At 62.1% G+C, this 56,159-nt stretch carries 54 protein-coding genes, 1 other RNA gene and 2 pseudogenes (1 of these 57 cut by a window edge); 16 read left to right on the top strand and 41 right to left on the bottom strand.

Going from position 1 to position 56,159, the window contains the following annotated elements; translation table 11 throughout:
• Positions 1-1,129 carry the 3' portion of a methyl-accepting chemotaxis protein gene (locus BSY16_RS19625; RefSeq protein WP_069061236.1) on the top strand. The gene continues 683 nt to the left of window position 1, outside the view, so the window shows 1,129 of its 1,812 coding nt (coding positions 684-1,812); the start codon falls outside the window, past its left edge; it ends in the stop codon at positions 1,127-1,129.
• 84 nt (positions 1,130-1,213) lie between these two features.
• Here BSY16_RS19625 and serA read toward each other — a convergent pair whose 3' ends face one another.
• From serA to BSY16_RS19605, 4 genes are all read right to left on the bottom strand, one after another.
• Entirely contained in the window at positions 1,214-2,809 is a 1,596-nt protein-coding gene (gene serA, locus BSY16_RS19620) for a phosphoglycerate dehydrogenase (RefSeq protein ID WP_069061235.1), read from the bottom strand.
• An 80-nt stretch (positions 2,810-2,889) separates the two neighbouring features.
• Complete coding sequence (locus BSY16_RS19615; protein WP_069061234.1) at positions 2,890-4,071, bottom strand: phosphoserine transaminase; 1,182 nt, start codon at positions 4,069-4,071, stop codon at positions 2,890-2,892.
• 175 nt (positions 4,072-4,246) lie between these two features.
• Positions 4,247-5,086, bottom strand: a complete 840-nt coding sequence (locus tag BSY16_RS19610; RefSeq protein WP_069061233.1) for an outer membrane protein — start codon at positions 5,084-5,086, stop codon at positions 4,247-4,249.
• Positions 5,087-5,289: 203 nt separating this feature from the next.
• Positions 5,290-6,123 carry an outer membrane protein gene (locus tag BSY16_RS19605; protein ID WP_069061636.1) on the bottom strand — a complete coding sequence of 278 codons (834 nt, stop codon included), beginning with the start codon at positions 6,121-6,123 and terminating at the stop codon, positions 5,290-5,292.
• A gap of 336 nt (positions 6,124-6,459) precedes the next feature.
• Here BSY16_RS19605 and BSY16_RS19600 point away from each other — a divergent pair, with 336 nt between their 5' ends.
• On the top strand, positions 6,460-7,287 hold the full coding sequence (locus BSY16_RS19600; RefSeq protein WP_286157158.1) for an ABC transporter permease: 828 nt from the start codon (positions 6,460-6,462) through the stop codon (positions 7,285-7,287).
• Positions 7,288-7,303: 16 nt separating this feature from the next.
• Here BSY16_RS19600 and BSY16_RS19595 read toward each other — a convergent pair whose 3' ends face one another.
• The 20 genes and pseudogenes from BSY16_RS19595 to ruvC form a co-directional block, all read right to left on the bottom strand.
• Positions 7,304-8,323, bottom strand: coding sequence for an ABC transporter substrate-binding protein (locus BSY16_RS19595; protein WP_069061232.1), 1,020 nt, complete (start codon positions 8,321-8,323; stop codon positions 7,304-7,306).
• 55 nt (positions 8,324-8,378) lie between these two features.
• Positions 8,379-8,660 (bottom strand): annotated as a pseudogene (locus BSY16_RS33270) (flagellin); the annotation flags it as partial.
• Positions 8,661-9,749: 1,089 nt separating this feature from the next.
• Positions 9,750-10,142, bottom strand: a pseudogene (locus BSY16_RS33090) (flagellin N-terminal helical domain-containing protein); the annotation flags it as partial.
• 231 nt (positions 10,143-10,373) lie between these two features.
• Positions 10,374-11,027, bottom strand: a complete 654-nt coding sequence (locus tag BSY16_RS19585) for a hypothetical protein (protein ID WP_150130006.1) — start codon at positions 11,025-11,027, stop codon at positions 10,374-10,376.
• Between the two features lie 228 nt (positions 11,028-11,255).
• Positions 11,256-12,608, bottom strand: a complete 1,353-nt coding sequence (glmM, locus tag BSY16_RS19575) for a phosphoglucosamine mutase (RefSeq protein WP_069061228.1) — start codon at positions 12,606-12,608, stop codon at positions 11,256-11,258.
• Positions 12,609-12,894: 286 nt separating this feature from the next.
• The gene (gene ftsH, locus BSY16_RS19570) at positions 12,895-14,817 is read right to left on the bottom strand and encodes an ATP-dependent zinc metalloprotease FtsH (RefSeq protein WP_069061227.1); all 1,923 of its coding nucleotides are present in this window, start codon (positions 14,815-14,817) and stop codon (positions 12,895-12,897) included.
• Between the two features lie 202 nt (positions 14,818-15,019).
• Positions 15,020-16,309, bottom strand: a complete 1,290-nt coding sequence (tilS, locus tag BSY16_RS19565; protein ID WP_171902436.1) for a tRNA lysidine(34) synthetase TilS — start codon at positions 16,307-16,309, stop codon at positions 15,020-15,022.
• 20 nt (positions 16,310-16,329) lie between these two features.
• Positions 16,330-17,325 (bottom strand): tol-pal system protein YbgF, encoded by a 996-nt coding sequence (gene ybgF / locus BSY16_RS19560; protein ID WP_069061225.1) that lies wholly within the window; start codon positions 17,323-17,325, stop codon positions 16,330-16,332.
• Positions 17,326-17,478: 153 nt separating this feature from the next.
• Positions 17,479-18,012, bottom strand: a complete 534-nt coding sequence (pal, locus tag BSY16_RS19555; protein WP_069061224.1) for a peptidoglycan-associated lipoprotein Pal — start codon at positions 18,010-18,012, stop codon at positions 17,479-17,481.
• Positions 18,013-18,252: 240 nt separating this feature from the next.
• Entirely contained in the window at positions 18,253-19,557 is a 1,305-nt protein-coding gene (tolB, locus tag BSY16_RS19550; RefSeq protein WP_069061223.1) for a Tol-Pal system beta propeller repeat protein TolB, read from the bottom strand.
• A gap of 21 nt (positions 19,558-19,578) precedes the next feature.
• Entirely contained in the window at positions 19,579-20,691 is a 1,113-nt protein-coding gene (gene tolA, locus BSY16_RS19545) for a cell envelope integrity protein TolA (RefSeq protein WP_069061222.1), read from the bottom strand.
• 9 nt (positions 20,692-20,700) lie between these two features.
• The gene (gene tolR / locus BSY16_RS19540) at positions 20,701-21,153 is read right to left on the bottom strand and encodes a protein TolR (RefSeq protein WP_069061221.1); all 453 of its coding nucleotides are present in this window, start codon (positions 21,151-21,153) and stop codon (positions 20,701-20,703) included.
• Positions 21,154-21,165: 12 nt separating this feature from the next.
• Positions 21,166-21,882, bottom strand: coding sequence for a protein TolQ (gene tolQ / locus BSY16_RS19535; protein WP_069061220.1), 717 nt, complete (start codon positions 21,880-21,882; stop codon positions 21,166-21,168).
• Positions 21,883-22,197: 315 nt separating this feature from the next.
• On the bottom strand, positions 22,198-22,668 hold the full coding sequence (gene ybgC / locus BSY16_RS19530; protein ID WP_069061219.1) for a tol-pal system-associated acyl-CoA thioesterase: 471 nt from the start codon (positions 22,666-22,668) through the stop codon (positions 22,198-22,200).
• A gap of 66 nt (positions 22,669-22,734) precedes the next feature.
• Positions 22,735-23,637, bottom strand: coding sequence for a metallophosphoesterase (locus BSY16_RS19525; RefSeq protein WP_069061218.1), 903 nt, complete (start codon positions 23,635-23,637; stop codon positions 22,735-22,737).
• A gap of 1 nt (position 23,638) precedes the next feature.
• A complete protein-coding gene (gene ruvB / locus BSY16_RS19520; protein ID WP_069061217.1) occupies positions 23,639-24,679 on the bottom strand; it encodes a Holliday junction branch migration DNA helicase RuvB in 1,041 nt (346 codons plus the stop codon).
• A gap of 40 nt (positions 24,680-24,719) precedes the next feature.
• A complete protein-coding gene (ruvA, locus tag BSY16_RS19515) occupies positions 24,720-25,337 on the bottom strand; it encodes a Holliday junction branch migration protein RuvA (RefSeq protein WP_069061216.1) in 618 nt (205 codons plus the stop codon).
• A gap of 11 nt (positions 25,338-25,348) precedes the next feature.
• Positions 25,349-25,765 (bottom strand): type II toxin-antitoxin system VapC family toxin, encoded by a 417-nt coding sequence (locus BSY16_RS19510; protein ID WP_069061215.1) that lies wholly within the window; start codon positions 25,763-25,765, stop codon positions 25,349-25,351.
• The gene (locus BSY16_RS19505; protein ID WP_069061214.1) at positions 25,746-26,006 is read right to left on the bottom strand and encodes an AbrB/MazE/SpoVT family DNA-binding domain-containing protein; all 261 of its coding nucleotides are present in this window, start codon (positions 26,004-26,006) and stop codon (positions 25,746-25,748) included. Before BSY16_RS19505 ends, BSY16_RS19510 begins: the two co-directional genes overlap by 20 nt.
• A 55-nt stretch (positions 26,007-26,061) precedes the next feature.
• On the bottom strand, positions 26,062-26,574 hold the full coding sequence (ruvC, locus tag BSY16_RS19500; RefSeq protein WP_069061213.1) for a crossover junction endodeoxyribonuclease RuvC: 513 nt from the start codon (positions 26,572-26,574) through the stop codon (positions 26,062-26,064).
• A 171-nt stretch (positions 26,575-26,745) separates the two neighbouring features.
• Between ruvC and BSY16_RS19495 the strand changes: the two genes are divergently transcribed.
• A complete protein-coding gene (locus BSY16_RS19495) occupies positions 26,746-27,747 on the top strand; it encodes an LLM class flavin-dependent oxidoreductase (RefSeq protein WP_069061212.1) in 1,002 nt (333 codons plus the stop codon).
• A 152-nt stretch (positions 27,748-27,899) separates the two neighbouring features.
• Here the strand turns inward: BSY16_RS19495 and BSY16_RS19490 are convergent, their stop codons facing one another.
• The 3 genes from BSY16_RS19490 to BSY16_RS19480 form a co-directional block, all read right to left on the bottom strand.
• Positions 27,900-28,646: a YebC/PmpR family DNA-binding transcriptional regulator gene (locus tag BSY16_RS19490; RefSeq protein ID WP_069061211.1), complete on the bottom strand. Its 747-nt coding sequence runs from the start codon at positions 28,644-28,646 to the stop codon at positions 27,900-27,902.
• 169 nt (positions 28,647-28,815) lie between these two features.
• Positions 28,816-29,310, bottom strand: coding sequence for a hypothetical protein (locus BSY16_RS19485; protein WP_150130005.1), 495 nt, complete (start codon positions 29,308-29,310; stop codon positions 28,816-28,818).
• Between the two features lie 15 nt (positions 29,311-29,325).
• Positions 29,326-30,162, bottom strand: coding sequence for an MBL fold metallo-hydrolase (locus tag BSY16_RS19480; protein WP_150130004.1), 837 nt, complete (start codon positions 30,160-30,162; stop codon positions 29,326-29,328).
• A gap of 173 nt (positions 30,163-30,335) precedes the next feature.
• On the opposite strand from BSY16_RS19480, the gene BSY16_RS19475 reads away from it, so the two are divergent.
• On the top strand, positions 30,336-30,872 hold the full coding sequence (locus tag BSY16_RS19475; protein ID WP_069061209.1) for a pyridoxamine 5'-phosphate oxidase family protein: 537 nt from the start codon (positions 30,336-30,338) through the stop codon (positions 30,870-30,872).
• A gap of 37 nt (positions 30,873-30,909) precedes the next feature.
• Here BSY16_RS19475 and BSY16_RS19470 read toward each other — a convergent pair whose 3' ends face one another.
• Both BSY16_RS19470 and BSY16_RS19465 read right to left on the bottom strand, forming a co-directional pair.
• Positions 30,910-31,734: a TIGR00282 family metallophosphoesterase gene (locus BSY16_RS19470; RefSeq protein ID WP_069061208.1), complete on the bottom strand. Its 825-nt coding sequence runs from the start codon at positions 31,732-31,734 to the stop codon at positions 30,910-30,912.
• A gap of 9 nt (positions 31,735-31,743) precedes the next feature.
• A complete protein-coding gene (locus BSY16_RS19465; protein WP_069061207.1) occupies positions 31,744-32,328 on the bottom strand; it encodes a 5-formyltetrahydrofolate cyclo-ligase in 585 nt (194 codons plus the stop codon).
• A gap of 219 nt (positions 32,329-32,547) precedes the next feature.
• On the opposite strand from BSY16_RS19465, the gene BSY16_RS19460 reads away from it, so the two are divergent.
• Entirely contained in the window at positions 32,548-32,772 is a 225-nt protein-coding gene (locus BSY16_RS19460) for a LuxR C-terminal-related transcriptional regulator (RefSeq protein ID WP_069061206.1), read from the top strand.
• 3 nt (positions 32,773-32,775) lie between these two features.
• On the opposite strand, the gene BSY16_RS19455 is transcribed toward BSY16_RS19460, so the two are convergent.
• Positions 32,776-33,762: a sugar-binding transcriptional regulator gene (locus BSY16_RS19455; RefSeq protein ID WP_069061633.1), complete on the bottom strand. Its 987-nt coding sequence runs from the start codon at positions 33,760-33,762 to the stop codon at positions 32,776-32,778.
• Positions 33,763-34,051: 289 nt separating this feature from the next.
• On the opposite strand from BSY16_RS19455, the gene tal reads away from it, so the two are divergent.
• The 3 genes from tal to BSY16_RS32485 all read left to right on the top strand — a co-directional run bounded on the left by tal (position 34,052) and on the right by BSY16_RS32485 (position 37,230).
• A complete protein-coding gene (gene tal, locus BSY16_RS19450; protein ID WP_069061205.1) occupies positions 34,052-35,014 on the top strand; it encodes a transaldolase in 963 nt (320 codons plus the stop codon).
• Positions 35,015-35,170: 156 nt separating this feature from the next.
• Entirely contained in the window at positions 35,171-35,569 is a 399-nt protein-coding gene (locus tag BSY16_RS19445; RefSeq protein ID WP_069061204.1) for a hypothetical protein, read from the top strand.
• A gap of 1,523 nt (positions 35,570-37,092) precedes the next feature.
• Positions 37,093-37,230, top strand: a complete 138-nt coding sequence (locus tag BSY16_RS32485) for a hypothetical protein (protein WP_171902435.1) — start codon at positions 37,093-37,095, stop codon at positions 37,228-37,230.
• Positions 37,231-37,591: 361 nt separating this feature from the next.
• Here the strand turns inward: BSY16_RS32485 and BSY16_RS19435 are convergent, their stop codons facing one another.
• From BSY16_RS19435 to BSY16_RS19420, 4 genes are all read right to left on the bottom strand, one after another.
• The gene (locus BSY16_RS19435) at positions 37,592-37,897 is read right to left on the bottom strand and encodes a DUF6538 domain-containing protein (protein WP_069061202.1); all 306 of its coding nucleotides are present in this window, start codon (positions 37,895-37,897) and stop codon (positions 37,592-37,594) included.
• A gap of 88 nt (positions 37,898-37,985) precedes the next feature.
• Positions 37,986-38,143, bottom strand: a non-coding RNA gene (ssrS, locus tag BSY16_RS19430) — 6S RNA.
• A gap of 50 nt (positions 38,144-38,193) precedes the next feature.
• Entirely contained in the window at positions 38,194-38,565 is a 372-nt protein-coding gene (locus tag BSY16_RS19425; RefSeq protein ID WP_069061201.1) for a cell division protein ZapA, read from the bottom strand.
• A gap of 97 nt (positions 38,566-38,662) precedes the next feature.
• The gene (locus BSY16_RS19420) at positions 38,663-38,935 is read right to left on the bottom strand and encodes a DUF4164 domain-containing protein (protein WP_069061200.1); all 273 of its coding nucleotides are present in this window, start codon (positions 38,933-38,935) and stop codon (positions 38,663-38,665) included.
• Between the two features lie 329 nt (positions 38,936-39,264).
• Between BSY16_RS19420 and tkt the strand changes: the two genes are divergently transcribed.
• The 3 genes from tkt to BSY16_RS19405 all read left to right on the top strand — a co-directional run bounded on the left by tkt (position 39,265) and on the right by BSY16_RS19405 (position 43,597).
• The gene (gene tkt, locus BSY16_RS19415; RefSeq protein ID WP_069061199.1) at positions 39,265-41,247 is read left to right on the top strand and encodes a transketolase; all 1,983 of its coding nucleotides are present in this window, start codon (positions 39,265-39,267) and stop codon (positions 41,245-41,247) included.
• Between the two features lie 71 nt (positions 41,248-41,318).
• A complete protein-coding gene (gap, locus tag BSY16_RS19410; RefSeq protein WP_069061198.1) occupies positions 41,319-42,320 on the top strand; it encodes a type I glyceraldehyde-3-phosphate dehydrogenase in 1,002 nt (333 codons plus the stop codon).
• A gap of 77 nt (positions 42,321-42,397) precedes the next feature.
• Positions 42,398-43,597, top strand: a complete 1,200-nt coding sequence (locus BSY16_RS19405; protein ID WP_069061197.1) for a phosphoglycerate kinase — start codon at positions 42,398-42,400, stop codon at positions 43,595-43,597.
• 293 nt (positions 43,598-43,890) lie between these two features.
• Here BSY16_RS19405 and BSY16_RS32480 read toward each other — a convergent pair whose 3' ends face one another.
• Positions 43,891-44,046, bottom strand: a complete 156-nt coding sequence (locus BSY16_RS32480; protein WP_171902434.1) for a hypothetical protein — start codon at positions 44,044-44,046, stop codon at positions 43,891-43,893.
• Positions 44,047-44,198: 152 nt separating this feature from the next.
• Between BSY16_RS32480 and BSY16_RS19400 the strand changes: the two genes are divergently transcribed.
• The 3 genes from BSY16_RS19400 (at position 44,199) to rcdA (ending at position 46,565) form a co-directional block, all read left to right on the top strand.
• A complete protein-coding gene (locus tag BSY16_RS19400) occupies positions 44,199-45,476 on the top strand; it encodes an MFS transporter (protein ID WP_069061196.1) in 1,278 nt (425 codons plus the stop codon).
• On the top strand, positions 45,473-45,664 hold the full coding sequence (locus BSY16_RS19395; protein ID WP_069061195.1) for a DUF1192 domain-containing protein: 192 nt from the start codon (positions 45,473-45,475) through the stop codon (positions 45,662-45,664). The genes BSY16_RS19400 and BSY16_RS19395 overlap by 4 nt, the downstream gene beginning before the upstream one ends.
• Before the next feature lie 382 nt (positions 45,665-46,046).
• Positions 46,047-46,565 carry a protease adaptor protein RcdA gene (gene rcdA, locus BSY16_RS19390; RefSeq protein ID WP_069061194.1) on the top strand — a complete coding sequence of 173 codons (519 nt, stop codon included), beginning with the start codon at positions 46,047-46,049 and terminating at the stop codon, positions 46,563-46,565.
• Positions 46,566-46,729: 164 nt separating this feature from the next.
• Here the strand turns inward: rcdA and rpmE are convergent, their stop codons facing one another.
• A complete protein-coding gene (gene rpmE, locus BSY16_RS19385; protein ID WP_069061193.1) occupies positions 46,730-46,951 on the bottom strand; it encodes a 50S ribosomal protein L31 in 222 nt (73 codons plus the stop codon).
• A gap of 190 nt (positions 46,952-47,141) precedes the next feature.
• Between rpmE and BSY16_RS19380 the strand changes: the two genes are divergently transcribed.
• Together BSY16_RS19380 and BSY16_RS19375 are read left to right on the top strand one after the other, a co-directional pair.
• A complete protein-coding gene (locus tag BSY16_RS19380) occupies positions 47,142-48,965 on the top strand; it encodes an ABC transporter transmembrane domain-containing protein (RefSeq protein ID WP_069061192.1) in 1,824 nt (607 codons plus the stop codon).
• Positions 48,966-49,078: 113 nt separating this feature from the next.
• Complete coding sequence (locus tag BSY16_RS19375; protein ID WP_502696014.1) at positions 49,079-50,038, top strand: Bug family tripartite tricarboxylate transporter substrate binding protein; 960 nt, start codon at positions 49,079-49,081, stop codon at positions 50,036-50,038.
• Between the two features lie 24 nt (positions 50,039-50,062).
• Here the strand turns inward: BSY16_RS19375 and BSY16_RS19370 are convergent, their stop codons facing one another.
• The 5 genes from BSY16_RS19370 to BSY16_RS19350 form a co-directional block, all read right to left on the bottom strand.
• Entirely contained in the window at positions 50,063-51,706 is a 1,644-nt protein-coding gene (locus BSY16_RS19370) for an FAD-binding dehydrogenase (protein ID WP_069061190.1), read from the bottom strand.
• A gap of 97 nt (positions 51,707-51,803) precedes the next feature.
• Positions 51,804-52,835: a peptidoglycan -binding protein gene (locus BSY16_RS19365; protein ID WP_069061189.1), complete on the bottom strand. Its 1,032-nt coding sequence runs from the start codon at positions 52,833-52,835 to the stop codon at positions 51,804-51,806.
• A gap of 2 nt (positions 52,836-52,837) precedes the next feature.
• The gene (locus tag BSY16_RS19360) at positions 52,838-53,923 is read right to left on the bottom strand and encodes a MotA/TolQ/ExbB proton channel family protein (RefSeq protein WP_069061188.1); all 1,086 of its coding nucleotides are present in this window, start codon (positions 53,921-53,923) and stop codon (positions 52,838-52,840) included.
• 110 nt (positions 53,924-54,033) lie between these two features.
• Positions 54,034-54,834, bottom strand: a complete 801-nt coding sequence (locus BSY16_RS19355) for an inositol monophosphatase family protein (RefSeq protein ID WP_069061187.1) — start codon at positions 54,832-54,834, stop codon at positions 54,034-54,036.
• Between the two features lie 180 nt (positions 54,835-55,014).
• Positions 55,015-56,154, bottom strand: coding sequence for a tetratricopeptide repeat protein (locus BSY16_RS19350; RefSeq protein WP_069061186.1), 1,140 nt, complete (start codon positions 56,152-56,154; stop codon positions 55,015-55,017).
• Between the last annotated feature and the right edge of the window lie 5 nt (positions 56,155-56,159).

The raw sequence follows: 56,159 nt of genomic DNA, 5'->3' as shown, positions 1-56,159 counted from the left end.
CAACCGCACAAAGTCCGACGTCCCGGATAGCGACCGCAAGGACGAGATCGGCAGCATGGCGGACGCGCTGGTCTTGCTGCGCAATTCCGTCATCGAGCGCAACGCGCTGGAAATTCGCCAGCGCGAGCAGCAGGCGGTCATTGACGGTGAGCGCAGCGCCAACGAGCAGCAGCAGGCGACCGTCGCCCGCAGCCAGTCGCGCGTCGTCGAAACGATCGGCTCCGCGCTGGAGCGTCTCGCCCATGGCGACCTGACCGTCTCCGTGCCGGAACTCGGGCCTGAATACGAGAAGCTACGCCGCGACTTCAACGGCGCCGTCGATGCGCTGAAGTCCACCATCGCCGCGATCGCCGAATCGACGGCCATCGTCAACGGCAGCGCCGGCGAGATCAGCCGTGCCGCCAACGATCTCTCGCAGCGTACCGAGCAGCAGGCTGCCTCGCTTGAGGAGACCGCCGCCGCCCTCGACGAAATTACCGCCGCCGTGCAGAATTCGACGAGCCGCGCCGAGGAAGCCAAGCGCATGGTCTCAGATGCCCGCACCGGCGCCGCCCGCTCGAGCGACGTCGTGCGCAACGCCATCGACGCGATGGGACGCATCGAAAACTCCTCCTCCAGGATCGGCGAGATCATCGGCGTCATCGACGACATCGCCTTCCAGACCAACCTGCTCGCGCTGAATGCCGGCGTCGAGGCGGCGCGTGCCGGCGAAGCCGGCAAGGGTTTTGCCGTCGTCGCACAGGAAGTGCGCGAACTGGCGCAGCGCTCGGCCAATGCCGCCAAGGAGATCAAGACGCTCATCAACGCTTCGTCGACGGAAGTTTCCGCCGGTGTATCGCTGGTGGAGGAAACCGGCACCTCGCTTGCCGACATCGAGCGCCGCGTCAACGAGATCAACGACCGCATCGTGGCGATTGCCACCGCCGCGCAGGAGCAATCGGTCGGCCTGCGGGAAATCAACACCGCCGTCAATCAGATGGACCAGATGACTCAGCAGAACGCCGCCATGGTGGAGCAGACGTCAGCCGCCAGCCAGACACTCGCCGAGGAAAGCGGCCAGCTTGCCGGCCGGATCGCCCACTTCCAGCTTGCCGACACCGGCCGCGGCCATATGCGCCGCGCCGCCTGATCGCAAAGAGGCCCAAGCACTCACGAAAAAGGCCCGCCGGATGATCCGGCGGGCCTTTTCTGTCCGTCTTGGGAGGACGAAAGATCAATCGACGTTGAAGACGAGCGGCTTGATCTGGCGGATCGCCTCATTGGCGCGCAGCTTGTTCAACACGTCTTCCGACACGGCAGCATCGACATAGAGCAGCGCGATCGCATCGCCACCCTGCTTGTCGCGGCCGAGCTGGAAGTTGGCGATGTTGACGCCCGCCTCGCCCAGCGTCGTGCCGATGAAGCCGATCATGCCGGGGACGTCGGTGTTGGTGATATAGACCATGTGGTTACCGACATCGGCGTCCAGGTTGATGCCCTTGATCTGGATGAAGCGCGGCTTGCCATCGGAGAAGACCGTGCCGGCAATCGAACGGGTCTGGTTCGCGGTGGTCACCGTCAGGCGGATATAGCCATCGAAGACACCCGACTTGTCGCGCTTGACCTCGGAAAGGATGACGCCCTTTTCCTTGATCATGACAGGTGCCGAAACCATGTTGACGTCGGAAACCTGCGAGCGGATGAGGCCGGCGAGTGCGGCACTCGTCAACGCCTTGGTGTTCATCGTCGCGGTCGCGCCGTCGTAGAGGATCTCGATTTCCTTGATCGCGCTTTCCGTGACCTGGCCGACGAAGGCACCAAGCACGTCGGCAAGCCGGATGAACGGCTTCAGGATCGGCGCTTCTTCAGCGGTGATCGACGGCATGTTGATGGCGTTCGAGACAGCGCCGCGCACCAGGTAGTCCGACATCTGCTCGGCAACCTGGAGGGCAACATTTTCCTGTGCTTCGGTGGTCGAGGCGCCGAGATGCGGTGTGCAGACAACGTTCGGCAGGCCGAAGAGCGGGCTTTCCTTGGCAGGTTCGACCTCGAACACGTCGAAGCCGGCACCGGCGACCTTGCCGGACTTCAGCGCTTCGGCAAGGTCGGCCTCGACGACGAGGCCGCCACGGGCGCAGTTCACGATGCGCACGCCGTCCTTCATCTTGGCGATCGCCGCCGCATCGATGATGTTGCGGGTCTTGTCCGTCAGCGGCACATGCATGGTGATGAAGTCGGCTTCGGCGAAAAGTTCGTTAAGCTCGACCTTCTTCACGCCCATTTCCTCGGCGCGCTCCTTGGAGAGGAACGGGTCATAGGCGATGACGTGCATCTTGAGGCCGATGGCGCGCGCGCAGACGATGGAGCCGATATTGCCGGCACCGATGACGCCAAGCGTCTTGCCGGTGATCTCGACACCCATGAACTTCGACTTCTCCCACTTGCCGGCCTGCGTGGAGGTATCGGCGGCAGGAAGCTGGCGGGCGACGGCAAACATCAGCGCGATGGCGTGTTCTGCCGTGGTGATCGAATTGCCGAACGGCGTGTTCATGACGATGATGCCGCGGCGCGAGGCGGCCGGGATGTCGACATTATCGACGCCGATGCCGGCGCGGCCGATGACCTTGAGGTTGGTCGCTGCCGCGATCAGCTTTTCCGTCGCCTTGGTGGCGGAGCGGATGGCAAGGCCGTCATAGTTGCCGATGATTTCGGCAAGCTTGTCCTTGTCCTTGCCGAGCTGCGGCTGGAAATCCACATCGACGCCGCGATCGCGGAAAATCTGGACGGCGGTTTCCGACAGTTCGTCGGATACGAGTACGCGAGGTGCCATGAGAGGCCTCCTTCAATTGAGTCTAGGGAGATGAGATCAAAGGTGGCTTCGCCCAGAGGACGAAGCCGGTCGCGAAAAAATCAGGCCGCAGCCTTGGCAAGCGTTGCCTTCTGGGTCTCGAAGGCCCAGGTCAGCCACGGCATCAGCGCCTCGAGATCGGCGGTGTCGATGGTGGCACCGGCCCAGATACGCAGCCCCGACGGGGCGTCACGGTAGGCGCCGATATCAAAGGCGACACCCTGCTTTTCGAGCAAAGCGACGAGGCCCTTGGCAAAGGCCGCCTGTGCGTCGGCGTCGAGCGCTGCCACGTCCTTGTCGGCAATGGTCAGGCAGACCGAGGTGTTGGAGCGCGTCGCCGGCTCCTTGGCCAGATTGGCGATCCAGTCGTTGTTCTCGACGAAATCGAAGATGACCTTGGCATTGGCATCGGCGCGGGCCATCAGGCCCTTGAGGCCGCCGACCTGCTTTGCCCAGAGCAGCGCATCGATGTAATCCTCGACGCAGAGCATGGAGGGCGTGTTGATCGTCTCGCCCTGGAAGATGCCCTCGATGATCTTGCCGCCCTTGGTCATGCGGAAGATCTTCGGCATCGGCCAGGAAGGCGTGTAGCTTTCGAGGCGTTCGACGGCGCGCGGCGACAGGATGATGACGCCATGTGCGCCCTCGCCGCCCAGAACCTTCTGCCAGGAGAAGGTCACGACGTCGAGCTTGGCGAAATCGAGGTTCTGCGCAAACGCGGCCGAGGTCGCATCGCAGATCGTCAGGCCCTTGCGGTCGGCCGGAATGAAATCGGCATTGGCGACACGCACGCCGGAGGTCGTGCCGTTCCAGGTGAAGACCACGTCACGGTCGAAGTCGATCGTGGAAAGGTCGGGAAGCAGGCCGTAGTCGGCCGTGATCTTGCGCGTGTCGGGGAGCTTCAGCTCCTTCACGACATCGGAAACCCAGCCCGAACCAAAGCTTTCCCAGGCGACCGTGTCGACGCCACGCGGGCCGAGCAGCGACCAGAGCGCCATTTCGACGGCACCGGTGTCGGAGGCCGGCACGATGCCGATGCGGTAGTCCGCCGGGACTTCGAGCACTTCACGGGTGAGATCGATGGCCTGCTTGAGTTTGGTCTTGCCGATCTTGGCACGGTGCGAACGACCGAGCGGAGCATCGGAAAGCGCTTCGAGCGACCAGTTGGGGCGCTTCGAGCAAGGGCCAGAAGAAAAATGGGTATTGTTCGGACGCAGGTCCGGTGCGGTGACGGCTTTCGTCATGATGGCTATCCTTCCAGATAGAAAGCCCTTCGTTGGGGAAGGGTGTCCCGCCGCCGTAAATATTGAAGAGCCCCTCTTCCGTCAAGCGGATTATGTCGCGAACGAAAAATAATCCGGCGCAATGGAAACGGCGCGCCGGTTGCCCGACGCGCCGTGGAAAACCGGAGAATTGGCCTTACCAGGTGTTGATGCGGATACCGGCGCGGAATTCGTGTTTCTGGAAGCCGTCATCGCGGCCCTTGGTGCCGCTCGCGCCCCAGCCCTGCTCGGTGGCACCATAGCGGAACATCTTTCCGCCCGCCGTGTCTGAGAAGCGATAGCCGAGGTCGAGCTTGATGCGGTCGGTCAGGTCCACCGCGGCACCCGCCATCAGCGCATAGGTAAAGCGCCAGCTGTCCTCGCCCGTCAGTCGACCGCCCGTGTAAGTATCGCCCGAGCACAGCGACGAACCGTCCACGCAGTAAGGCCGGCTCCTCAGGTCGTCCCAGTTGACGTAGGTCACGCCGGCGCCGGCGCCGACATAGGGCGTGAAGCCGGCAAACGTCCCGAGATCCACATAGCCGTTGGCCATGACGTTGATCGCGCTGTAGTCCGCCTTATGGCTGAAGCCGCAGCTTGTGCCGGCCGGTTCATCGCTGCTGCACGGCAGGTTGATGTTCGAATCACCGCTGAGATCGCCGTTGAAGAAATCCGTCGTCAGGTCGGCGCGGAACATGCTGTTGAACTGGTAACCCATCCCGGCGCCGTAGGACAGCGACTTGGAGAAGCGCGAACTGTCGAAGGTCTCCTGCGAGAAGACCGAGCCGCCCGGCGAGTAGACCGTGTAGTCGGGCTTGCCGCCCTTCATCCAGCCGGAATAGCCGAGATCGCCACGGATGTACCAGCCCTCGGCCACCCCGCCGCCGGACACGTCGATTTCCGGCGCATTGATGATGTCGAGATCGCTCGCAACCGCACTGGTTGCGACGAGGCCAGCCAAAATGGCGATACCAATGGGTGCGATGCGACGAAACATGTTCTCGTTCCCTCGAAGCCGGCGAGGCCAGGCGGTTGCGCAATCGGTACAGGCTGCCTTGCAAGGAATTGCCGCGGCTCTATACCGTTGATTAACCATACTTCTTAAGGAGTGAAGGAACCGTTAAGCATCCGGTTCTTTAAGCCCGGAACGAAAAAGGCCGCCCTTTCGGGCGGCCTTGAACATGGATCGGACAGGACGGATTATTTGTAGACCGGCTGCTCGATCGGGATTTCTGCCGGCGGGATGTAAGCCTGCTGGGCGCAGCCGTTGAAGGAGTAACGCAGACCGGCGCGCGCTTCGTGGCTGTAGAAGCCCTTGTCGTAGCCGGGGCCGCCGCCGGCATTGTAGCCGAACATGCCGCCCTTCGTGACATGGCGGAAACGATAGCCCACGTCGGCCTTCACGTTGCAGGTCACGTCGATCGAGGCACCGGCCATGAGGGCGTAGGTGAAGCGCCAGTTCTTCTTGCCGCGGTGATTGAAGGTCGGGTCGCAGTTCGTCGGATCGCCGTCCTCGCAAGAGGTGTTGTTGAGACCCTTCCAGTTCACATAGGTGCCACCGATACCGGCACCGACATAGGGCGTGATGGAGCCGTATGTGCCGATATCCACATAGGCATTGGCCAGCAGGCTCAGCGCCGTCATGGAAGCAACGTCGCGCGAGGTGCAGTTTACCGCCACGCCGCAGCTGCCGGAGGTCGAGCCGTTGAACTTGGAATTGAACATATAGTCGAGCGTCACGTCCGTACGGAAGTGATCGTTGATCTGGTAACCGACACCGCCGCCGATGACGAACCCGCTCTTCAGGTCCGCGGAATCGAAGTTGCGCATGTTGCCGTTCGAGCCCTGGAAGTACTTGGCACCGCGCATCTTGTTGTAGGACCAGCCCATGTCGCCGCGCAGGTACCACCCGCCGGTCTCGATGATGGTTTCCTGCACGGGGGCTTCGATGACCTCCGGCTGGTAGATATCAGCGGCATAACCCGACGTGCCTGTCAGCAGGACGGCTACGACGCCACTCAAAACTTTCCTCATGGCCTGGCTCCAATAGGCTTCTGCTTGGCCGCCCGGCGCACCGGATTCCAAGTCCTTCGATCACCGGGGATAGTGAAGAAAAAAGGTTAATGGCCGATTAAAGTGGATTTTTACATTAAATGAAAGCTTAGGAGACCCAGTAAACAAAGTAATAACTTTGCGATTTCTTAACCGTAGTTCCGCTGCGTTAAGGAAGCTCGAAAGGCATCCGCGTTCGGGGAGATCAGGGGACAGCGGATAGGCCGCCCCATCACACCGTGCTGCCCTCCCCCCACAAGCCACGCGAAATCCACCACCGCTATGCGTGCGCCCTGCTATTGGAGCCGAAGGGTTATCGTGACGGCCGAGTACACCAAGCCAGGAGGACGCAAACGGGCGTCCATCAAGAAGACCATGCGCGCCCTCGTCCCGCTCGCAGGCATCGGCATCATGATTGCCGTCTGGGCTCTGCTCGTGGAGTTGTCGGGTGTTGCCCCCTACACCCTTCCGAGCCCACAAGCGGTTTGCGACGTGCTCATCAAGGACTGGTCGATATTGGGGCCGGCTCTCTGGACTACGACGAAAACGACCCTTCAGGCATTGCTGCTTGCGCTGGCCGGCGGATGGGCCATCGCTCTGCTGCTGGCGCAGGCCCGCTGGATCGAGGCACTCCTCCATCCGATCACCGTGGCCGTTCAGGTAACGCCGATCATTGCGCTTGCGCCGCTGATCGTCATCTATGTGCCGAGCCCGCATATGGCGCAAATGGTCTGCGCGTTCATCGTCGCGTTCTTCCCAATCATGCTGAACACGCTGCAAGGGCTGAAGAGCGCGGAACGCCACCAGGCGGACTTGCTCCGCACCTACGGCGCATCGCGCTGGCAGACGTTTCGCTATCTGAGAATCCCCTCTGCCCTGCCGAGTATTTTCGCGGGCGTCAAAATCGGCGGAGGCCTCGCCCTGATCGGCGCCGTGGTCGCAGAATTTACCGTGGGACAAGCGGGCAGGAATGCAGGACTGGCCTTCCGGCTGCTGGAAGCGCAAACGCGGCTCAACACGCCGCGCGTCTTCGCTGCCCTGGTTCTGCTGGCGGTTCTTGGAGGCACGATCTTCGCGGCGACAAGGCTTCTTTCCCGACACGCTCTACGGCATTGGCACGAGAGCGAAGCGGAGCAAAAGCTGTAAAGCGGGGCAGCTCAATTCAGTTCTTCAAATTCAACCCGACACCCTTGCAGGAAAAACGGGTGTCGAAAGCCTTCGTATAATCGGTATCCGCCTGGAGAAGCTTCACCTTCACCAGTTCGTCGGCGAGCTCTTTGTAGCGCTCGGCGGTCAGGCACCCGATGCCCTTGTTAAGCGCATCACCACTGTCAACAATACCGTATTGCTTGATCTTATCGATGGCATAGGCGATCTGGCCATCCGTCATTTCCGGGTTCTCCGACTTGATCAAGGCATTGGTCGCGGCATTGTCGCCGTACAAATAGCTGTACCAGCCCTCGATCGACGCATCGACAAAGCGCTGAACGAGATCGGGATTCGTATCGACGAGGGTTTGCTGCACCGTAATCGTGGTCGCATAGGGCTTGTAGCCACTGTCGGCGAGCAGAAAAATTTTCGGTTCCGTGCCGGTCTGTTCCTTGATCTGGTAGGGCTCAGCGGTGATGAGCCCCTGCTGTGCCGATTGCCTGTCAGCGAGGAACGGCGCGGGACTGTACGTATAGTTCCTGAATTGCTCGTCGCGAAAGCCGCTGAAATTCGCCTTCATCCACTCGAAATACGCGTTGAACCCGCCCTGCGTCATGAAGATCGTCGGCAGTTTGGCAAGGTCTTCGAATGTCTCCATGCCTGCATCGGGGTGCGCGAGAAGCACCTGCGCGTTCTTCTGATAGAAGGCGGCGACATCGACGAGCGGAATGCCCTGTTCGATCCCGACAAGCTGCTCCTGCTGGGTTCCCAAATAGAAATCGAGTTTGCCTGCGAGCAGCAGAGCACGATTGTGCGTGCCGGGACCACCCTGGACGATCTCCACGTCGAGGCCATAGCGGGCGTAAGTGCCATCCGCGACGGCCTGATAGAAGCCGCCGTGGTCCGCTTCGGCGAGCCAGTCCGTACCGAAACGAACCTTATCGAGGGCGCTGGCAGGAGAGGCAAAGGAGAAGGTGGCGGCTACCAACAAGGTGGCGATTGAGGGCCTTTCGACGAAGCAATGCGAGGTCATTCCAAATTCCTGATGCGAAGGATGCGAGCAATAAACGCATCCCTTGTCTTGGCAGTTACCGGAACAGCTGCATGATGTTCTCGGCGTTCGTGTTGGCGATGGACAGCGACTGGATGGCAAGCTGTTCCTGGGTTTGGAGAGCCTTGAGCCGGGTCGATGCCTCATTCATATCGGCATCGACCAGACGGCCGGTGCCCTTGTCAATACTCTCCACGAGGGTGCGCGCAAACGACGTCTGCATATCGATCCGCGTCTTGAGCGCGCCAAGCTTTGCACCCGCCCCGATCACATCGGCCGATACGACCTCGATATAACCGAGATAGGCGTTAAGCAGGTCGGGATTGGCAACGATATCGATGTCCAGAAAATCCAGCTCGGCCAGCGGCTCGATGCTGACAGCGATTTCGGTGAAGCCGATCGAGGTCCGGCCACCCGTCAGGCGATCGACCGCCTTGTCCGAGCGCAGGCTGATATCGCCCGCCGGCGTGGCCTCGATGATAACGTCCGGCCAATTGGCACTGATAAGCGATTGCAGCAGCAACACCATTTCGTCCGGCGTTTCGATCTTGCCGTTCGATTTTCCAAGCAGCTGGTTGACGTATGTACGGTCGAATGTGTGGCGCGTGGGGGGCGCACCGTTGACGCCGAACTGAAAGTCCACCCTTACGCCGTCGCGGTTGTCGCCGTCCCGGTAAAGCTCGAACATGTCGAAAGCGAGGGTCATCTCCGATCCCCGTGGCCCACCCGTGGCGAAATCGGTAAGGCCCCCACCCGAGCCGACAGTAGAATAGTCCAGATTGCTGATTTCGACAAACGAACCATAGAGACCAGAGTTCTCACGGGTTTGGATCCCGATCACATCGATAAGCGGTTGACCGTCGCGGTGGTAAGTCGTCGCGAGCGCACCCGTACCGGTCGGCAAAGCGCGGCTCAGAACGGTGGCAAATTGCGTATAGGTGGAGATCACGCCGTTCGCGCCCGGAAGCGCCGCATCGACCATTGCCCGGTCGATAACGATGTGCGTGGGCTTACCGGGATGTAACGGCGCATCGACATTGGCAGAGTTGTCGGCGTCGACAGTGAGATCGAAACTGATCGTGTCGCCTGCGTCGAATGTCAGTGGCCCTATAAAGTCGAAATCCTTTACCGCCCGGTGACCCGTCCTGCCATTCTCCTTGTCCATGTGAATAACGCCGAATGTATCCATGAAGGTGTCGTAATTCCGGATCCCGCCCAGCGTTTTCATTTTCCGGGTGTCGGCCTGCAATATGCCGCCGCCGTTCTCGTTGAACAGCGCAATTTCCGAGAGGTGGAAATTGGTCGTTCCCACCGACACGCCGGCGCCGGAGCGGGTGAACGACGAGGTCAGCGAAACCCTGTTCAGGTCGCTGTCGTTGATGTCGGCAATATCGGTATTCAGCCAGTTGACGCCGTTGAAGCTGGCCGAGGTGGCGATGTCGACGACCTGCCCCTTCAACTGCTCCAGCTCGGTCTGGATTTTTGCCTTGTCGACGCCATCTTCCTTGGCGGCAACGAGCTTGGCCTTGAATTGTGCAAGGCTGTCCGAGACGGCTTCGATCGCGGCATAGGCGACATCGATCTTGGCTGCACCAAGGCCCAGCGCATCCACGACGGCGGAGAGGGCCATATTGTCCGAGCGCATGGTCGTGGAGATCGACCAGTAGGCCGCATTGTCGGCGGCGATCTGCACACGCAACCCGGAACTCACCTGCCGTTGCGTCTCGACCATGCTGGCACTGGTCATGCGCAGGGTTTGCAAAGCGGCCATTGCCGCTGCATTCGTCAAAATGCTGGTCATGTTAAAAGCCCCAAGCGAACAGGCTAACCTCCGGACGTGAAAACCAGTCCGGCAGAAAAAGGCTAGCAATGGTTGGAACACTTTTAACGGTTAACCACGAGGGTGCCCGCCATAATGGCGAGACCGTCACCCCAAATAAACGAGAGAACCCGGTCGTTTAGGGCTGCCCAGCCGGAATTGATCTCTCAACCGAACCGGGCACTTTCGTTAAGGGTTTTGCACCACACTAGGTTAACGGGGCGTTAACGGCGGCGATGCCAAGACGCCGCTGAAGCGCAGGAAATGCGGTATCACGCTTGCGACCAGTTCGAATTCCGGCGCGAAATCGGCAACAAGCTGTACGAACTTGCTCTCTACTTCGGCCGTGTTGTGGATGTCGTTCACCGCGACGGAATTTTTCCGCAGGAACCGCGAATAGAGCCGCCCTTCGTCGGCGGTGCCGGCCGGAAAATGGATTCGCTCCAGTTCTTTCGCCAATGCTGCCAGCTTGATCGCCTCGATAATCCCCTTGCGGACGTCCGGATTGGAAATCGGCCCGACTTCCGCGTTCAGCTTGAGAAACCCCGTGGTTCCGTCATCGCGCGCGCGTATCTCAACCCAGGCAATAAACGCATAGCCTGCCCACCAGTTGTCACAGCCCGGCCATGCGTCCTTCGTCTTGTACAATTCCTCGTGCCATTGCGCGGGCAGAAAGCTCACGAGGCTTTTCTCAAGTCCTGAATGGATAAACGTACCATTGCCGATCCTGACCAACTTTCCGCGCGGAGGATTGTCACCAAACAACCGCTGAACTGCACGTCCAAAACCCGAGCCGGAATTGCGTTCCGTGAGAAGATCCAGCACCTGTTTATGGTCGCGGTAAAGCTGACGGGCCAGATTTTCCATTTCGGATCGTTCTCTGCTCATACCTTCCAGGTCCCCGGCAACTTTTAGGTGGTGGATTAGGCATGTAGTCCGATCGTCGAGAAGAAGAAAGCCTCCCTGCACACGAGCGACCAAGGACGTGAACTTTCACCTGTTTTCCGGCAGCGCAGGACGATGCGCTTGCGCCGCGCAAACGAAAAAGGCCGGAGCAAATCGCTCCGGCCTTTTCAAATTACAGCACCGGCAGTTTCAGGCAGCGCTGCGCACCGAACCGATGAGGTTGACGAGTTCATCGACGATGCGCTCCACCTGGGCACGGTCGTCGCCTTCCGCCATCACGCGGATCAGCGGCTCGGTACCGGACGGGCGGATGAGAAGGCGACCGGTCTTGGCCAGTTCGCTTTCGGCATCGGCAATTGCCTGGCGCACGACGGTATCTTCGAGCGGCTGGCCGGTCTTGATGCGGACGTTCTTCAGCACCTGCGGCACGGGCTCGAAGCGGTTGCAGATTTCGCTGACGGACTTGCCGCTGCGCTTCACGCAGGCCAGCACCTGAAGGGCTGCGACTAGGCCATCGCCGGTCGTGCCGAAATCGGAAAGCACCATGTGGCCGGACTGCTCGCCGCCGACATTGTAGTCGTTCTGGCGCATGTGCTCGACGACATACCGGTCGCCGACCTTGGTGCGCTGGAGGTTCAGACCCTTGCCCGTCAGGAAGCGCTCAAGGCCGAGGTTCGACATGACGGTTGCGACAATGCCGTTGCCGCGCAACGTGCCGTCCGCCGCCCAGCTTTCGGCAATGACCGCCATCAGCTGGTCGCCGTCGATGAACTTGCCGTTCTCGTCGATGATCTGCACACGGTCGGCATCACCATCGAGTGCGATGCCGATATCGGCGCGCACTTCATGTACCTTGCGCTGCAAGGCCTCGGGATGGGTGGAGCCGCATTCGAGATTGATGTTGAGACCATCCGGCTCGTTACCGATCGTCACGACATCCGCACCGAGTTCCCAAAGGGCCGCCGGCGCCACGCGATAGGCGGCACCGTTGGCGCAGTCGATCGCGACGCGCAGGCCCTGCAGGGTGACATCGCGCGGAAGGGTGCGCTTGGCATGCTCGATATAGCGGTCATGCACGCCGTCGATGCGCTTCGCCCGGCCGATTTCCGCGGACTTGGCGAGCTGCGCCGTCATGTCCGTATCGAGCAGATCCTCGATTTCCATTTCCAGGTCGTCGGACAGCTTGTAGCCATCGGGACCAAAGAGCTTGATGCCGTTGTCGTAGAACGGATTGTGCGAGGCTGAGATCATCACGCCGATATCGGCGCGCAGCGACCGCGTCAGCATGGCGACGGCCGGCGTCGGAATCGGGCCGAGCACGAAGGCATCGATGCCGGCGGCCGTGAAGCCCGCGACCATGGCGTTTTCCAGCATGTAGCCGGACAGCCGCGTGTCCTTCCCGATGACCACCCGGTGGCGATGGGCGCCGCGACGGAAGATCGTGCCCACGGCAATGCCGACGCGCATGGCAAGATCGGGCGTCATCGGGAAAAGGTTCGACTGTCCCCGAATGCCGTCCGTACCAAAATAACGACGTTTCATGTTTACTCCTGAAAATCGCCAGCCGCGGCGGCGCTGTCTCGCTGCACCCGGCTTCTAGGTGTTCTGCCCACCATACTCCACGGCGTCATACATCAAGCCGGTGGAAGTCGGAATAGTGTAACTCCGCAACCCTATCTTAACCTTAAGCGCCGGGTGAACGTCGCGCTTCTTTGCCATAGAAGCAGGGAAATAGCATCCATCCGCAGATCAGAAATGATTACAGGCCGTTACCAAAAGAAAACGGCCGGGACTATTTGCCCGGCCGTCTGCCATTGCTTGCCTTATATTATTGTGGCTGGGGCTCCAGGCCACCTTCCGTCTCGCCGCCCTTCTTGTGGCCGGCCTTCGGAACGGCGGAGCCACGGTGCGGCGGCGTGTCGTCGCCAAGATCGCGCGCCGGCTTTTCGCCGCGGATCAGCGCCTTGATCTCCTCACCCGTCAGCGTCTCGTATTCGAGCAGGCCTTCGGCGAGCGCCACGAATTCGTGGTGCTGCTCGGTGATGATGCGCTTGGCCTCGGTATAGGCTTCGTCGATCAGGCGGCGCACTTCGTTGTCGATCTTCTGCGCGGTGGCTTCGGAAACGTTCTTCTGCTGCGACACCGAATGGCCGAGGAAGACTTCCTGCTGGTTCTCGCCATAGGCGACGAGACCGAGCTGGTCGGAGAAGCCCCACTGGGTCACCATCGCGCGGGCAAGCTTCGTCGCCTGCTCGATGTCGGAAGACGCGCCGGAGGTGATGTTGTCCTTGCCGAAGGTGACTTCCTCGGCGACGCGACCACCCATCATGATGGCGAGGCGCGAGGCCATCCACTTGTAGCTCATCGAGTAGCGGTCACCCTCGGGAAGCTGCATGACCATGCCGAGTGCACGGCCGCGCGGAATGATCGTCGCCTTGTGCAGCGGATCGGCAAGCGGCACCTTGAGGGCGACGATGGCGTGACCGGCTTCGTGATAGGCGGTGAGCTTCTTTTCCGCCTCGGTCATGCCCGAGGAACGGCGCTCCGCCCCCATCATGATCTTGTCCTTGGCGTCCTCGAACTCCTGCATGGTGACGAGACGCTTGTTGCGACGCGCCGCCATCAAGGCAGATTCGTTGACGAGGTTCATAAGGTCGGCACCGGAAAAGCCGGGCGTACCACGGGCCAGAACCTTGAGGTCGACATTCGGCGCCAGCGGCACGTTGCGAACGTGAACCTTGAGGATGCGCTCGCGGCCGACGATATCCGGATTCGGCACGACGACCTGGCGGTCGAAACGGCCGGGACGCAGCAGCGCCGGGTCGAGAACGTCCGGACGGTTGGTCGCGGCAATCAGGATGACGCCTTCGTTCGCTTCAAAGCCGTCCATCTCGACGAGGAGCTGGTTCAGCGTCTGCTCGCGCTCGTCATTGCCGCCGCCGAGGCCGGCGCCGCGGTGACGACCGACCGCGTCGATTTCGTCGATGAAGATGATGCAGGGCGCATTCTTCTTGGCCTGCTCGAACATGTCGCGCACGCGGCTCGCGCCAACGCCGACGAACATTTCGACGAAATCCGAACCGGAAATCGTGAAGAACGGCACATTGGCTTCGCCGGCGACGGAGCGTGCAAGCAGCGTCTTACCGGTACCGGGCGGGCCGACAAGCAGCACGCCGCGCGGAATGCGTCCGCCGAGGCGCTGGAATTTCTGCGGATCGCGCAGGAATTCGACGATTTCTTCGAGGTCCTGCTTGGCTTCATCCACACCGGCGACGTCCGCGAAGGTGACGCGGCCGTGCGCTTCGGTGAGCAGCTTGGCCTTGGACTTGCCAAAACCCATCGCACCGCGCGAGCCGCCCTGCATCTGGCGCATGAAGAACAGCCAGACACCGAGGATCAGGAGCATCGGCAGCAGCGTGCCGATATAGCTGAGGAAGCCGGACGAACCGTCCGTCTCCGGTCGGGCGCTGACGACGACGTTCTTCGCCTCAAGGCGCTGAACGAGCGTGTTGTCGCCGGCCGGGGCATAGGTCTGGAAGGTCGCGCCGGTCTCGACATAGCTGCCGACGATCTTTTCGCCGGTGATGACGACTTCCTTCACCCGGCTCGAGTCCACCTCTTTGAGGAACTGCGAATAGGGGATTTCCCGCGAACCGGTCTGCGCCGGGCTCGTCTGGAACATGCTGAACAACGCGATCAGCAGAAGGGCGATTATCGCCCATAGGGCGAAGTTACGGAAATTGGGATTCATCGAACTTTCCGGGCACTTTCCCGGCCGGAGTCTCCCGGCCGCTTCTCTATCGCCTAACATAGGGTCGCCTTGCGGCCTTGCCAAGGCAAAGCGCGCGATCCCGGGGCTTTTCTCATAACATTGTCAACGTCGAGGAAGGATCCGGGTCCTTCCTTCACATTGAGCCTGCAAACACTTTACCACAACGCTTCCGGGTGCGCCTTCATTCGTTAGGCGGAGACGAAAACGGCCTGCCCCCGACAATTCTCGCAAGTGCACTGGCAAGCGGCAGATCGAAACCGGGCAGGAAACGGGCATAGGGCGCGATCGAAGGCTCCAGGCGCACGTCGTGCTCGGGCACGATCGCGCCGTCCTCAAATTCCAGGTGCGGCATGGCGCGGCGCGCGCGCAAGGCCGGTCCGCGAAGCACGGTGTCGCCCTGAACCGCTTCGTCGCCGGCCGCCGCTACCAAGATGGTTCGCCCGGTGGCGTTGGCCACACGATACCGGCCATCCCAGAGCGCCGCCGTTCCCGCCGGCAGGGCAAGCGTTTCGATCCCCCGGCGCTCACGATACAGAAACAGGCCGGCGCGGCGATGATCGAAGACCACGCCGCCGGCCGTCAGCCGCGACAGTCTGCCGCTGGCGAGAAAGGCGTGCAGACGGTCCGCGGAAGCCGTTTCGAGCGTATGCACCCGCCCGCCCGCCGTCGCCGCGAGCAGCAGAAGCCCGCGCCACGCTGCCGGATCGCCAAGAAGCAAACCTACCGCAGCCGGATTTATCGCAAACAATCCATTCTCCGCCCGCACATTTCCGATGAGAAAAGCGGCCGCGCGCTCGGAAAGGTGGTGCCTGCCATCGGAAGGACGCATCGGATCTGTCGCCGCCTCACGCTGTCGGATGCGCACGCGTTCAAAATGCGGGTTCCTGTTGCTCGGGTCGTCGAGCCAGGTCTCGCCCCGTGCGGAAAGGAACGCCCTGACGGTGGCGCGGTCCAGCGACAGAAAGGGCCGAAAAAGCCAGACAGCCCCGTTGAGAAGAACCGCATCCGCCATGCCGGAAAGGCCGATCCCCTCCCCGGACCGCTCGGCGCGCATGGCAACCGTCTCGTTCTGGTCATCGCTGGTATGGGCAGCGAGGATACAATCCGCACCCAGTTCCGCGGCTGCCTCGACGAGGAGGTCATACCGTTTGGCGCGCGCGGCGGCTTGCAAGCCCGATGCGGGCTTTTCGCCTTCCCAGCGGCGGGTGACATGCGGAATGCCATGTCGAGCGCAAAGCGCTTCGACCCATCTCGCTTCGTCGGTCGATCCGGCGCGCAGGGCGTGGTCGATGGTGCAGGCGGCAAGGATGATGTCCGGATAGCGCCCGGTCGCGCAAAGCGTGGCGAGCGCCACGAGCAGCCCGGTCGAATCGCTGCCGCCGGAAATGGCGACCAGCAGCAGCGCGGGACTTTTGAAACTTCTCAGAAAATGGCCGGTTGCCTCGACGACGGGGTTTTCCGCGCGGGCCACGGCCTTCAATACGTCCGCAATCAGCAGGACAGCCGGCTCTGTTCGGAAGAAACCTTGCTCTTCACGGCCTTGGATGCGCTCGGGTAGCGCTTGTTCACTTCGCGCAGCGTCGCGCAGGCGGTTTCGCGGTTGTCGAGGGCAGCGAGCGACATGCCGAGCTTCAAGAGCATTTCCGGCGCCTTCTTCGACTTGCTGAAGGTCTGGTGCGCATTCAGGAAGGTCTTGGCCGCGTCGTTGAAATTGCCCTGCGAATACTGCGCTTCACCCAGCCAGAAATTGGCGTCCGCCGCCTTCTCGCCCTTCGGGTAGATGTCGAGATAGTCGCGGAATTCGCGCTCGGCGAGCTGGTAGTCACCGGTCAGCACATGACCATAGGCAACCTTGTAGAGGTCGTCCGGATTGTCGAGCGACGCGCTGGAGGACCCCGACGCCTGCGGCAGGCCGTCGTCGACACCCGGCAACGAATTGTCATTGCCGATGGAGGCGCTCTGGTTGTTCAGGTCGGGATTGGCTTCGGCACCGATCGGATTGCCGTTCTCGTCGAACTTGATGGAACCCAGTTCCTGCGGCTGTGCACCGCCGTTCGTCGACCCAAGCGTGTCGGTCCCGGCGGTATCATCCGCCGGCACCCCGTTCGAGGCGGTCTGCTGGTCCGCAGTCCCGCCATTCACCGGCCTGTCGAGCGCGCCGCTCTTGCCGGTGCCCCCCTTGCCGCCTTCGATTTCCTGGAAGCGATACTCGTTGTCTTCCTGTGCCTTGCGGATCTGCTCCTGCATCTGCAGCAGCTGGTAGCTCATTTCCTCGATCCGGCCGTTGAGGCTGCGGATCTGCTCTTCGAGCTGACCGACCCGCGGATCCATGGCCTGCGCCAGAATCACATTGCCCTTCTCCGCCTGTTCGCTTTTTGCCGGCAGGAAGCCGGTCGCCAGCGTCGAGAGCGGCGATGCGCTGATCGGCCCGACCATGCCTGCTACCGCTGCCAGACTGAGAACGCCTGCCGCGACAAGTTTCTTCATCTATTTTCGTCCCGTTGGTCCATTGTGCGCCGAAGCGCTGCCGAAGAGTTTTCCAAATGCTCTCAAAAAGCAACGGAGTTCGGCCAAAGTGTGTTGAAAAAAGAAAGGCGGCCTCTCGGCCGCCTTTCGCACCATCCTTCCCGGGGGAAGGAATTACATGCCGGCGCCGCCGAGAACGGTCACGGCGCGGCGGTTCTGCGACCAGCAGGAAATGTCGTCGCAGACGGCGACCGGCTTTTCCTTGCCGAAGGAGATCGTCTTTATGCGGTTGGCCGGGATGCCGCGCGATGCGAGATACTGGCGGGTCGAAGCCGCACGGCGTGCGCCGAGCGCGAGGTTGTATTCGCGCGTGCCGCGTTCGTCGGCATGGCCTTCGACCGTGATGGCGTAGTTCGAATATTTCTGCAGCCACTGCGCCTGACGGTCGAGCGTCGCTGCGGCATCGGCACGGATCGACGTCGAATCGGTGTCGAAGAAGATGCGGTCGCCGACATTGACGGTGAAGTCCTGCTGCGAGCCCGGCGTTGCGGCGCCAGCACCGTTCAGGCCGAGGTCGCCAGCATTGTTCGGCAGGTTCTTCTTGGAGGCGCAGCCTGCGAGGGCGAGCGTCATGAACAGGGCGATCATTGCCGGGTTGCGGGCGATGGTCTGCATGCGGCCAACGGCCGGGGAATGAATGCGGCTCATGAGCCGGTCTCCTTGCATCAGTTTTTGCGTCAAGTTCGTTGAAGCGGCGTTTTCAATCAGGGTTGCCAGACTGTAACCGCGAGCGGTTAATCCGCATTCAACGACTATGGTTAATGATTGCTTTAAGACCGTCCCCGGCCCCCTGCATTGTACGTAGAAACAGCTCTGCCGCGTCTCGCCTTGAAGCCTGATTTACAGGACTTTGCGGCAAGAACGCGGCAGAGCTGCCATATGCGTGTCCTATTCGAGAAGCGGTGACCAGGCCGGGTCAGAAGCAAAGCCCTTCGTCTGGACGAGCTGCTCGTTGTAGCCGGAAAGGTCGATCGAATAGATCTGCGGACCACCGGCGCCCGCACCCTGGCGGAAGAACATCAGCACGCGGCCATTCGGCGCCCAGGTCGGGCCTTCATTGTGGAAGCCGCTGGTGAGGATGCGCTCGCCCGAACCGTCGGTCTTCATCACGCCGATCGAGAACTTGCCGCCCGACTGCTTGGTGAAGGCGATGAGGTCGCCACGTGGGGACCAGACCGGCGTCGAGTAGGAGCCGTCGCCGAAGGAAATGCGGCGCTGGTTGGAGCCGTCCGCACCCATCACGTAAAGCTGCGGCCTTCCGCCACGGTCGCTTTCGAAGACGACCTGCGTACCGTCCGGCGAATAGGACGGCGAGGTATCGATCGCCGCCGTCGAGGTCAGCCGCGTCGTGGTGCGCGAGCGCAGGTCCATCGTGTAGATGTTGGAATTGCCTTCCTGCTGCAAGCTCATGATGACCTTCTGGCCATCCGGCGAGAAGCGCGGCGAGAAGGTCATGCCCGGGAAGTTGCCGACCACCTCGCGCTGCCCCGTCTCAAGCTGGAGCAGGTAGACGCGCGGCTGGTTGCCCTCGAAGGACATGTAGGTGATTTCCTGGCGGCTCGGCGAGAAGCGCGGCGTCAGGACGAGCTCGTTGGAGTTCGTCAGTGCCCGGGCGTTGAAGCCGTCCTGATCCATGATGGCGAGCTGACGTTTGCGGGCGGTCTTCGGGCCGCTTTCGGCGACGTAGACGACACGGGTGTCGAAGTAGCCCTTCTCGCCGGTCAGGCTCTCATAGATCGCATCGGCGATGATATGGGCGACGCGGCGCCAGTTTTCCGGCTGCGTGTAGAACTGCTGGCCGGTCAGCTGCTGGCCGCTGAAGGTGTCCCACAGGCGGAATTCGGCGCGAAGACGCCCGTCGCCTTCCTGCGTCACACGACCGGTAACGAGAGCCTGCGCGTTGATGACCTTCCAGTCCTCGAAGCGCGGCGGCTGGTCGGGATTGGAGATCTTCTCGATGAAGGCCTGCTTGTTGACCGGCGCGAAAAGGCCGGACCGCTTGAGGTCCGCCGCGATCACATCGGTAACACGCTGACCGAGATCACCGCTGGCGATGAAATCCGTCACGGCGATCGGCAACGGCTCGACGTTACCCTTGTTGATGTTGATTTCCACTCTTGCCCAGGCCACCGGCAGGGACACTGCGAGGCCGGTCAGCACGACCAGGAATCGGAGGAGATTGCGTCTGAACATCTATCTAGGCCTTCCTAGTTCTTACATCATTGCGCTGGGGTCGAAGTTCACGACGACTTCGTTCCACGCGTCATATTTTTCAGGCGGCAGCCCCTTGAAGGGCCGCGATTTCATGATGGCGCGGCGCACGCCGCCGGCTAGCGCACGGCGCGCAGAATCCGAACCGCCCGTCGCAACGACTTCCGGCTCGCCGATGATGTCGCCGTTCTGGTCGAGCTGCATGGTCACCTTGATACGCACGTCCTGTGCATCGGACATGCCGGGCGTGATCGACCAGTTGTTCTCGATCTGGCCGCGCAACGCATCCATTTCGCTCAGGCTCAGCTTGGTGCCGCTCGTCGTCTTCTTGCCGCCCAGCGCCGCCTGATCCTGCGAGCGCTTGGCGCCGCCGCCGGCTGCCTTTTCCTTGTTGAGAAGTGCTGAAATCTCGTCGGCATTGAAGTCGCTGTCATTCAGCGAGCTAGCCTTTTCCTGCTTCTTCTTCTGATCTTTCTTGCGGTCGGGCGTCTTGGCCGTTTCGGCCTTCGCTGTCTCGACCTTCTTGCTGTCCTCAGCCTTCTTCGTCTCGGCCGTCGCGGTCTCAAGCTTCGGCTTCATCTCGGGAAGCGGGATCTTGTCGGGCAGCGCTTCGGCTTCCGGATCCGCGGTCGGCTTTTCCTCGGTGGGGGTCGCCTCGGGCTTCGGGTCCGGCTTGACCTCCTGCTTGGTCTCGGCGGTCGCTGTGACTTCCGTCGAAGGCTCGCTGGCAGGCTCTTCCTGCTTCACGTCCTCGACGGGCTTGGTATCGGGCGTCTGAACGACCTTCTCGGCTTTTTCCGGCGAGGCGGCCGTCTCGACATCGCGCGGCTTTTCTTCCGGCGTCGGCGCGGTCTTCAGGTCGACGTCGTTGTCCCCGGCGTTTTCCGCATTCTCGACCGGCGTTTCCTTCTTGGTCGGAATGGGGGCGGCCTTTTCCCTGACTTCGGCCTTCTTGTCGCCCTGCTGGATCTGCGTCAGCTCCTCGATCGACACCATGTCGACCGGCAGCGCTTCGACGCTGACGACGTCGAAACTTTCAGGACTGCCGAGCGAAACCAGCGCCGCGGTGAGAACCAGGGCGTGAAGCACGGCGGATGTGGTAAGGCTGCCCTTCATGGCCTGCGTTTACCTGTCCAGTTTCTGCTCGGTGACGAGGCCGATATTGGTGAACCCGCCAGCCTGGATACGCGACATCACGTCGGCGACAATGCCATAGGGCGCATTGCCGTCGCCGCGCACGAAGACGCGCTCGGTGTAACCCGTGGTCGCCACGGCCTGCAGCTTGGCGGCAACCTCGTCGATCGGGATCGCCGTTTCCTGCAGGAAGACCTGACCGTCGGCCTTGACCGACACGGTGATCGGCTGCGTATCGGCGTTCAACGCCTTGGCCTGCGTCTTCGGCAGGTCGATCGGCACGCCGACCGTCATCAGGGGTGCCGCCACCATGAAGATGATGAGCAGCACGAGCATGACGTCGACGAACGGCGTCACGTTGATCTCGCTCATCGGGGCGCGCTTGCCGCCACCGCGGCGACGGCGGCCGCCGCCTGAATTCTTTGAACCGACTGACATGCCCATTGGCGTCGTCTCCTACTGTGCCGCGGCGCGCGGCTGCAGCTTCTCGTCGATCTGGCGCGACAGGATGGCGGAGAACTCGTCCGCGAAGCCTTCCATGCGCGCCGTCAGCTTGCCGGCATCAGCAGAGAACTTGTTGTAGGCAATAACCGCCGGAATTGCGGCAAGCAGGCCGATTGCGGTTGCAAGAAGCGCTTCGGCGATACCGGGGGCGACGACCGCAAGGCTCGTCTGCTTGGAACCGGCGATGGCCTGGAACGAGGTCATGATACCGACGACCGTACCGAAGAGGCCGACGAAGGGCGCCGCCGAACCGATGGTCGCAAGCGAGCCGAGACGGGCTTCCAGCGTTTCGGATTCGCGCGACAGCGTCACGTCCATCGCCCGGTCGATACGCATTTGCAGGCCGATCGGCGATCGCGCACCACGCTCGAAGCTCTTCTTCCATTCCCGCATCGCCGCCACGAAAATGGCGCTCATGCCGGACGTCTGGCGATCGGAGAGCGTGCGGTAAAGCTCTTCCAGCGACTGGCCCGACCAGAACACCTGCTCGAAACTGTCAAGCTGGCGTCGCGCCTTGCCGTAGCTCACCGTCTTGTCGACGACGATGGCCCAGGTCCACACGGACGCGGCGATCAGGCCGAGCATGACCAGCTTGACGACGAATCCGGCCTGCATGAAGAGTGCCCAAAGAGTCACGCTGTGCGCCGCTTCCAAACCCACTTGTTCCATAGACCTATGTCCCCGAATCCAAACACCCGGCACGGGCCCTTGCGGCTCGAACCGGGTAACATTCACGCCGCACGGCCTCCTGGGAGGTGGAGCCCGCATCGGCATTCACAGAAACGTGCGTCACAGCCAGGGATTTTACTCCACACTGCTTCGCGTGCCCGTCAAGAATGTCCGGTTGATGCCGCCGGCTGCCATGCCGGTCAAAACGCTTACAACCTGCCTTCTTGACGGCAATTTTGGTTAAAGGATGACGTGCAGTGCACAAAATCCTCACGACCCGAGTAAGACATCATTATGGTTAAGGGAGTGTTACTGCTAATGCGCGCCCAAAGTTTCTTGCGTCTTGGCAAGAAAACGCGCCGCCAGACCTTCCGGCAGGCGACGTGGCCGCCCTGCGGAATTGATAACCGCGATGATGACGCGAGCGGCAATCAAAAGCTGTTCTCCGCGCCGGATTTCCTGGTTGAGGATCATCTTCGCCCCGCCGGCCTTTTCCGTGGAGGTCAGGATCGTCAGGATATCGTCCATGCGCGCCGGTGACTTGAAGTCGATCTCCATGCGGTGCACGACGAAGACGAGGCCTTCGCGGTCCTCTTCCAGAACGAGGCTGCCCTGCTCGACGCCGAGCAACCGCAGGTAATCCGTCCGCCCGCGCTCGAGGAAATGCAGATAGCGGGCATGATAGACGACGCCGGAAAAATCGGTGTCCTCGTAATAGACCCGCTGCACGAGCCGATGGCCCGCTTCGGTCAGTTCGCCCGAGAGATGATGGTTGACGTCCGTCATGGTCGAATCCGGCTTACAGTTTCCGCCTCTCTCCCTCAAAGCGCCGACAATTGCAAGACGAGAGGGTCAGCCGAGGTCAACGACCATGATTTCCGGCGGCGAGCCGAAACGTACCGGCGCGATCGAACAGCCAAGCCCGCCCGAAACGCACAGATGCCGACCCTCCTCGATCACATGACCATAGGCGAAGCGATTGCCATACGCCGATGGCACCATGGGCGAATAGCCGAGCAGCCGCACCTGCCCACCATGGGTATGCCCCGACAACGTCAGAGACACCCGCGGTGGCACGCGGGGAAAGATGTCCGGCTCATGCGCGAGCAGGAGGAGCGGCGCATCATCCGTCACCTGTGCCAGCGTGCCCGGCAGGTCGTCCAGCCCGATATAACCAAAGCGGTTCCATTGGCGGCCGGGGCGCAGCGCAAGCTGGTCTTCGAGGCCGGCAAGCCAGAAGGCGCCCGTCGCCGCCTCGATCCGCGCCGCACGGTTGGAATAGATGGCGATCCCCGCCTTTCGCAGCTCGCGATGGCTGACCGTCTCGCCGCCACCGGCCGCCTGCGCGTCCAGGTCGTCCCACCAGTCATGGTTTCCGAGGATGGCATGGACGCCGAGCGGCGCATGAAGGACCGACAATTCCGCAGCCCACATCTCCGGCGGCACCTGGCGCCACACGGCGCGCATGCTGGAAATGTAATCGCCGAGCAATACGATCATGTCACCGCCGAGATCGTTGGCATAGCGGCAGATATCGCCGATGCGGCGCGCGGTCATCCAAGGTTCGCAGGCGTGAATGTCGGCAAGCGCCACGATCCGGAGTTTCTGGCCCTCCGGCCAGCCGGGTGGCGTGATGCGGTAGGTCGTCGTGCGCAAACGCATCAGCGGTTCGATACCGACGGCATAGGCGGAGGATGCAAAACCCGCGGCAAACAATCCACCGAAGGTCTTGAGCATCCCGCGCCTGGTCAGCACATCAGTCGTCCTCGGTAAACAGCCTGAACTGTGACGCCTCGAGATCTTTCGGCGGCGTGAGGCCCATATGTTTCCAGGCATTTACGGTCAAAACACGGCCGCGCGGCGTGCGCTGGATGAAACCCTGCTGGATCATGTAGGGCTCGATAATGTCCTCGATCGCATCGCGCGGCTCCGAAAGGCCCGCGGCGATCGTCTCGATGCCCACCGGCCCGCCGCCGAAATTGTGCGCAATCATCGACAGATAACGCCGGTCAAGCTGATCCAGCCCCATATTGTCGACGAGCAGCCGCGTCAGCGCGTCATCGGCGATGACCCGAGTTACCGCCTCCGCCCGCGCCACTTCGGCAAAATCGCGCACCCGGCGCAGCAGACGGCCGGCGATGCGCGGCGTGCCGCGCGCACGACGCGCGATCTCGTGCGCGCCATCTTCGGTGATGCCGAGCCCCATCAGCCGCGCGCCGCGGCGCACGATCGATTCCAGCTCCTCGACGGTGTAGAAATTCAAGCGAACCGGGATACCGAAACGGTCGCGCAATGGCGTGGTCAGCAGGCCTAGGCGCGTGGTTGCTGCGACGAGGGTAAATTTCGACAGGTCGATCTTCACCGAGCGCGCGGCCGGGCCTTCGCCGATGATCAAATCGAGCTGAAAATCCTCCATCGCCGGATAGAGGATTTCCTCGACGGCCGGGTTGAGGCGGTGGATTTCGTCGATGAAGAGCACGTCGCGTTCTTCGAGATTGGTCAGCAGCGCCGCAAGGTCGCCCGCCTTGGCGATGACCGGGCCGGAGGTCGAGCGGAAATTGACGCCGAGTTCCTTCGCCATGATCTGCGCGAGCGTCGTCTTGCCGAGGCCGGGCGGGCCGACAAAGAGCACATGGTCGAGCGCTTCCCCGCGGTTCTTCGCCGCCTCGATGAAGATCTTGAGGTTGGCGCGCGCCTCCGCCTGGCCGGTAAAGTCGTCCAGCGTCTGGGGCCGCAGGGCGGTGTCGATGTCCTCGCCGCGTTTTTCCGGCGAAAGCAGTCCGTTCTCGTCGCTCATCGCGCCCTAATCCCATTGTCCACGGCGGAAGGCAACCGCATCACCGCGACAATTCCTTGAGGCCGAGGCGGATCAGCTTGGCGCTGTCGCCGCCCTCCCCGCCGTTCTTCAGCGCCGCGGCGACCGCATTGGCCGCCTGGTCGCGTGAATAACCGAGATTGGTCAGCGCGGACACGGCATCGGAAACGGGTGCAGAGGCCACCCCTTCTCCCAGCTCCTGCTTGAACCCGATCGAGGCGGATGCCTCACCAGCGAAAGCCGGCGCCTTGTTGCGCAGTTCGGTGACGATCCGCACCGCGACCTTCGGCCCGACGCCCGGTGCACGCGACACCACCGTCTTGTCCTGCAGCGCGATGGCATTGGCGAGTTCGCCCGGCGTCAACGTCGAGAGCACGCCGAGTGCCACCTTGGAGCCCACACCCTGCACGCTCTGCAACAGGCGAAACCACTCCCGTTCCAGCGCCGTCAGGAAGCCGAACAGCTTGAACTGGTCCTCGCGCACATAGGTTTCGATGAACAACACCGCCGCCTCGCCGGCCGAACCGAGCCTGCCAAGCGTGCGCGCCGAGCAATGGGCAACATAGCCGACGCCGTGCACGTCGAGGACCACATAGTCGTCGCCGATCTCGTCGATTGTGCCTTTGAGTTTGCCGATCATGGGATGGTCCGTCAGGAATGGGTTTCGGGGGAAATGATATCGAGCGTGGGGAAATAGGTTCGGTAGCGCGCGGCATCGCGTGTCAGCAGCCGATGAGCGCGTATCTGGGCGTGTGCGCCGACGAGGAAATCGGGAAGCGTTCGCTCACGCATCCCACCCGCCCGGCGATAGGCGTAGTGTGCCTTGCCCGCCGCAAAGGCCGCCTCGTAGGAAAGAGGCTCCCGCCGCATGCGCAGCCAACCGAACGCGAGGTTCAGCTCCAATTCGCTGAGCGGCGAGGCCGCCAGCTCTGACCAGACGACAGAATGGAGAACCAGTTCGCCCTCTTCCGCACAGCGCTTCAGCGCGGTCAGCGACCAGACCCGCTCCGCCCGGTCCGGCCCGAGCATGTCGATGAGGACATTCGTATCAACGACGGTCGAGGTCATCGCGCGGCCCCCGCAGCCATTCGAAATATTCGTCTGGGGTCATGCCGTCCAGATCCCATGTTCCCTTGACGCTGTCGGCCCAGGCATCAAAATCCTCGAAGGCGGGTTTGCCATCGCCGACCTTGACGAGCATCACCCCGCCTTCGGAGACGACGAAATCAACCTCCGAGCCCGGCTCAATATCGAGCCGGTCGCGGATGGGTTTCGGGATCGTCACCTGGCCTTTTTCCGTCACACGCATGGTAATACCTCTGTGGTATTACTTATCGACCAGACCGGAACAAGTCAAGAACAAATCAGCCGACAAGCTTGGCCAGGCGGCCGGAGAGGCCCTGCCGGTTGTGGGCGTGGCAGATGGCGATGGCGAGCGCATCGGCGGCGTCGTTGCCGGTGAAGGTGGCCTTCGGCATCAGCACCTTCAACATCATGTGGATCTGCTGCTTCTCGCCATGGCCGACGCCGATGACGGCCTTCTTGACCGCGTTCGGCGCATATTCGGCGACACGCAGGCCCGCCCGCGCCGGCACAAGCATGGCAATGCCGCGGGCCTGGCCGAGCTTCAGCGTCGCCACGGCATCCTTGTTGACGAAGGTCTGCTCGACGGCCGCCTCATGCGGCTGATGGCTGTGAATGATCTCGGAAAGTCCGTCGTACAACTGGCAGAGGCGGGATGCGAGATCCGCGTCGCCATCGGACGTCACGGTGCCGGAGGCGACGAAGCGCAGGGAATTTCCTAGCGTCTCGATGACGCCCCAGCCGGTACGGCGAAGGCCGGGATCGATACCGATGATGCGAATCATTTCGTGCATGCTGAAACCCTAATCTTGTCGGGGTGACCCTGCCAGTGAAATGTGAACAAAACAAAAACATTCAGGCTTTTGCAAAGGCGCCCGCGAAAACCTGGAAGCGATCGCTTGGATTTCACGGAACTGAACCTACATGGGAGGACGATCAAATTCCCTTACAAAGAGGCCGCTCCTATGGTGCCCTTCTCCATCCTCGATCTTTCCCCGGTCATCGAAGGCGGCACCGTCGCCCAATCGCTCGAAAACTCCCGCCGACTGGCGCAGGAAGCCGAAGCCTACGGCTACAAGCGCTTCTGGCTGGCCGAGCACCACGGCATGCGCGGCATTGCCAGCGCCGCCACCTCGCTCGTCATCCAACACGTCGCGGCGGGCACGGAAAAGATCCGTGTCGGCTCCGGCGGCATCATGCTGCCGAACCATTCGCCGCTCGTCATCGCCGAGCAATTCGGCACGCTCGCCGCCCTCTTCCCGGATCGCATCGACCTCGGGCTTGGCCGCGCGCCCGGCACCGACATGCGGACTGCCCAGGCGCTTCGTCGCAACCTAGACAGCGCCGCCAACAATTTTCCGCAGGATGTCGTGGAACTCATGCAGTTCATGGGACCGACAACCCCGCAACAACAGGTCGTCGCGATCCCCGGTGCGGGCAGCAACGTGCCGGTCTGGCTGCTCGGCTCCAGCCATTATTCGGCGCACCTTGCCGGCATGCTCGGCCTGCCCTTCGCCTTCGCCTCGCATTTCGCGCCGGACATGCTGCTGTCGGCGCTGGAAATCTACCGCGAACGCTTCGAGCCGTCGCAATATCTCGACAAGCCGCATGCCATGGTCGGCGTGATGGGTGCTGCCGCCGATACGGATGCGCAGGCCGACTATCTCTTCACCTCGATGCAGCAATCCTTCGTGCGCCTGCGCCGCGGTACGCCGGGTGCTTTCCCGGCACCGGTCGACGACATGGATCCGCACTGGAGCGAAGGGGAGCGCATCAATGTCGAGCACACGCTGCAATATGCGGTGGTCGGCGGGCCGGAGAAGATCAAGCGCCAGATCGCCGATTTCCTGTCGATCACCAAGGCCGACGAACTGATCGTCTCCATGCCGATCTACGATATGGATGCGCGATTGAAATCCGTCCGGCTCTTCGCCGGGGCGCAGCAGGAACTTTCGCTCGCCGCCTGAACGAAAAGGCCGGTGCCATGCGGCATCCGGCCTTTTCGATGAACCTCTCTGTCGTCATGGTCGGGCTTGACCCGACCATCCGTGTCGCACTGCCGCGGGGATCCTCGGGTCAAGCCCGAGGATGACAACGGGTGGAGGATAGGTCTATTTGATCAGGCCGAAAGCTTGGCCATGACTTCGTCGGACACTTCGAAGTTCGAGTAGACGTTCTGCACGTCATCATCGTCTTCCAGCGTGTCGATGAGCTTCATCAGCGACTGCGCCTTGTCCTCGTCGACCGGCACGGTGTTCTGGGCCTTCCAGATCGCCTTGACCGTCTCGGCTTCGCCGAGCTTGCCTTCCAGCGCCTTGGAAACCTCGCCGATATCCTCGAAGCCGCAGATGATCGTGTGGCCATCCTCGTCCGTCGTAACGTCCTCGGCGCCGGCATCGATGGCGGCTTCCATGACGGCATCGGCGTCACCGACGGAGAGCTTGTAGGTGATTTCGCCGACGCGGTCGAAGGAGAACGAGACCGAACCGGTTTCGCCGAGCGCACCGCCAGCCTTCGAAAAGGTCGAGCGGACAACGGACGCGGTGCGGTTGCGGTTGTCGGTCAGCGCCTCGACGATGACGGCGACGCCGCCCGGGCCGTAGCCCTCGTAGCGGACTTCCTCGTAGTTCTCACCATCGACGCCGGATGCCTTCTTGACGGCACGCTCGATATTGTCCTTCGGCATGGACTGTGCCTTGGCGTTCTGGATCGCCAGGCGCAGGCGGGCGTTCATCGACGGGTCGGGCAGACCGGTCTTTGCCGCAACCGTGATTTCGCGCGCAAGCTTGGAGAACATTTTCGACCGCACGGAATCCTGTTTTCCCTTGCGGTGCATGATATTCTTGAACTGTGAATGGCCTGCCATGGCACCCCTGTCTCGTTTTCTTGGCGCCCACGTCCGGTCGCCGGTCACTGTGCCGGAGCCCCCGCCGCGGTGATGCGCCGGCCTTACGCCCCGATTTTCGAAATGCCGCCTTATAATTTCATTGCCGCCGGACGTCCAGCAGTCCTGCAAACAAAGCGGCGGGTGGATTTCAGTCCGCCCGAACGCGCGCGCGGCTCAGCAGGAAGGAGTGGCCGTCGCTGCGCTCGCAGGTCAGGCCCGTGCGCTCCGAATAGCAGGTGAAGGGGCCGGCCGACCAGGTTTCGCCATAGTCGACAGTTTTCTCGGCACCGCAGCAGCCCTGGTTGCCGACATTCGTTCTCACCACGGCCTTGCCGCTCCGCCCGAGCGTCGCACGCAGATATTTCGGCTCGACCCGGTCACAGGAGAGTTCCGGGCCGCCATCGGCAGGCTGATACACCTCGGTGCCGCCTTCCGGAATATAGGTGCAGCCGATATTGCCGGACGGCATGACGAACCGCTCAGCCAGGCCGAAGGAACGGGTCGGCACCTTTTCCACGGGTTGCGTCACCGTCTCACGCGGCTGGCCGGATTCGACCGCGGGACCGCCCGGCGTCGGCGCGCCGCTCGCGAAAGCAAGGCCGGACGAGAGCAGCAGGACAGGCACGACAAGGAAGAAACGCATCAAGAAACTCCGGCATCAGACGCCGGAGAGAATATGAATCGTCGGCCGCTTCGGCAAGCTGCGGATGGAAACGGTGATCGTCGCGTCCTCATCGGTCACCGCGTCGAAGCCGGTGCCGAACATCGAGAGGAACTGGCTGATCGGCGGCCCGCGGCGATGCATGGGCAGGATGAGCGAGGAACGCAGGCGCTGCACGACGCGGCTCATGCTCTCCGCACCCATGGTGAGCCCGCCATCCACCGGCACCATCAGCACATCGAGCCGACCGATCTCGGCATATTGTTTTTCCGTCAGTTCATGATGCAGGTGGCCGAGATGGCCGATGCAAAGGCCGGCGACTTCGAAGATGAAGATGGAGTTGCCGTTCGGCTCCATCGATCCGCCCCAGTTGCGGATGTCGGTCGGCACATTGCGGATATAGGTATCACCCACCACGACATCGTGGTCCGCGCCCTTCTCCGAACCGTCCTGCCAGCCATGAAGCACATATTCGATACCGGGCTCCGGGGTCATCGTGTAATGGCTGGAATGGGCCTTGTTCATCGTCACCACGGTCGGCAGCGCCGGCGGCTTGAACCAGCCGTTATAGTCAGTGGCGATTTTCACGCCCGCCGGCGTTTCGATGAAGAAGGTCGAGTGGCCGACATAGGTGATGCGCACCTCCTCGTTCGCCCTGGCCTGGACCCGCAACGGTGTCGTCGCGGAAAAGCTGGCGAAGGTGACGGAAGGAAGCGACCTTGCGATCATCTGGCACTGGCTGACCGGCGCCTCGGCTTGCGCTAGCGATGGCCGCGGCGTGGCAACGAAAACAAGAGCGGCAAGCAAAAGCGGAATGAGCAGGAGATGCGGCATCAGCGGCTCCGTTCATTGGTCGGCGCGACTATGCGCCAGCAAGCCGGATGGGTCGAGATTTCCGACGCCCCACCGCGATCACAATCGTTTGACCGCCCGCCGGGCTTCTCCGGGAACCTTCTCCACGGCGGCACGTTTCCTCTGCACGCAATCGAACGTGAAGAGGTATAGCCATGTCCAATCTTACCCGGGCCCGCGAAAACCCGAAAGAACAGCTCTTTGACGAGATCGACAGGATCCATGCCGGCATGCTCGGCGTCGAGGGCAGCCACATGCATATGCAGCCGATGGCGCCGCAACTCGACCGCCAGACGGCGACGATCTGGTTCTTCACCAAGACGGATGCCGAGATCGTCGAGGCCACCATACCTGGCTCCCGAGCGCATTTCTGCGTTGTCGGCAAAGACCACGACTACCATGCGTGCATTGCCGGACGGATTTCCGTGCGCCGCGACCCGCTCAAGGTCGACGAGTACTGGAGCTCAGTCGTCGAGGCCTGGTTCGACCATGGCAAGAACGATCCGAAACTCACCATGCTGGCGCTGGAAATGGAAGACGCCGAAGTCTGGGCCTCGACCGGCAGCAAGCTGAAATTCGGCTGGGAGATCGCCAAGGCGAACTTCAATCCGGACGAGGAACCGGATGTCGGCGTCAAGGCGCACCTGACCTTCACCGGCGGCTCGGCCGATCACCTGCGCCACATGATCTGAGGCGCTTCTTACCGCAATTCGCTGGTATCGCTTGAGATCAGCGCCAGAAATCCGGCACCGTTTCGGCCAGCCGCGGACCGAGGCGAAGCGGTGCGATCTTCTCGGCAAGCCCCGTGCGGTCGGAGATTTCGACCGCCAGCCCGCAGATCGTCGCCGGCCCGGAGGCCGCTTCGAAGCGGCTCTTCGGCATTTTGGAGATAAAGCGGTTGAGCGGCTCTTCCTTCTCCATGCCGAGCGAGGAATCATAATCCCCGCACATGCCGGCATCCGACATGTAACCCGTGCCGCCGTTCAGGATCTGGCAATCGGCCGTCGGCACATGGGTGTGCGTGCCGACCACGACACTCGCGCGGCCATCGACGAAGTGGCCGAAGCACTGCTTCTCGCTGGTCGCCTCGGCGTGGAAATCGAAGATGATCGCGTCCGCCTGCTCGCCGAGCGGGCAGGAGGCGAGGATCGTTTCGCCGGCTTTGAAGGGGTCGTCGAGCTCCGGGTGCATGAAGACGCGGCCCATGATGTTGGCGACCAGAACGCGTGCACCGTTTTTGGCCATGAAGAGGTTCGCGCCACGGCCGGGCGTGCCGGCGGGATAGTTGGCTGGGCGCAGGAACTGGTCGTGCCGGCCTGCAAACGTCACGGCTTCCTTCTGGTCCCAGACGTGGTTGCCTGTCGTCACCACGTCGGCACCGGCATTGACCGTTTCGAGGAAGATCTCTTCCGTGATGCCGAAGCCGCCGGCCGCGTTCTCCCCGTTGACGACGACGAAATCCAGCTTGAAATCGCTGATCAGCCCCGGCAGGCGCTGCCAGACGGCCGTCCGCCCGGTCTTGCCCACCATATCGCCCAGAAAAAGAAAACGCATCGAACTGCCTTACAAAACCTGCTGGAACAAACGGAAGCCGCTCTCGGTGAGGATCGCGTCCAGGGGGACGTCGTGCGGTTCCGCGGGTACTGATGCCACTTCCTGGCAGTCGAACGCAATGCCGATCAGTTTTGGCGCATGACCTTTCGCCTTCAGGCGGTCGATCGCCCGGTCGTAATGGCCGGCACCATAGCCGATGCGGTGGCCTGCCCGGTCGAAGGCCGACAGCGGTACGAGCAGGATATCGGGATCGAGCACGGCAGCCTCCGGCCCCGGCCCGGTCGTGCCGAATCCGGTCTTGACCACAGGCGCACCGACAACCAGTTCGCGGAAGACGATCGTTTCACGGTCGAGCACGACCGGCAGGCACAGCCGCGCGCCGCGCGTGCGAAGATGGGCCAGAAGCGGGCGAATATCCGCCTCCGAGCGGATCGGCCAGAAACCGGAAATCACAGTGCCAGGCTCGAAGTCGAGGCGGTCGCCGGCATGGTCGACCATGGCCAGGCTGCCCTCGATGCGCGCCTCCGGCATCATCGCATCGCGCAGCGCCAGCCGCTCATTGCGAATCGCCGCCTTCTGTTCCTTGGATGTCACGTCCGTCTCCTGCCTTTTCGCGCGTGGCTTACCAGCTAGCAGCGCCTGAAGGCAAATCTCCATCTTTTTGCGATGACGCGGCGTCGCAGGAAATCAGGTCGCTGGAGAGAACGGAACCTGTCCCATAACGGGACAAAGTGGTGAAAAGCCGCCTTGTCCCGTTAAGCATTGGAATGGCTTGCGCTTTCCGCGGCGCACGTCTGTCTTTAAGCGGGGCGCATGACGTCCTCGGAAAATGATCTTTCCCGCCTCCCCGAGCTAACCGAAATCGAAAGACGGTGTCTCGAACTTGCCGCCAACGGCAAGACACCGGCCGATATCGTGCTCGAAACCGACATTGCGATGCCGCGCGTGACTGAGGCCATGCGCAGCGCGATCGAAAAGCTCGGCACCCGCAACATTACGGGCGCGATCACCCGCGCCATTCGCCTCGACCTGCTTTAGCCGTCAGGCAGCGGCTGAGGTTTCCGCCAGTCGCAGCATGGCCTGTGCGGCGCCCTCGTCGGTGATCAGCGTGTTGCAGCCGACGCGACGGATGGTGGCGCGAATGGCCGGCGCCCGGTGTGCGCCGCCGGAAACCAGCACGATATGGCGCGCCTTGCTCACCGTTTCGAGGTCGATCGACATGACGCGGTGACGGATCGGATGATCGATCGTGCGTCCTTCGGCATCGAGGAAATTGCACATCGTATCGCAGACGCAGCCGGCCTCGATCAGTTCCTCCAGCTCATGCCGGGCAATGAAATCGCGCGACAGGGAGCTTGCACGCGGCCCGATATCGCCACAGCTCACCACCGCGATATCCATGTTCTCCGCCAGTTCGAACAGTGTCTTCAGGCCGCATTTCTCGATCAGGCTGCGTTTGGTTTCCCGCGAATCGACGAGCAGCGGCGCGAGGAACAGGTAACATTCCGCGCCGAGCTGGCTCGCCAGCCGCCAGGTATATTCGATGGGGTTGATATGATGCGCCTCGACCACGCCGCCGAGCAGCGAGACGACCTTGACGCGCTCCCGCCGAGCCGGGCGGAAGCTGGCGAGCGAGGCGGTCAATGTGCGCCCCCAGCCAACGCCGATGGTGCAATCGTCCGGGATCGCCTCGGTCAGGAACTGGCCAAGCGCCAGCCCCACGCCCTTCGCCGTCGCCTCCGCGCTTGCCGCCGCCGGCACCACCACGGCCTCGTCCAAACCGTAGGCCTTCTCAAGCCGCACGGCGAGTTCGACGCAGTCGCCGACACCCTCGTTGATCCAGATCTGCACCTCGGAACGCTTCAGCGCCTCGTCGAGCATGCGGATGACGGTACTGCGGCTGACGCCGATCTTTTCCGCCACGTCCTTCTGGGTGAGACCCTGGTTGTAATAGAGCCAGGCGGCCCTGAGCCGAAGGGCGGCCGATTCCGAATAGGCCGTGTGTGTGTCGCGCCGGAGCCTTGTCACGTCGCCTCCATCTGTCTGCAATCGTTCTGCACCACCTTAACACACGAATTGGAAAATGCGACATATGTCCAGACGATTGAGCAAAAGTGCTTGACTTTCGCCCAAGGAAGCGACGATAGTTCATGACATATCGGCTGGCGGCCTTCCGTCGGCAGATTGGTTGTGCCGGCACGCGCGGCGACTGAAACAGGAAGCACAGTCGTCGAGCGCGCTTTCACAGGAACATGGAGGAGGGCTTGGCATTTCTCTCGGGAAACCAGCCCAGCAACAACCATTTCGGGATATCGACATGACGTCCAAGCTTGAACAACTCCGCGCGATGACCACCGTCGTGGCAGACACCGGCGACATCGAAGCCGTGCGCCGCCTGAAGCCGGTCGATTGCACCACCAATCCGACGATCGTCCTGAAGGCCCTCGGCACACCGATGTTTGCTGACACCGTCAACGAGGCCATCCGCTGGGGCCAGTCCCAGGGCGGCAACCACGACGGCGTCGTCTCGGCTGTTGCCGATCGCCTCGCCATCTCCGTCGGCGCAGCGCTCTCCGAACTCGTTCCGGGCCGCGTCTCGACGGAAGTCGATGCCGACCTGTCCTTCGACACGCAAGCCTCGATCGCCAAGGGCCGCGAGATCATCAAGGCCTATGAAGCGCGCGGCATTACCCGCGACCGCATCCTCATCAAGCTCGCCTCCACCTGGGAAGGCATCCGCGCTGCGGAAGTGCTCCAGAAGGACGGCATCGACTGCAACCTGACGCTGCTCTTCAACAAGGCCCAGGCCATCGCCTGCGCCGATGCCGGCGCCTTCCTCATCTCGCCCTTCGTCGGCCGCATCCTCGACTGGCACGTCAAGGCGAGCGGCAAGACGTTTTCGGCGGAAGAAGATCCGGGCGTTCTCTCGGTCCGCGCGATCTACGACTACTACAAGTCCAACGGCATCAACACGATCGTCATGGGCGCCTCCTTCCGCAACACCGGCGAAATCGAAGCCCTTGCCGGCTGCGACCGCCTGACCATCAGCCCGGCGCTGCTTGAAGAACTCGACGCCGCAGAAGGCACGCTGGAGCGCAAGCTTTCGCCGGAAAAGGCCGCCAAGGTCTCGCCGATCAAGATCGACGAAAAGACCTTCCGCTGGATGCTGAACGAAGACGCCATGGCGACCGAAAAGCTCTCCGAAGGCATCCGCGCCTTCGCCAAGGATCTTGGCAGCCTGCGTGCCATGATCGACAAGGAACTGAAGGCCGCCGCGTAAGGCTTGCTAACCGGTATGAATCACAACGGCCGCCCTTCGGGGCGGCCGTTTTGTTTTGGCCCTTAACCATAGCGCCAGCAATTGTTGAGGCGGGGCTCGCGATGCCACCGATGCACGCCTAGATTATAGCGAGGCACAGCAAGAGGGGATTCCGGCATGAGGCGTTTTCTGGCAGCAGTCATCCTGCTTTGCATGGCGGGCCTTGCGGCACCGGCGGCAGCCGAAGACACCTTCCACGGCGAATGGCAGCAGGTCTCCTCCAATGCGGGCGAGTGCTCAACCTGCCGCGTCACCATTCGCCAGACCGGGTCCACGCTGCAGATCATCGCAAACAACGATTGGACGGCCATTGCCGAGACCGGGGACAGCAAGACGGCTGGCGGTGCCGGCTTCTGGAAGCGGGGGACGCGCAAGACCTATGCCGGCAAGAGCTTCGATATCAAGCTTCGCCGCAATGACGTTGACGAACTGCTCATGTTGATGCGCATCGAACCCGCGCGCGGACGATCCGCGCAACCGATGGAGATTTACGATCCTGGGTGCCTACAAACGTAGGTGGGCACCGTGTGACCCAGCCCACGGGCCAGGTCAGGGACAGCTCCCTTTGGGGCGAGTATCGCAACCATCTGAATTCACAGAAGAAATATCACTTCCTTCTGAAATTTTCGCACGCTCTTTGCCTCTAAGATAACCTCGACTTGCGACTCATCCAATTCGAGTAGCGTCACAGGCGGTGTCAAAATTTCAACCGCCAATCGCGCTGATGATCGCCTGTTCGGCAGATGTTATTGCGCGTGGGCTTATCAGCCGACCCTCACGAATGTCGCTTTGAAATGGCGGCAAATGACGCCCCTTCTCGAATACAAAGGGGATGCTCACATTGCGTCTATATCCCGCGCCCGGCTAAAGCGAACTATGCCCTGTCGAAAACGATCGCGCTTTTTGCGCGCCGGAGTACTTCTGCACCTCCGGCTGAATATTCAATCGCGTTTATCTCAAGATTCGCTTGGTGGCTGATCCTGAACCAGTACGACTCTTGAAACATCATCGCTCTTCGGCCGTTCGCCATGCTTCGGCAGCTTGAGCCTCATGCGCTGTCGATCAGCAAAATCAGACGCGTAGCCGCGTGTACGAAACGAATGCCGGGTTTCGCCGTGCGGGTCTGAAACAGCGACGATCCAATCTCCATTCTCCACGAAAATCACGACTGAGTTTCCGCGCAACGGTTCGACCCCAAGGTTTTGAGCGGGAAGAGCAAGCGGCAGCTACTCAAAACAATGCCGCCGCTTGCAGGTGTCCCCCATTTGGACCTGTTAAACTATCTTGCTGCGACCGGCACATTTGCGTTACCGCACGCCGCGAAATCGATATGCGAGAAACCGAGCCGCATGCGCTGCCCATCAGCAAAACTGGCTGCGTGCTTGTGAAATCGGAAGGGATGACGGGACTCGCCACCGTCTTCAATGACGATGACCGACCACTCCTTGTTTTCTGCGAAAAGGACAACAGACCTACGCGACATAGCTTCGCCTCGTAAAATTGGGGCGAAAGATGTCAAGCTCTCATGGTCGCGCCCGTTGGATCGGCAACCGGTGGCACAACCATACGCTTATATTAGACGCTTATATTAGCGTGTGTCGAACGAAAAGGACCCGGCTTAGCGGAGCCGGGTCCTTCTCACAGTCGAGCTACAGGGGTAATCAGGGGCATGCCGACTGCGACAGAACATTAGCATTTACTACTCAATGGACAAGGATGACGGCATAGTCATATCGAGTGAGTTAAAATCGAGATTGTCGGCGACAAGCATTAGATAGCACCGACTATGATCGAACCTACGCCCTTGACGCATCGCGACTAGTATTTGTCGTGCATGGAAGAACAAAGCTGAGCGAGTACATTCGATTTCGCTAAACCTCAACGTGAAACACGGAACATTTACAGTCCAATTCACGAACTTTTGTACCGTTTTACCCCATTTGGAGGGAGTACAGTACCGTACGTCTAATCAGCTATACCGATTGCAATTCAATGTATTTCGTAGGGTGTTTTGCAACCGATGTCCGATGAGGTGATGTATGAGCAACTTTGCGTATCTCGCCATCCGCGTAGCGCTTGGCGCGTCCCGACAATGGTACGAAAAGGGACCCGGCATCATCACGACACCGAGTCCCTGCATCCACCCCCGGATGTGGATTTATCTCGAACGGCTGTAATGGGCCCGTGCTGAGAATTCCACGATTTTACGGAACCGTGTCGGCTCAATATGACCCATGGAATAGGTGTCGATTAGATACCGAGCAAACGACGAGCGCGCGTCCTCGCTTGTGTCAAACCAGCCCTGCGCCACGATATCATCGTATATTAGTTTCACAGAATTCAACTCTTCAGGCTCAAATTGAGTGGAGCGCATAGAAGTCTCCTTCACGGCGAAAACATGAGCGCTTTTATGAATGCTATGGTGCGCTCAAATGATGCCTATCCGCGAAAGATACGCTCGTTGTCCCATTGCCACTATTAACTTTGACATGTCGAACGGTCGGTTGACTCAGTTCGCGACCGGAAGCACTCGCCTTTCTAATTCAATCGCCCGGGCAAATGCCCCGCGACTCTCTTTAAATTAATCGCGACCGGCTTCGTTTCGCCCGCATCCCCTGCGTCACCTATTAGCCGCTCCGCATGCTCTAGCCGAAGAGCGGAGAAAAGGCGGTCAACCTCAACGACGATGGCGGGCAGGCGGCGAAGTGCTTCCCGGAAATCACGCGTACCGAGAGACCGTTGCTCAATTCGCTTGCCGTAAATCAAATGAATGTCGGAGGGGACTTTGACCCGATGATAAAAGTAGCCGTTCGGGTGCTGATAAAGACGGTACTGATTTGCCATGTTTCGACCAGTCAATTTTGACACCGGTGTGAAAATCGGTGTCAAAGTCTAGTGTTCAGTCGAAATCATTGAAATCTAAGGGAAAAAAGTACGATCCGCGCAACCGATGGAGATTTACGATCCTGGGTGCCTACAAACGTAGGTGGGCACCGTGTGACCCAGCCCACGGGCCAGGTCAGGGACAGCTCCCTTTGGATCGAGTATGGCCCCAGGGATTGTGGTTCCTGTCGAGAAGCGCAGACCGCATCCGATATATAGGATGAAACCGGCGTCTTCGCCAGTGGCAATCCTAAGGTTCAGTTGACCGGCGGCTTGCCGGAAAGTTTTGCCGCCATGCCCTGGATCTGGCTGGTCAGCTCGCCAAGCGCCTGGGCGATCACATCCTCGCTCTTGGCAACCTCGTCGATCACGCCTTCCCGCCCCTTGCGCAGCTCCTCGGCTTCCTTTTCCAGCTTGGTCAGGCGGCGGTTGGCCTCGTTCAGCTCGTCCATCACCATGATGCCGGCCATGACGGTAAGCCGAAGATCGCCGATCTCGCCGAATTGCTCTTTCAGGTGCACGACATACCGATCGAAGCCGGCGGCAAGCTCTTCAAGATGCGCCTCCTGCCCCTCCTCGCAGGCCATGCGATAGGCCTTGCCATCGATCTGTACGGTTACCTGTGCCATGCGAAATATCCTGATTGCGGGAAAGCGGGCGGTTGACGCTCTGGTTTGACGCAATTCGGACGAAAAACCACGTAGCCCGCACTTTTCTGGAATTGCTCTAACGGTCGAGCACGGCCCGGATCGTTTCCATGGCCGTGACAAGCCGCCGAGAGACCTCGCGGTTGACCTCCTCCAGACGGTTGGCGCGGAATTCGGATTGATCCAGTTCCTGGGCAAGCCGCGACCGGTCGGTGTTGACGCGACGAACCTCGCCCTCAACCTCGCCATGGTCACGCTCGCGGTCAAAGCGCATGTCGAGCGCATTGTCGAGGGTGCTGATCGCTCTGCGCAGCTCCTCGATCGCCGCCCTGACTGTTTCCCCGTTCGTCATAAAGCCTTCACCGGCACTCTCAAAATACGCGAATCGCCGCCGCCAACGCCGGTTCTCTCGCCTTGACAGTATTCAACTGCGGGCGGCAGCGTCAACAGCAGGCCGCCAGGCGCCGGAAAGCCGCTGTGGATCAGCGCTTAAATCGGTTGTGAAATCGACCGGCCGCACGGGGTAGAAAACACTAAAAAAGCGGCCGGAATTGGCCCGCAAAGGCCGGAAAAACGGCCGAATTCGTTGACTCCGACGGCGCACCTGCTATGTGTCTCCCGCTTCCTAACCGATGCTCCAAAAGGCATCGGGCCCAACACTCCGAAGAATACGGAACAGTCATGATCTCTCGCGAAAAACACGACCGGATGGCGAACGCAATTCGCTTCCTTTCCATGGATGCCGTGGAAAAGGCGAACTCCGGTCACCCCGGCCTGCCCATGGGCGCAGCAGACATCGCAACGGTTCTTTTCACCCGCTTTCTCTCCTTCGATCCGAAGACGCCGTCCTGGCCGAACCGCGACCGCTTCGTGCTGTCGGCCGGCCACGGCTCGATGCTCCTCTACTCGCTGCTCTATCTGACGGGCTACGAGGACATCACGATCGACGAGATCAAGAATTTCCGCCAGCTCGGCGCGCGCACCGCGGGTCACCCGGAATACGGCCACGCCGCCGGCATCGAGACGACCACCGGTCCGCTCGGACAGGGCATTGCCAATGCCGTCGGCATGGCGATTGCCGAGCGCAAGCTGCGCGACGAGTTCGGCGCCGACCTGATGGAGCATTACACCTACGCCATCGTGGGTGACGGCTGCCTCATGGAGGGTATCAGCCAGGAAGCACTCTCGCTCGCCGGCCACCTGAAGCTCAACAAGCTGATCGTGTTCTGGGACGACAACAACATCTCGATCGACGGCCCGATCTCGATTGCCGACTCGACTGACCAGCACGCCCGCTTCCGCGCCTCGCACTGGCACACCATCGCCGTCGACGGTCATGATCCGGAAGCGATCGCTGCCGCCATCGAAGAAGCCCAGAAATCCGACAAGCCGACCCTGATCGCCTGCAAGACGACGATCGGTTTCGGCGCGCCGAACAAGGCCGGCACGCACAAGGTGCACGGTTCGCCGCTCGGTGCGGAAGAAATCGCCGCCACCCGCAAGGCGCTGAACTGGGAATCGGAAGCCTTCGTGGTACCGTCCGACGTGCTCGACGCCTGGCGCCTCGCCGGTCTTCGCTCCACCAAGGCCCACAAGGAATGGGACGCCCGCCTCGAAAAGACGGAAGCCGAGAAGAAGGCACAGTTCGTTCGCCGCTTCGCCGGTGATCTCGAAAGCGGCCTGGATTCGGCCATCTCCGCCTACAAGAAGAAACTTGCCGAAACCAAGCCGAACCCGGCGACCCGCAAGGCCTCCGAGGACGCGCTGGAAGTCATCAACGGCGTGCTGCTCGAAACGATCGGCGGCTCGGCCGACCTGACCGGCTCGAACAACACCAAGACGAGCCAGACCAAGTCGATCACGCCGACCGACTTCTCGGGTCGTTACATCCACTACGGTGTTCGCGAGCACGGCATGGCTGCCGCCATGAACGGCATGGCGCTGCATGGCGGCCTCATCCCCTACTCCGGCGGCTTCCTGATCTTCTCGGACTATTGCCGTCCATCGATCCGCCTCGCTGCGCTCATGGGCATCCGCGTCATCCACGTCCTGACGCACGATTCCATCGGTCTTGGTGAAGACGGCCCGACGCACCAGCCGGTCGAGCACATGGCGGCGCTGCGCGCCATCCCGAACCTGCTCGTCTTCCGCCCGGCCGACGCCACGGAAACGGCGGAGTGCTGGCAGCTGGCGCTCGAGAGCCATAACCGCCCGTCGGCGATTGCGCTCACCCGCCAGAACCTGATGCCGGTGCGCCTGGAATACGAGGAAGAAAACCTTTCGGCGCGTGGTGCCTACGACCTCGTCTCGGCAAGCGACGCCAAGGTCACGATCTTCGCCTCCGGCTCGGAAATCGAGATCGCGGTGAAGGCCCAGCAGGCGCTGTCGGCCAAGGGCATCTCGACCCGCGTGGTTTCCGTTCCCTGCGTCGAGCTCTTCGCCGAGCAGCCGGAAGCCTACCAGCAGGCCGTCATCGGCAATTCGCCGGTCAAGATCGCCGTCGAAGCCGGCATCCGCCAGGGCTGGGATCACTTCATCGGTTCGGACGGCATCTTCGTCGGCATGTCCTCCTTCGGCGCCTCGGGTCCCTACAAGGAACTCTACAAGCATTTTGGCATCACGCCGGAAGCTGTCGTCGCCGCGGCGGAAGCCAAGCTCGCCTGATTGTCTGTCGGGCGCGGCCTCCCGTCGCGCCCTGACGTCGCCTAGAGATTATCCATAGGGAGAGACCCCACATGACTGTGAAAGTTGCCATCAACGGTTTTGGCCGCATCGGCCGTAACGTGCTCCGCGCCATCGTCGAGTCCGGTCGCACCGACATCGAAGTCGTCGCGGTCAACGACCTCGGCCCGGTCGAGACCAACGCGCATCTCGTTCGCTACGATTCCGTCCACGGCAAGTTCCCCGGCACCGTCACCGTTTCCGGCGACACGATCGACGTCGGCCGCGGCCCGATCCGCGTCACCGCTATCCGCGACCCCAAGGAACTGCCGTGGAGCGATGTCGATATCGCGCTCGAATGCACCGGCCTGTTCACGACGAAGGAAAAGGCTGGCGCCCATCTCGCCAACGGCTCCAAGCGCGTCATCGTCTCCGCACCGTGCGACAATGCCGACAAGACGATCGTCTTCGGCGTCAACCACAACACGCTGACCAAGGACGACCTGGTCATCTCGAACGCGTCGTGCACGACGAACTGCCTGGCGCCGGTCGCCTACATTCTCGACAAGGCCTTCGGCATCGAGAAGGGCTACATGACCACGATCCACTCCTACACGGGTGACCAGCCGACGCTCGACACCATGCACAAGGACCTGTACCGCGCCCGCGCCGCAGCCCTGTCCATGATCCCGACCTCGACGGGCGCTGCCAAGGCCGTCGGCCTCGTGCTGCCGCAACTCGCCGGCAAGCTCGACGGTTCGGCTATCCGCGTTCCGACCCCGAACGTCTCGGTCGTCGACCTGAAGTTCGTGCCGTCGCGCAATGTCACGGCCGACGAAGTCAACGCTGCTATCAAGGCCGCCGCCGAAGGCGAACTCAAGGGCATCCTCGACTACGTCACGGGCCCGCTCGTCTCGATCGACTTCAACCACGACAGCCACTCCTCGAACTTCGCTGCCGACCAGACCAAGGTTCTCGACGGCAACCTCGTTCGCATCCTGTCCTGGTACGACAACGAATGGGGCTTCTCGAACCGCATGTCCGACACGGCTGTTGCCCTCGGCAAGCTGATCTAAGCAAAAATGCGAAACACCCGGGCAGCGATGTCCGGGTGTTTTTTCTTGACCAGACACCAGACTTTCGGAGCCGCGCCATGACCTTCAAGACCCTCGACAACCTCACCGACATCACCGGCAAGCGCGTGCTCGTCCGCGTCGATCTCAACGTGCCGGTCAAGGACGGCAAGGTGACGGACGCAACCCGCATCGAGCGCGTCGCCCCGACCATTCTTGAACTGTCGAAGAAGGGCGCCAAGGTCATCCTGCTTGCCCATTTCGGCCGCCCACAGGGCGCCGTCGTCGCCGACATGTCGCTGGAGCAGATTCTTCCCGCCGTGAACGAGGTCCTGGGCAAGAAAGTACACTTTGCCTCCGACTGCATCGGCGAGCCGGCTGCGGCCGCCATCGCCCCCCTGCAGGATGGCGATATCCTGCTTCTCGAAAACACCCGCTTCCACAAGGGCGAAGAGAAGAACAACCCGGATTTCACCGCAGCACTTGCCGCCAATGGCGACATCTATGTCAACGACGCCTTTTCCGCCGCGCACCGCGCCCATGCCTCGACCGAAGGCCTTGCCCACCTCCTGCCCGCCTATGCCGGCCGCACCATGCAGGCCGAGCTTGAAGCCCTGGAAAAAGGCCTCGGCAACCCGGTTCGCCCCGTCGTCGCGATCGTCGGCGGCGCCAAGGTCTCCACCAAGATCGACCTTTTGATGAACCTCGTGAAGCGCGTCGACGCGCTGGTCATCGGCGGCGGCATGGCGAACACTTTCCTCGCCGCCCGCGGCACCAATGTCGGCAAGTCGCTCTGCGAGCATGATCTTGCCGACACCGCCAAGCAGATCATGATCGAGGCGGCGACTGCCGCCTGCGCCATCGTGCTGCCGGAAGACGGCGTCGTCGCCCGCGAATTCAAGGCGAATGCCGAAAACGAAGTGGTCGACGTCAACGCCATCCCGGCTGACGCGATGATGCTCGACGTCGGCCCGAAGACGATCGAGGCGGTCAACGCCTGGATCTCGCGCGCCACGACCCTCGTCTGGAACGGCCCGCTCGGCGCCTTCGAAATCGCCCCCTTCGACACGGCCACGGTGTCGGCTGCCAAGCATGCCGCCGCCCGCACCAAGGAAGGCAAACTGGTCTCCGTCGCCGGTGGCGGCGACACGGTTGCAGCCCTCAACCATGCCGGCGTTGCGGACGATTTCTCCTATGTCTCGACCGCCGGTGGCGCGTTCCTGGAATGGATGGAAGGCAAGCCACTGCCGGGCGTCGAAATCCTGCACCAGCAGAAATAATACAAAAGGACTTGCGTCCGGCCACGGATCGCCTACATTTCTGATCAGTATCAACGAACAGAAAGGAAGGTGATCCAATGTCTAATGAGATTTCGGTCTTGGCTTCGGGCATGGGAATTGTGGTGAATGAAACGAGGCAGCCCTCGTTCTGACCCCACCTTCCTGCGGGCCCAAAGGCCCGGGTCCACGCCGGACCAAACCTCATGGGGGTCACCTTCGGGTGGCCCTTTTGCGTTTTGGAGTTTGCGGCACCTGCCAACAGCCTAGGCCACCTTCGGGTGGCCTTCTGCGTTTCAGGGCCTGATAAGCACCGTCAGCATCATCAGCACGATGGCGACCACGGCGATCTTCCAGAAATCCGCACGCCGCTTCAGCCCCGGCAGGCCGACGGGCCGGATGAGATGCAGCAGCATGACGGCAAGGAGAAGTGCTGGAAGAATTTTCGACATGGCGGCCTTTCTCCGCCCTTCCTGTCATACCCGAGACATTTTTCCAAGCGACCAACACGTCGTCTGAAAATCGTGTGCGCGTCGCCTTTGCATCTGGCAATCGGCAACAGGTGCGCTATTCCTTTCCCATTGGCGAAACTCACGGAAATCCTATGCGTAACAATCTCATTTCCGTCTTCGCGCTTCTCATGGGCACCCTGTTCCTTTTCCTGGGGAACGGCCTGCACGGCCTGCTGCTGCCCATGCGCGGCGCCTTCGAAGGCTATGAGACGACGATGCTCGGCCTGCTCGGCACGTCCTGGGCGTCCGGCTTCGTGCTCGGCTGCCTGATGGCGCCAACCATCGTCAAACGCATCGGCCATGTACGCGCCTTTTCCGGCTTCGCCTCGCTGATCGCCATCATCGCACTTTTGACCGGAATGCTCGTCGATCCGTTCTGGTGGATCGTGCTGCGCGCCGTCACCGGCTTCTCGATCGCCGGCACGTCGATGATCATCGAAAGCTGGCTGAACGAGCGCGCCACCAACGAGAGCCGCGGGCTGATCTTCTCCCTCTACATTGCCATCACGCTGATCGGCACCGTCGGCGGCCAGATGACGGTGGCGCTCGGCGACGTGACGACGCCGATGCTCTTCATGTTCGCCGGCATTCTCTACTGCTTCGCCATGCTGCCGACGACGCTGTCGACCGCCGCCTCGCCGCAGCCTTTGAAACAGGTGCGGCTCGATATTCCAGCCCTTTTCCGCACCTCCCCCGTCGCCTGCGTCGGCATCGTGCTGATCGGCATCGCCAACGGCGCCTTCGGCACGCTGGGTGCCGTCTTCGGCGCCAATGCCGGCCTGTCCTCCAGCACGATCGCCATCATGATGAGCGTGGCGATCTTTGCCGGCGCCGTCATGCAGTTGCCGGCCGGCCGCATGTCCGACCGCATCGACCGACGCATCGTGCTCGCCGTGCTCTCGGCCATCGCCGCCGGTGCCGGCTTCTCGCTCTTCGTTTTCCAGCCGGCCTCTGTCACCGTGCTTCTGGTGCTGACGGCGCTCTATGGCGCGATGGCCAATGCGCTCTATCCAATCGCCGTTTCGCATGCCAACGACTTCGCCAGCCCCGAGGACTTCGTAAAAGTCTCCGGCGGCCTGCTGCTGCTCTATGGCGTCGGCACGATCATCGGCCCGACGCTCGGCGGTCCGATCATGTCGGCGGTTGGCCCCTATGCACTCTTCATGGTGACCTGCTCGGCGCATATCCTGATCACCGCCTACGCCATCTTCCGCAGCCGTCGCCGCGCCGCGCTGCCGGCCGAGATGCGCGACGCCTACACGACCATCAACCCCGGCACCATGATGACGCCGGAAAGCCTTCAGCTCTCGCCGCGCGCGCTTACCCAGCCGCAAGCCGCCGACGAACAATCGGAGGAGAAAACCGCATGAGCCTCTTCGACGAAGACGGACGTCCGTTGAAAAAGACCGCGCACGAGATCGGCAGCGACCTGTCGCTGCTCTCGGTCGATGAACTGGCAGCGCGAATCGACCTGCTTCGGACGGAGATCGACCGTCTTGAAGCGGAGAAGGCAAGGAAGGGCGCAAGCCGATCGGCGGCAGAAAATCTCTTCCGCTAGAGGCGTGCCAGATCGCCGCAGCCTTGCCGAAAAGGCACAGCAGATGGCAAACCGACAATAGAGTTAACCGGTCATTAAGCCTTACACGTTATTACTTGCCCATCCGGTTCTTCCGGGTTCAGACATTTTCACCCTTCGGGGAATCGGTCTGATTTTCTCCCTGTTTTACCTTGAGAGCCGCTTTCCGCGGCTCTTTTTTTGTTTGCACGCGCCCGCGCGGTGCACCTGTGCCGAAAGAATTGTGGAGATTAACCCTTTATTAAGAATGCCCTTGCGCGAATTAGGTTATGGGATCATCCTTGAGACATTAAAAGGCCGCTTGGAACACAGAGCGCCAACCTTCCGTTACCTGCAGTGTGATGCGTTCAACAGGGATGACACCATGTCCGAAAGAGGATTGAATACCGTCAGCTTCGCTGGCCACGTTGCGTCGTCGGCGCAATTCAAATCCCTGTACGCCGAAGGCATGGGTCTCGTCGAAGAGACTGCAAGCTATCTCGACGGCGTCGGGCGCCAGGCCTCCAAGGTACTGCCGCGCATGGCCTCGGTGCTGTATGCAGCTGAATCGATGCGCCTCACCACCCGCCTGATGCAGATGGCCTCCTGGCTGCTTCTCCAGCGCGCCGTCAACAATGGCGAGATGAGCCGCGACCAGGTGCTGTCGGAAAAGAACAAGGTGCGTCTCGACAGCTTCAACGTCGACAAGACCGCGCCCGGCTGGAACGATCTGCCGGAAGCCTTCCGCGACCTCATCGAACGGTCGCTCCGCCTGCAGAATCGCGTCGCACTGCTCGACCGCGAGATTTACCGCCCGCAGGAAGTCCAGGCCTTCGAGCCGGTCAACCAGAACAGCGTGCAGGCCCAGATCAACCTGCTGCAGACCGCTTTCGGCAACAACTGAGCGGTCCACAGACACGGTGAAACGATGACCCGGCTTCGGCCGGGTTTTTTGTTGCCTGCGTTCTTGCTGTCATCGAACAAGCCCCCTCATCCGGTTGCCGCCAAATCCAGGCAACAAAAAACCCGGCCGAAGCCGGGTTCTTGAAATCATCCAGTGGAAGCGAATTAGAGGCCGAGGCCTTCGAAGCGCTTCTTGAACTTGGAAACGCGGCCGCCGCGGTCCAGCATGTGCTGGTTGCCGCCGGTCCAGGCCGGGTGGGACTTCGGGTCGATTTCGAGGTTCATCGTGGCGCCGGCCGAACCCCAGGTCGAACGGGTTTCGTATTCGGTGCCGTCGGTCATGACGACCTTGATGACGTGGTAGTCGGGATGGATATCAGCCTTCATGACACTCTTCCTGCTTGTTCCGGGGGCCATTTGTCGCAACGCATTGCGGCAGCGAGGCCAAAGACGTAAATGAAGCCGCGGTCGGTCTGACCTACGGCTTCCCAATTCGATGGCGAGCCTATACATGAAGGCCGTCTGGATAACAAGAGCCGAAAGACAATTCGTGCCGCCAGGCACTGGGAATGGGGGTATGGTGTCCACAGACAGAGAAGCAGTCGCGCCGGCGAAAACCGAGCGCCGCACCGTCCGTCCGCTGGGCAGGCTTATTCCTTATATCGGCCGCTACCGTGGTCTCGTTGCTGGCGCGCTGGTCGCCCTCGTTATGGCGGCCGTCACGACGCTCGTCCTGCCGCTTGCCGTGCGGCGCATGATCGACCACGGCTTTTCCGGCGCCGGTGCCGGCTTCATCAACACCTATTTCACGATGCTCTTCGTGCTGGCCGGCCTGCTCGCGCTGGCGAGCGGCATGCGCTATTATTTCGTCATCACACTTGGCGAACGCATCGTCGCCGATCTTCGCCGCGACGTCTTCGCCCATGTGACAAAACTCTCGCCGGCTTTCTTCGACGTCAACCAGTCCGGCGAGATCGTCTCGCGGCTGACCGCAGATACGACGCAGATCAAATCCGCCGTGGGCGCCACCGCCTCCGTCGCGCTGCGCAACCTCATCCTCTGTCTCGGCGCCATCGCCATGATGGTCTATACCAGCCCGAAACTGTCGAGCCTCGTCATCGCCGCCATTCCCGTCATCGTCTTCCCGCTCGTCGCCTTTGGCCGCTCGGTGCGCCGCCGCTCGCGCGAGGCGCAGGATACACTGGCCGCAGCCTCCGCCTATGCCGGCGAGGCAATCGGCGCGACCCGCACGCTCCAGGCGTTCAATGCGGAAGACGCCGCCCGCGCCCGCTTCTTCGGCGAGGTCGAGAGCGCCTATGGCGCCGCCCGCTCCGCCATCCGCGCCCGCTCGCTGCTGACAGGCTTTGCGATCGCCATGATCTTCGGTTCGGTGGTTGCCGTGTTGTGGTTCGGGGCGCGCGACGTGCTGTCCGGTACACTTTCCGCCGGCACGCTGGGCCAGTTCCTGCTCTACGCCGTCTTCGCCGCCGGCAGCCTCGGCGCCCTGTCCGAAGTGTGGGGCGAGCTTTCGCAGGCTGCTGGGGCGGCCGAACGCCTGACGGAACTGCTTGCCGAGGTGCCAGCGATCGCCGCGCTCACCAATGCGGTCCGACTGCCACTCCCCGCCCGCGGCGAAATCGCCTTCCAGGATGTGCATTTCTCCTATCCAGCCCGCCCCGGTTATCGCAGCGTCAACGGCCTGAGCTTTGCCGTCAAACAGGGCGAGACGGTCGCGATAGTTGGCCCCTCCGGCGCCGGCAAGAGCACGATCCTCTCTCTCGTCCTGCGCTTCTACGATCCCGATTCGGGCACGATCACCCTCGACGGTATCGATCTGCGCACCGCGGATCCGGAAGAACTGCGCCGCCGCATCGCGCTGGTGCCGCAGGACGTCACCATCTTTGCCGCGACGATCCGCGACAACATCGCCTTCGGCATGACCGATGTCAGCGACGAGGCGATCCGCGCCGCCGCCCGCGCCGCCCAGGCGGAAGAATTCATCGCGCGGCTCGACATGGGCTATGACACGATGGTCGGCGAGCGTGGTGTCACGCTCTCCGGCGGCCAGCGCCAGCGTATTGCCATCGCGCGCGCCATCCTGAAGGATGCGCCATTGCTGTTGCTCGACGAGGCGACCTCGGCGCTTGACGCCGAAAGCGAGACGCTGGTGCAAAAGGCGCTCGACGGCCAGATGGGCAAGCGTACGACCATCGTCATCGCGCACCGCCTCGCCACCGTGCTCAAGGCTGACCGCATCCTCGTCATGGAAGCAGGCCGCGTCGTCGAAGAGGGCACCCACCAGTCGCTCGTCCAGCAGAATGGGCTTTATGCCCGTCTTGCGCGGTTGCAGTTCGACCATGGCGGCCAGGCGTTCCTCGGAGAGGCCCACGCGGCCGGTTGATCGTCGCCGACACTTGTTTCGCGGGGCAAGTGCCCTATCCTGAGGAGGCGGACTTCACGTCACCTTGGGAGGAAAACCACGTGGCATTTTCGACGCTCACCCGCCGTACCCTTATGGCGCTTGGCACCACCGTGCTTGCATCGCTGGCACTCGGCCTGCCCGCCAGCGCCCAGCAATTCCCCGACCGGACCATTACGCTCGTCGTGCCCTTCGCCGCCGGCGGATCGACCGACGTGGTGGCGCGCATCATCGCGCAGAAGATGGGCGACAGCCTCGGCCAGCAGGTCATCGTCGAAAATGTCGGCGGCGCCGGCGGCAGCCTTGGTGCCGACCGCGTGGCGCGTGCCGAGCCGGATGGCTACACGATCCTGATGGGAACGGTCGCCACCCACGCACTGAACCCGCTGATCCTGAAAACAAATCCCTATGATGCGGAAAAGGATTTTGCGCCGGTCTCGCTGCTGGTCATCGTGCCGAACGTGCTGGTGGTGAACCCGGAATTGCCGGCGAAAAACGTGGAAGAGCTTCTGGCACTGCTGAAGGCCGATCCGGAAGCCTACAGCTATGCCTCCTCCGGCAACGGCACGCCGCTACATCTTTCCGGCGAACTCTTCAAGAGCATGGCCAGCGTCAGCATGCAGCATGTGCCCTACAAGGGCTCCGGTCCGGCCCTGAACGACGTGATCGGCAACCAGATCCCGATCATGTTCGACAACCTGCCCTCCTCGTCTAGCCACATCAAGGCCGGCACGCTACGTGCGCTCGCTGTCACGACGAAGGAACGTGCAGCCTCCTTCCCGGATGTGCCGACGATCGCCGAATCCGGCATTCCCGGCTACGAGACCTATACGTGGAACGCCCTCTTCGCTCCGGCCGGCACGCCGACGGAGGTCGTGGCAAAGCTCAACGAAGCGGCCAACAACGCCATGAAGGATCCGGCCGTCGTGGAGCGTATGAAGGAGTTCAGCGCCACCATCGTCGGCTCGACGCCCGAAGAACTCGGCAAGCATGTGACCGCCGAGCTTGCCAAGTGGAAGCCGGTCGTCGAAGGCGCCAAGATCCAGATGGATTGAGCGACATCCAGGCCGTCGGCGTCTTCAGGCGCCGACGGCCCTGCCCGCCACACGCCCGGAAAACAGGCACCCGCCAAGGAAAGTGCCTTCCAGCGCATTATAGCCATGCACACCGCCGCCGCCGAAACCGGCGACCTCCCCGGCCGCATAAAGGCCCGGCACCGGCTTGCCGGACAGTTCCAGCACGCGCCCGGAAAGGTCCGTCTGGAGGCCACCCAGGCTCTTGCGCGTCAGGATGTTGAGACGCACGGCAATCAAAGGCCCCGCCTTCGGATCAAGCAGACGATGCGGCCGCGCGGTGCGCATCAACTTGTCGCCGAGATAGGCGCGTGCGCCGCGGATGGCAGTCACCTGCGCATCCTTCGAGAAGGGATTGTCGATCGCGCGGTCGCGCGCTTCCACCTCGGCCCGCACCTGCTCGACGTCCAGCAAGGCCTCCCCCGTCAGCGTGTTCATCGCGGAGACGAGGTCGCCAAGATCGTTGCGCACGACAAAATCCGCCCCCTTGTCCATGAAGGCCTGCACGGGACCGGGCGGGTTCTTGCCGAGCCGCTTCAGGAGCAGTGGAATATCCTTGCCGGTCAGATCCGGGTTCTGCTCGGAGCCCGACAGGGCAAATTCCTTCTTGATGATCGCCTTCGTCAGGATGAACCAGCTGTGGTCATACCCTGTTGCGCGGATGGCCTTCAGGGTCGCCAGCGTGTCGAAGCCCGGCATGGCCGGCGCTGGAAAGCGCCGCCCGCGTGCGTCCAGCCAGAGCGAGGACGGACCGGGCAGGATGCGGATACCGTGGCCGGGCCAGATCGGATCCCAGTTCCTCAACCCTTCCGTATAGTGCCACATGCGGTCGCCATTGATGACCGAACCGCCGGCAGCTTGCGTGATCGCCAGCATGCGGCCATCGACATGGGCCGGCACGCCGCTCACCATAAAGGCGGGTGGCTCACCCAGACGATCACGCGGCCAGTTCTGCCGCACCAGTTCGTGATTGCCGCCGATGCCGCCGGAGGACACAAGCACGGCGCCCGCCCGGAAACGGAAATCGCCAACCACCTCGCGAGAGGTTGACCGGCCGCGCTCCGCAACGTCCGGCGTCAAGACAGCGCCATGCGCACCGACGACGGCGCCGTTTTCGACGATCAGGCCATCGACTCGGTGGCGGAAACGGAAGGCCAGCGCATTGGAAGCCCGAAGCTCCTGAGCCCGTCGGATGAACGGCGCAAGCACGCCGGGGCCAGTACCCCAAGTCACGTGGAAGCGCGGCACGGAATTGCCGTGGCCGGTCGCAAGCCCGCCGCCGCGCTCGGCCCAACCGACGACGGGGAACCAGCGCATGCCCATGGCGTGCAGCCAGGCGCGTTTCTCACCACTCGCAAAATCGAGATAGGCTTCCGCCCAGCGACGCGGCCAATGATCCTCAGGCCGGTCGAAACCCGCGGAGCCGAACCAGTCCTGCCGGGCGAGCGCCATGCTGTCACGGATGCGCAAACGCCGCTGTTCCGGACTATCGACGAAGAAAAGACCACCGAGCGACCAGAAGGCCTGCCCGCCAAGGCTCTGCTCGCCTTCCTGGTCAAGGATGATCACCTTGAGGCCCCGCGCCGCCGCTTCCGTCGCCGCCACGAGGCCAGCCAGCCCCGCCCCGATCACCAGCAGGTCGCAATCCATAAACCGCCTCCCGTCGCTATGTCGAAAAAACTTACGCGTACGTACGCGTAAGATCAACATGCCGATGAGAATGGTCGCGCCAGACGGCACCAGGCCACTATCGTTCGGTGAGCTTCAACTCGATGCGGCGATTGGTGGCGCGGGCGGAATCGTCGCTGCCTTCGGCGATCGGTTGGAATTCGCCGAAACCCGCCGCGACGAGCCGATTGGCTGGTACGCCATTGGCAATCAGGAATTTAACCACCGAGGTCGCACGCGCCGAGGAAAGCTCCCAGTTGTCGCGGTAGCGCCCCGTGCCGGAGAGCGGCACGTTGTCGGTATGGCCATCGACGCGCAGCACCCAGTTGATCTCGGACGGAATTTCCCTGGCGAGATCCAGCAGCGCGGTGGCGAGCTTGCGCATCTCCACCTGCCCCTCCGGGTTCAACTCGTTACCGCCGGACGGAAACAGCACTTCCGACTGGAAGACGAACCGGTCGCCGACGATGCGGATGTTTTCGCGATCGGAGAGGATTTCCCGCAGGCGCCCGAAGAAGTCGGAGCGATAGCGGTTGAGTTCCTGTACACGCTGCGCCAGCGCGACGTTGAGGCGACGGCCAAGATCGGCAATCTTCGCCTGCGACGAACTATCCTTCGCCTCCGAGGCCTGAAGCGCCTCTTCCACTGCTGCAATCTGGCTGCGCAGCGCTGCGATCTGCTGGTTCAACAGTTCGATCTGGCTCATGGCGCGGGCGCTGACCTGCTTTTCCGAATCGAGCTCGCCTTCAAGCGTCGTCACGCGTGCGGTCGCCTGGTCCGAAACGCCCGAACCGCTGTCGAGCAATTGCTGCAAGCGGGAACGGTCGCTTTCCGACTGGGCGAGCGACGCCTGGAGATTGGCGAGCGCATCCTCGATATCCTGCTTGCCACTCTTTTCGAGCGCCAGAAGCTGGGTCAGCTCGTTGATCTGGCTGGTCAGCCGGTTCAGCACGTCGTCCTTGCCGGAAATTTCGCGGCTCAGGAAGAACTGCGCCAGAACGAACACCGTCAGCAGGAACATGATGGAGAGCAAGAGCGTCGACAGCGCATCGACGAAGCCCGGCCAGTAATCGACCGTGCGCTGGCTGCGCCGGTTGCGGGCGAGCGCCATCTCTACTCGCCCCCGGCCTTGTGGGCTTTCTCTGTCGTGCGCTCGGGCAGCCGCTCGACGTTTTTCTCGCCGCTGCGCGCCGCAAGCCGGTCGAGCGTGCGGCGCAGCGCCTTGGCTTCTTCCTGTTGCGCCTCGATCCAGTCGCGCAGCATCTGCTGTTCGCTGCGCATGTTCTTGACGAGGCCCTGGATGCCTTCTGCAAGGCTTGCCATCGCCGCCGTCGAACGGTGGCTGCCGCCGCCGTCATGCGCAAGCTTCAGAATCTGCTCCGCCAGAGCCTGCACGTCGGCGGAGGAAGAACCCGCGGCCATGTCGGCAACCGGCTGGAGTTCGGAGCCGACGTCCGTGACCGAGGAAAGCCAGTTTTCCAGTTCGGTATAGAAACGGTTCTGCGCGCGCCCGGCCTGCAGATCGAGGAAGCCGAGGATCAGCGAGCTTGCCAGACCGAAAAGCGAGGTGGAGAAGGCCGTTCCCATGCCCTCGAGCGGCGCGGACAGGCCCTGTTTCAGGGCGGTCAGGATGTCGTTCGTGGTGCCGCCACCGGCATCGAGCGACTGGATGACCGCGCTGATCGAGCCGATCGTGCCGAGCAGACCCCAGAAGGTGCCGAGCAGGCCGAGGAAGACGAGCAGGCCGATAAGATAGCGCGACGTATCACGGGATTCGTCGAGGCGGGTCGCGATGGAATCGAGGATCGAGCGCAACGCATTGGCCGAGAGCGCGACGGAATGCCGGCGGCCGATCAGCGCGCGCATCGGTGCAAGCAGCACCGGATCGCGCCCGACCTTCTCGGCGCTGCCCGCCGCGCGGAAGGAATTGAACCAGCGAACTTCCGGCCGCAACGCCAGCACATGGTTGAAGACCAGGAGAATGCCGATCAGCAGCACGCCGATAATCAGGCCGTTGAGACCCGGATTGCTGAGGAAGGCTGTCTGCGCCTGGCGGAAGAGGATGGCAGCCACGAAGCCGACGATGATGAGGAAGATCACCATCGTCCAGAAGAAGGCCATGGGGCTTGAGAGTTTGTGGGGGTAATCGTCCCCGGTCCCGGCTGATCCTCCCCAGCCCGACAGCCCAAGCTTCGCCATGTCGTCGCATCTCCACTTCCTCGTCGCGGCGGAGACTAGAGGAAGATTAAGCCGAATTGAAGGGCTTAGCAGCAACAGCGGCGCGGAATGCGCCGCCCGGATACAGGCTTTTAACGGGTGGGCACCGGGCGATGCACGACGTCGCGCAGCGCCTTGTGGATGTATTCGTTGCCGGCGACGATCGTGCCGGTGTCGAACATCGCGCTACCGCCATCGAGATCGCTTGCATATCCGCCGGCTTCGCGAATCAGAAGAATGCCGGCCGCGATGTCCCACGGCGCGAGGTCCCGTTCCCAGAAACCGTCGAAACGGCCGGCCGCGACATAGGCGAGGTCCAGTGCGGGGGAGCCGAGACGGCGCACGCCGGCGACCTCGCCCATTACATGGCGCAGCTCGATGAGGAACTTGCCGTGATTACCATCGCCAAGATGCGGCACGCTACAACCGATGACGGCATCGGAGAGGCTCTTGCGGGCGGCGACGCGCAGGCGACGGTCGTTGACAAAGGCGCCACCGCCGCGCTCGGCGGTGAAAAGCTCGTCCGTCGCGGCGTTCAGCACCACGGCCGCGACGATTTCGCCGTTGCGCTCCAGCGCGATGGTGCTGGCGAAAAGCGGAATGCCGTGCAGGAAATTCGTCGTGCCGTCGAGTGGGTTGACGATCCAGCGATGCGCACCGTCCGTGCCGATGCTCTCTTCGCCATCGGCGCCGAGGAAGCCATAGGTCGGGCGCGCCTTCAAGAGCTCGTCACGGATCAGCTTTTCCGCCTTGCGGTCGGCCTGCGCGACGTATTCACCCGGCCCCTTGACCGAGACCTGCAGGTTCTGCACTTCGCCGAAATCACGGGAGAGCGATTTTCCGGCCTTGAAAGCGGCCTGAACCATGACGTTGAGAAGAGCTGAACGAGCCATAAACTTAAGTCCTTCGGGAATATCCGGCGCTCGGGGACGGCAAGAGCCGCGGCGCGCAAACGCACCGGGACCGGGATTTGAGGCCTCAAGACCACAAATCCCCCGAAGTTTCAAGTCTTGAGCCCCTGCATCCGCTGCAATGCAGGGTATCGCATCGTGCAACAGGGTAAATGGGGGTGGTTAAGAGCCCGAGCGATACTTGTTCGCCGCGGTGACCGCCGCCTTCTGCTGCTCGTCGTTGAGGCCGAGATAAAAGTCCTCCAGCGACGGGTCGTTGAGGCCGGCGCGGCGTGCCAGCACGAACCATTTCGCCGCCTCGACAGGGTCCGGCCGCGTGCCGAGCGCATGGATATAGAGCTGGGCAAGCTTGCTCTGGGCAACCGGATTGCCGCCGTCAGCCGCCCGTTTCATCCATTTGAAGCCGGCATCGTAGTCGCGTTCGCCAGCGGTGCCGTTCACCAGCCACATGCCGAGATCGAGTTGGGCAGTGTCGAAACCGGCACGCGCGGCGCGCAGCAGCCATTCACGCGCCCGCTTGGTCTTTTCTTCTGGCAGGTCAGTCAGGTTGATGTAGATCTGCGACAGGGCGTACTGCGCATCCGCAATGCCCTGCTCGGCGGATTTTTCGTAGTAGGGCAGCGCATCGCGCAGGCCCTTTTCACCGGGACTATCGGCAACCAGCACTTGGCCATAGTTGAACTGTGCCGAGGCATTGCCGAGGTCGGCCGCCTTCTTCATCAGTTCGTCGGCCTTCTTGCGGTCCTCTTTCGAGCCCGAGCGCTCCATCAGGAGGACCGCATATTTGAACATGCCGGTCGGATCGCCACCGCCTGCCGCCTGCTCGTACCAGAACATGGCCTGGTCGCGGTTACGCTTCACGCCGAGGCCGCGATCGAGAATTTCCGCCACCAGCGTCTGCGCCGCCGGATCGCCCAGTTGCGCGCGCGGCAGCGCAAGTTCCATCGCCGTCAAGTAATGTCCGCGCTGGAAGGCGCCATAGGCCTCGTCGACCTTGCCGGCAAAGGGCTTTTCCTTCGGCAGCGCCGGCAGGTCCACACCCATGCGGTCCAGCACCGAAAGCCCGGACGACGGGCCGTCGGCAGGCTTGTCCTTGTCGGTTTTCGCAGTGGGCTTGTCTTCGACGGATGCAGGTTCGGCTTCGGGCGTCTGGTCTTTTGCTTCCGCTCCGCTGTCGCCGGCAGTGACCGACGGCCCCTTCTTCACTGTCTGCGCCCAGGCGGGCGCAACCACGAGAACGCCCGTGGCGAGAAACGCCACCGGCACCATACGGCAAGCTTGAAAGAACATGGCCCTGATCATGAGCG

Source organism: Sinorhizobium sp. RAC02, assembly GCF_001713395.1.
Taxonomy (GTDB): Bacteria; Pseudomonadota; Alphaproteobacteria; order Rhizobiales; family Rhizobiaceae; genus Shinella.
Note: the sequence above shows the minus strand (reverse complement) of the source record. Positions and strands in the feature narration are given on the sequence as shown.

What these genes read in the sequence shown, in the direction of transcription:
- serA (WP_069061235.1), bottom strand. Translation starts at nt 2,809, where the DNA reads ATGGCACCTCGCGTACTCGTATCCGACGAACTGTCGGAAACCGCCGTC.
- BSY16_RS19615 (WP_069061234.1), bottom strand. Translation starts at nt 4,071, where the DNA reads ATGACGAAAGCCGTCACCGCACCGGACCTGCGTCCGAACAATACCCAT.
- BSY16_RS19610 (WP_069061233.1), bottom strand. Translation starts at nt 5,086, where the DNA reads ATGTTTCGTCGCATCGCACCCATTGGTATCGCCATTTTGGCTGGCCTC.
- BSY16_RS19605 (WP_069061636.1), bottom strand. Translation starts at nt 6,123, where the DNA reads ATGAGGAAAGTTTTGAGTGGCGTCGTAGCCGTCCTGCTGACAGGCACG.
- BSY16_RS19595 (WP_069061232.1), bottom strand. Translation starts at nt 8,323, where the DNA reads ATGACCTCGCATTGCTTCGTCGAAAGGCCCTCAATCGCCACCTTGTTG.
- BSY16_RS19585 (WP_150130006.1), bottom strand. Translation starts at nt 11,027, where the DNA reads ATGGAAAATCTGGCCCGTCAGCTTTACCGCGACCATAAACAGGTGCTG.
- glmM (WP_069061228.1), bottom strand. Translation starts at nt 12,608, where the DNA reads ATGAAACGTCGTTATTTTGGTACGGACGGCATTCGGGGACAGTCGAAC.
- ftsH (WP_069061227.1), bottom strand. Translation starts at nt 14,817, where the DNA reads ATGAATCCCAATTTCCGTAACTTCGCCCTATGGGCGATAATCGCCCTT.
- ybgF (WP_069061225.1), bottom strand. Translation starts at nt 17,325, where the DNA reads ATGAAGAAACTTGTCGCGGCAGGCGTTCTCAGTCTGGCAGCGGTAGCA.
- pal (WP_069061224.1), bottom strand. Translation starts at nt 18,012, where the DNA reads ATGAGCCGCATTCATTCCCCGGCCGTTGGCCGCATGCAGACCATCGCC.
- tolB (WP_069061223.1), bottom strand. Translation starts at nt 19,557, where the DNA reads ATGTTCAGACGCAATCTCCTCCGATTCCTGGTCGTGCTGACCGGCCTC.
- tolA (WP_069061222.1), bottom strand. Translation starts at nt 20,691, where the DNA reads ATGAAGGGCAGCCTTACCACATCCGCCGTGCTTCACGCCCTGGTTCTC.
- tolR (WP_069061221.1), bottom strand. Translation starts at nt 21,153, where the DNA reads ATGGGCATGTCAGTCGGTTCAAAGAATTCAGGCGGCGGCCGCCGTCGC.
- tolQ (WP_069061220.1), bottom strand. Translation starts at nt 21,882, where the DNA reads ATGGAACAAGTGGGTTTGGAAGCGGCGCACAGCGTGACTCTTTGGGCA.
- ybgC (WP_069061219.1), bottom strand. Translation starts at nt 22,668, where the DNA reads ATGACGGACGTCAACCATCATCTCTCGGGCGAACTGACCGAAGCGGGC.
- ruvB (WP_069061217.1), bottom strand. Translation starts at nt 24,679, where the DNA reads ATGAGCGACGAGAACGGACTGCTTTCGCCGGAAAAACGCGGCGAGGAC.
- ruvA (WP_069061216.1), bottom strand. Translation starts at nt 25,337, where the DNA reads ATGATCGGCAAACTCAAAGGCACAATCGACGAGATCGGCGACGACTAT.
- BSY16_RS19510 (WP_069061215.1), bottom strand. Translation starts at nt 25,765, where the DNA reads ATGACCTCGACCGTCGTTGATACGAATGTCCTCATCGACATGCTCGGG.
- BSY16_RS19505 (WP_069061214.1), bottom strand. Translation starts at nt 26,006, where the DNA reads ATGCGTGTGACGGAAAAAGGCCAGGTGACGATCCCGAAACCCATCCGC.
- ruvC (WP_069061213.1), bottom strand. Translation starts at nt 26,574, where the DNA reads ATGCACGAAATGATTCGCATCATCGGTATCGATCCCGGCCTTCGCCGT.
- BSY16_RS19495 (WP_069061212.1), top strand. Translation starts at nt 26,746, where the DNA reads ATGGTGCCCTTCTCCATCCTCGATCTTTCCCCGGTCATCGAAGGCGGC.
- BSY16_RS19490 (WP_069061211.1), bottom strand. Translation starts at nt 28,646, where the DNA reads ATGGCAGGCCATTCACAGTTCAAGAATATCATGCACCGCAAGGGAAAA.
- BSY16_RS19485 (WP_150130005.1), bottom strand. Translation starts at nt 29,310, where the DNA reads ATGCGTTTCTTCCTTGTCGTGCCTGTCCTGCTGCTCTCGTCCGGCCTT.
- BSY16_RS19480 (WP_150130004.1), bottom strand. Translation starts at nt 30,162, where the DNA reads ATGCCGCATCTCCTGCTCATTCCGCTTTTGCTTGCCGCTCTTGTTTTC.
- BSY16_RS19475 (WP_069061209.1), top strand. Translation starts at nt 30,336, where the DNA reads ATGTCCAATCTTACCCGGGCCCGCGAAAACCCGAAAGAACAGCTCTTT.
- BSY16_RS19470 (WP_069061208.1), bottom strand. Translation starts at nt 31,734, where the DNA reads ATGCGTTTTCTTTTTCTGGGCGATATGGTGGGCAAGACCGGGCGGACG.
- BSY16_RS19460 (WP_069061206.1), top strand. Translation starts at nt 32,548, where the DNA reads ATGACGTCCTCGGAAAATGATCTTTCCCGCCTCCCCGAGCTAACCGAA.
- tal (WP_069061205.1), top strand. Translation starts at nt 34,052, where the DNA reads ATGACGTCCAAGCTTGAACAACTCCGCGCGATGACCACCGTCGTGGCA.
- BSY16_RS19445 (WP_069061204.1), top strand. Translation starts at nt 35,171, where the DNA reads ATGAGGCGTTTTCTGGCAGCAGTCATCCTGCTTTGCATGGCGGGCCTT.
- BSY16_RS32485 (WP_171902435.1), top strand. Translation starts at nt 37,093, where the DNA reads ATGAGCAACTTTGCGTATCTCGCCATCCGCGTAGCGCTTGGCGCGTCC.
- BSY16_RS19435 (WP_069061202.1), bottom strand. Translation starts at nt 37,897, where the DNA reads ATGGCAAATCAGTACCGTCTTTATCAGCACCCGAACGGCTACTTTTAT.
- BSY16_RS19425 (WP_069061201.1), bottom strand. Translation starts at nt 38,565, where the DNA reads ATGGCACAGGTAACCGTACAGATCGATGGCAAGGCCTATCGCATGGCC.
- BSY16_RS19420 (WP_069061200.1), bottom strand. Translation starts at nt 38,935, where the DNA reads ATGACGAACGGGGAAACAGTCAGGGCGGCGATCGAGGAGCTGCGCAGA.
- tkt (WP_069061199.1), top strand. Translation starts at nt 39,265, where the DNA reads ATGATCTCTCGCGAAAAACACGACCGGATGGCGAACGCAATTCGCTTC.
- gap (WP_069061198.1), top strand. Translation starts at nt 41,319, where the DNA reads ATGACTGTGAAAGTTGCCATCAACGGTTTTGGCCGCATCGGCCGTAAC.
- BSY16_RS19405 (WP_069061197.1), top strand. Translation starts at nt 42,398, where the DNA reads ATGACCTTCAAGACCCTCGACAACCTCACCGACATCACCGGCAAGCGC.
- BSY16_RS32480 (WP_171902434.1), bottom strand. Translation starts at nt 44,046, where the DNA reads ATGTCGAAAATTCTTCCAGCACTTCTCCTTGCCGTCATGCTGCTGCAT.
- BSY16_RS19400 (WP_069061196.1), top strand. Translation starts at nt 44,199, where the DNA reads ATGCGTAACAATCTCATTTCCGTCTTCGCGCTTCTCATGGGCACCCTG.
- BSY16_RS19395 (WP_069061195.1), top strand. Translation starts at nt 45,473, where the DNA reads ATGAGCCTCTTCGACGAAGACGGACGTCCGTTGAAAAAGACCGCGCAC.
- rcdA (WP_069061194.1), top strand. Translation starts at nt 46,047, where the DNA reads ATGTCCGAAAGAGGATTGAATACCGTCAGCTTCGCTGGCCACGTTGCG.
- rpmE (WP_069061193.1), bottom strand. Translation starts at nt 46,951, where the DNA reads ATGAAGGCTGATATCCATCCCGACTACCACGTCATCAAGGTCGTCATG.
- BSY16_RS19380 (WP_069061192.1), top strand. Translation starts at nt 47,142, where the DNA reads ATGGTGTCCACAGACAGAGAAGCAGTCGCGCCGGCGAAAACCGAGCGC.
- BSY16_RS19375 (WP_502696014.1), top strand. Translation starts at nt 49,079, where the DNA reads ATGGCGCTTGGCACCACCGTGCTTGCATCGCTGGCACTCGGCCTGCCC.
- BSY16_RS19370 (WP_069061190.1), bottom strand. Translation starts at nt 51,706, where the DNA reads ATGGATTGCGACCTGCTGGTGATCGGGGCGGGGCTGGCTGGCCTCGTG.
- BSY16_RS19365 (WP_069061189.1), bottom strand. Translation starts at nt 52,835, where the DNA reads ATGGCGCTCGCCCGCAACCGGCGCAGCCAGCGCACGGTCGATTACTGG.
- BSY16_RS19360 (WP_069061188.1), bottom strand. Translation starts at nt 53,923, where the DNA reads ATGGCGAAGCTTGGGCTGTCGGGCTGGGGAGGATCAGCCGGGACCGGG.
- BSY16_RS19355 (WP_069061187.1), bottom strand. Translation starts at nt 54,834, where the DNA reads ATGGCTCGTTCAGCTCTTCTCAACGTCATGGTTCAGGCCGCTTTCAAG.
- BSY16_RS19350 (WP_069061186.1), bottom strand. Translation starts at nt 56,154, where the DNA reads ATGATCAGGGCCATGTTCTTTCAAGCTTGCCGTATGGTGCCGGTGGCG.